This is a genomic window from Burkholderia sp. 8Y (genome assembly GCF_902506145.1).
Classification (GTDB): Bacteria; Pseudomonadota; Gammaproteobacteria; order Burkholderiales; family Burkholderiaceae; genus Caballeronia.
In genome coordinates, this window is the sequence record NZ_LR733519.1 from 1,610,419 (window position 1) to 1,668,089 (window position 57,671).

The following is a 57,671-nucleotide window of genomic DNA, read 5'->3' on the forward strand; positions in this document are numbered from 1 at the left end:
ACTCGGCTGGGCGTGGCGGCATGAGCGCCATCAAGTCTCGCTCGACGATTACCCGAACGTGAAGCGTTGGTACGAAGCCCTGTTCGCGCGCGACGGCGTGCAGCGCGGCTTCGATGCGAAGCTCGACGATCTGACCTGATAACCGCCAGATCCGCCCGAGGAAGACAACCATGACCGCGAACAAGTACGACGAAGGGCTTCCCAAGACCGCCGCCAACTTCGCGGCGCTGACGCCGCTCACGTTCATCGAACGCGCCGCGTCGGTGTATCCGAAGCGCCTCGCGATCGTGCATGGCGACGTGCGACGCACGTGGGCCGAAACCTACGCGCGAACGCGACGCCTTGCATCCGCGTTGGCTTCGCGCGGCATCGGCATCGGCGATACGGTCGCGGCCATGCTGCCGAATACGCCCGAGATGGTCGAAGCGCACTTCGGCGTGCCGATGACGGGCGCCGTGCTCAACACGCTCAACACGCGCCTCGACGCCGCGACGATCGCCTTCATGCTGACGCATGGCGAAGCAAAGGCGGTGCTGGTCGATCGCGAGTTCTCGGCGGCGATGAGAAAGGCGCTCGCGGACGTGCCGCAACCGCTTCTCGTCATCGACATCGACGATCCGCACTACACGGGCGAAGGCGAACGCATCGGTGAAATCGACTATGAGTCGCTGCTCGAAAGTGGCGATCCGGCGTATGAATGGCTGCCGCCATCGGATGAATGGAACGCCATCTGCCTCAACTACACGTCGGGGACAACGGGCAATCCGAAGGGCGTGGTCTATCACCATCGCGGCGCTTATACGAATGCCGTGAGCAACATCCTCGAATGGGATATGCCCAAGCACCCGGTGTATCTCTGGACCTTGCCGATGTTTCATTGCAACGGCTGGTGCTTTCCGTGGACGGTCGCCGCGCGCGCGGGCGTCAACGTGTGTCTGCGCCGAATCGACGCGAAGACCATCTTCGACCTGATCCGCAGCGAGGGCGTCACGCACTATTGCGGCGCGCCGATCGTGCAGAACCTGCTCGTCAACGCCCCGGACGACATCAAGGCCGGCATCACGCAGAAGGTTCACGCGATGGTCGCGGGCGCCGCGCCGCCCGCCACGATGATCGAAGGCATGGAGCGGCTCGGCTTCGAACTGACGCATGTGTATGGCCTCACCGAAGTCTACGGACCCGCGACCGTCTGCGCGCAGCAAGCCGAATGGAGCGCGCTCGATATCGGCGAACGCGCGAAGCTCAATGCGCGTCAAGGCGTGCGTTATCACTTGCAGGATGCAGTCAGCGTGCGCGATCCGCTGACGATGGAGCCGGTCCCCGCTGACGGCGAATGCATCGGCGAGATCATGTTTCGCGGCAACATCACGATGAAGGGCTATCTGAAGAACGCGAGCGCGACGGAAGAAGCGTTTCGCGGCGGCTGGTTTCATACCGGCGATCTGGCTGTCATCTATCCGGACGGTTACGCGCGCATCAAGGATCGCAGCAAGGACATCATCATCTCGGGCGGCGAGAACATATCGAGCATCGAAGTGGAAGACGCGCTGTATCGGCATCCCGCCGTGCTGGCCGTCGCGGTCGTTGCCAAGCCTGACGCGCGCTGGGGCGAGACGCCCTGCGCATTCGTCGAACTGAAGGCGGGCGCGCAGGCGAGCGCCGAAGAGTTGATCGCCCACTGCAAGACGCTGCTCGCGGGATTCAAGGTGCCGCGCGCCATTGCGTTCTGCGAGTTGCCGAAGACATCCACCGGCAAGATCCAGAAGTTCGAACTGCGCAAGCGCGCGGGCGCGGTCACGGCCATCGACGTTTGAAGGAGACCACGCAATGAGCGATACGGAAGCACTCGTCCACGTCGAACCCGACGCATACGGCGTGGAAGGCGCCGTTCTGCTTACGATGAACCGTCCCAATGCGTTCAACGCACTCTCCGAGTCCATGCTGGATGCATTGGCGTCCGAACTAACTCGGATCGCGCGATCGGATGCGCGCGCGGTCGTGCTCGGGGGCGCGGGGCGCGCGTTCTGCGCGGGCCACGATCTGAAGGAAATGCGCGCAACGCCTTCGCTTGCCTACTATCGCGAACTCTTCGCGCGCTGTTCCCGCATGATGATGACGATTGAGCGCATGCCGCAGCCGGTCATCGCGCGGGTGCATGGCATCGCGACGGCGGCCGGCTGTCAGCTCGTTGCGATGTGCGATCTCGCGGTCGCATCGGATGAAGCGCGCTTCGCCGTATCGGGCGTGAATCTCGGTCTCTTCTGCGCGACGCCGAGCGTGCCGCTCTCGCGCAACGTCTCGCGCAAGGCCGCGTTCGAGATGCTCGTCACGGGCGACTTCATCGATGCGCGCACCGCGTGCGAACGCGGCCTCGTGAATCGCGTCGCCACCGGCAACGAACTCGACGACACGGTGCGCGCGCTTGCCGCGAGCATCGCAAAGAAGCCGCGCGAGGCCGTCGCGGCAGGCAAGCGGCTGTTCTACCGGCAGCTCGAAACGGGCATCGAAGACGCGTACGCGCTCGCCGTCGAGGCGATGGCCTGCAACATGATGGAAGCGTCGGCGCTCGAAGGCACGCAGGCGTTCATCGAAAAGCGGCCGCCGCGCTGGTGACAGGCCGCGCGCCGGGTTGGGGCAAACGCTTATGGCGGCCGGGTTCATATTGCAAAGCGCATCGCTCTTGTCTAACGTCATGCGCAGCCGTGACGGAATGTCGCGCCTATATGTCGTTCCATCGCATGTTTGCGGCAGAACGGCTTGCCGCGCGACGCACCCTGCACAGCCCACGACAAAGCAAAGACGAGCGCGCCACGCTTGAAGCATCGCGACGCGCGCGCCACGGAGACCACGATGAACAGCACCATCAAGCAAGGGGCCGCGCATGGCCCACACGGCTTCTTTTCGAAGGAAGCGACCATCGCCCGGCCCGGCTTTTCGCGCTGGATGGTGCCGCCCGCGGCGCTCGCCGTGCATCTGTGCATCGGGCAGGCATACGCGTTCTCCGTCTTCAATGCGCCGTTGACGCGCGTCGTCGGCATCAATCATTCCGCGCCGGATGACTGGTCGCTCACGACGCTCGGCTGGATCTTCTCGCTCGCCATCGTGTTTCTCGGGTTGTCGGCTGCCTTTGCCGGCAAGTGGCTGGAGAAAGTCGGGCCGCGACGCACCATGTTCACCGCGGCCTGCTGCTTCGGCGGCGGCTTTCTCGTGTCGGCGCTCGGCGTGTATCTGCATCAGATCGTGCTGCTCTATCTCGGCTACGGCGTGATCGGCGGCATCGGGCTCGGGCTCGGCTATGTGTCGCCCGTATCGACGCTCATCCGCTGGTTCCCGGACCGGCGCGGCATGGCCACGGGCATGGCGATCATGGGCTTCGGCGGCGGCGCGATGATCGCGGCGCCCGGCTCCGTCGCGCTCATGAACTACTTCAAGAGCGCGACGAGCGTGGGCGTTGCCGAGACCTTCGTGGTGCTGGGCGTCCTGTATTTCATCTCGATGACCATCGGCGCGCTGGCGATCCGCATTCCGCCCGCCGACTGGAAGCCGGCCGGCTGGACGCCGCCCGTCACCGCGAACAAGATGATCACGAAGAACCACGTGCACATCGATCAGGCGCTCAGGACGCCGCAGTTCTATCTGCTGTGGCTCGTCCTCTTTCTGAACGTGACGGCCGGCATCGGCGTGCTCGGCCAGGCGTCCGTGATGATCCAGGAAAGCTTCAAGTCCTCGATCACGGCGGGCGCGGCGGCGGGCTTCGTCGGCCTGCTGTCGCTCTTCAACATGGGCGGACGTTTCGTGTGGGCGTCGGCGTCAGACTGGATCGGCCGCAAGAACACGTACTTCGTGTTCTTCGCGCTCGGCGCGGTGCTCTACTTTCTCGTGCCGCAGTTCGCGAAGGCCGGCAACATCGCGCTCTTCGTGCTCGCGTACGGCGTGATCCTTTCGATGTACGGCGGCGGCTTTTCGACGGTCCCCGCTTACCTCGCCGACATGTTCGGCACGGCGTTCGTCGGCGGCATTCATGGACGGCTCTTGACCGCGTGGGCGGCGGCGGGCATCGCCGGTCCGGTGCTCGTGAATTACATCCGCGCCTACGAAGTGGCGCACGGCGTCGCGAAGTCGGATGCCTACACGATGACGCTGCACATCATGGCGGCGCTGCTCGTGATCGGGTTCGTGTGCAACCTTCTGATCACGCGCGTGCATGAAAAACATCACATGGACACGGCGGCCACGGCCGGCTAAATCAACGAGACCCACAAGGAGACCCACAAGGAGACCCGCATGAACGATCGATACGAAGGCGGCTCGTCGAACAAGGCCCTGTTGCTGCTTTTCTGGCTCTACGTGCTGATTCCGCTCGCGTGGGGCATCACGAACACGCTCGCGCAAGCCGTCAAGCTCTTCAAGTAACCGGCCCGTGCAGCGCGCCGGACACCGCGTTCCGGCGCGCGGCTTCGCGCCCTGCTTCAGCGACCGCGCTGACTTTGCCGGCTAAGGCTGCGTCGCGCGAGCGCGCTCAGAAAGAGCGTGCCGGCCACGAATTCGACCAGATACACGCCTGCCATCATCCAGTCAGCTTCATTCATTGTCGTTCTCCTTCGAAGGGGTGTGCAGCGGGCGCTGCGTAGAGGTTGGATCGTTTGCCGTTCTGGCAGGAATAACGGCAGGCGCGCGCCAGGGTTGAGCGGGTTTTCGCCACTGACGAGAAAACGACCGCCCGTTCGCGAGGCCGCGCGTGCGGCGAGGCGCGACTCGGCGTATCGTTCGGATAGCCCGGCCGCCCTTCATCACCTTTCTTCGACATGAACACGTCCCGCCGCACTTTCCTGATTTTGACGACGGGCGCGAGCGCGTCGCTCTGGCTCACGCGAGCGAGCGCCGACGCCGCGCATCTGAGCGAAACCGATCCTGCGGCGATTGCCGTCGGTTATAAAGAAGACGCCGCGAAAGTCGACAAGGCGAAGTACCCGAACTACGCGGCGGATCAGACCTGCGCGAACTGCTCGCTGTTCCAGGGCAAGTCCACCGATGCCTGGGGCGGATGCACGCTGTTCGGCGCGAAGCAGGTGGCGGGGCGCGGGTGGTGTGCGTCTTATACGAATATGTGAGACGTCAGCGACCCGCGACCCGTCACCGCACCGAATACCCCGCGAACCGCCACACCCTGTCCGGATCGAGCACGAACGTCACCACTTCCCGCGCCGACTGTCGCGCCTGGCTGAACTGCGTATCGAACGAAACGCTCATGAACCAGCCCGCTGGCATGTTTCCGGTGCCGTCGAAGTGCAGATGCTTCACGCCCATCGGCATCCGCATGGCCGCCGTGCCGAGCGCGGCGCGGTCGTGCGTGACCTTGTTCACAAAGTCCTCTCGCGTGATGACCTTCTTCGCGACGGCAGAGCCCGCATCCCACACCTCGCCCGTCTTGTTCTGATCGATCATCTTCACGATCACATCCGCCATCTGCGCGATGTCATGATCCTGCTTGTCGAGGCCCGCCTGCTGCTCGCGCGTGAGCGACGGCGCCGGCTGCGCGTACGAAACGACCGCGATAGACATCAGCGCGAATGCGCCCCACCGCTTCTTCATGCGTGTATTCATGGTGTTTGAGGACTACGTAATGGAGTGCACGAATTGTAGGACGCGCTTTTATGAGACAGTCTGAGATTCAGCGTTTCATCAGGCGTGCTGCATGTGCGCGCGCACGCGCGTGCGACGCGATAGAGAGATCGTTCGAAGGAGAAGCGACATGCGACTGGTCGACTGGAACATGCAATGGGGACGCGGCGTGGACGGCCGCGTCGATGTGGCGCGCATCGTCACCGAAGCGAAGGCGCTATGCGATTTCGACGTGCTGTGCCTGCAGGAAGTCACGCGCGGCTTTCACGAGGGCGAGCAGGCCGGCGGTCTCGCAGGGGGCCCGAGCGCGGATCAGTTCGCGGAACTGGCGAGCCTGATGCCGGGCGCGACCGTCATCGAAGGAATCGGCTCGGATTTGCCGCCCGCGGGCTCGGGCATCGCGCGCAGGCAGTTCGGCAACGCCATCGTCAGCCGCTTGCCGGTGCGCCAGGTGCTGCGCCATTCGCTGCCGTGGCCCGCCGATCCCGCGAAGCCGTCTATGCTGCGCATCGCGCTCGAAGCGGTCATCGAAACGGATGTCGGGGCGCTGCGCGTCATCAGCACGCATCTGGAGTTCTATTCTGAAACGCAGCGTCTCGCGCAGGTTGCGCGGCTGCGAGAACTGCATCGCGAGGCGTGCGAGCATGCGCGCCGCCCCGCGAAGGCCGAGACGCTCGCGAGCCCGTTCGCCGATACCGCTCGGCCCATGTCGGCGATCGTCTGCGGCGACTTCAACAGCGCGTTCGAAGGTTCGGCGTATCGCGCGATGCTGGAGCCGATGACGGACGCGCCCAGCTTCGTCGATGCCTGGCCGTGCGCGCATACGAACGCGCCGCGCGCCGCGACCGTCGGCCTCTACGATCACGAACAATGGGCGGACGGGCCGTTCGCGTGCGACTTCGTCTTCGTGACCGACGACCTCGCGCCGCGTATCGTCGGCTGCGAGGTAGATCAGCAAAGCCGCTCGTCGGACCATCAGCCCATGTGGCTCGAACTGCGTTAGTGCGCGGTCAGGCTGGCGCGAGGAACTTTTGGACGAGCCTGACCCAGTACGTCGATCCGAGCGGCAGGACTTCGTCGTTGAAGTCGTAGCTGCTGTTGTGCAGCATGCACGGACCGATGCCGTGCCCGTGCTCGCGATGCGCGCCCTGTCCGTTGCCGATGTAGCCATAGCAGCCCGGACGTTCCAGCAGCATGTACGAGAAGTCTTCCGCGCCCATCGTCGGATCGATGTTCGTATTCACGTGATCGACGCCCGCGACGTCCTGCATCACGCCGAGCGCGAACTGCGTTTCCGCTTCCGTGTTCACGGTCGGCGGGTAGTTGCGCACGAAGTTCACGTCGGCCTTGCATCGATAGGCCGCCGCCGTCGCCGTGACGATCTCCTTCATGCGCGTCTCGATCAAATCGAGCACTTCGACGGAGAACGTGCGGACGGTGCCCGCGAGCGTCGCGGTCGTCGGAATGGCGTTCACCGCGTGGCCCGCTTCCATCTTCGTGATAGAGAGCACGGCGGCGTCGATGGGCCGCTTGTTGCGCGTGACGATGCTCTGCAAGCCCGTGCCGATCTGCAATGCAGTGAAAACGGGATCGACGCCGTCGTGCGGAATCGCGGCATGCGCGCCCACGCCTTCGATGCGAATCTCGAACTCGTTGCTCGACGCCTGCGTCGCGCCCACGCGCGCGCCGAAGCTGCCCGCCGCCATGCCCGGCCAGTTGTGCAGCGCGAAGACGGCATCGACCGGGAACTGCTGAAAGAGGCCATCGTCGATCATCGCTTTCGCGCCGCCGCCGCCCTCTTCCGCCGGCTGGAAGATGAAGACCACGGTGCCGTCGAAATCGCGATGCGTGGCGAGATATCGCGCGGCGCCGAGCAGCATCGCGGTGTGGCCGTCGTGGCCGCAGGCGTGCATCTTATTCGCGTGCTTCGACGCATGCGCGAACGTGTTCAACTCGGGAATCGGCAGGGCGTCCATGTCCGCGCGCAAGCCGACCGCACGCTTGCTCGTGCCTTTTCTCAACACGCCGACCACGCCGGTCTTGCCGAGTCCGCGCGTCACCTCGATATCCCAGCTTTCGAGCTTGCTCGCGACGAGCTCGGCGGTGCGCGCCTCTTCGTAGCAAAGCTCCGGATGCGCGTGAATGTCGCGCCGGATGGCCTTGAGTTCGTCCTGTGCTTCTGCGATCTCGGAAATGATCGGCATGCTGTCCTCGTGCGTCGAATGGATGAATGGATGCAGCGATTCATCCATTGTCGACGGCCGTAATTCACAGGGAAAGCTGATATTTCTTGTCCGTGACTTAAGCAAATGTCATCGATTGCGCGCGGTGTCGGCGGCTTGAGAACGCGCGCGAATGCTGTCCTGCACCACGCGCATGACCGCGTGCCGGTCGTGAATCTTGCGCTCCAGCATCCCAACGACGCGGCGCGGCGTGTTCTTCGCGAGCGGCAGCACGGTGAGCGCCGGATCGCTCGCCCACGACCCGTATTCGAGCAGCGGCACCACGGCAACCCCCGCGCCCTGCCGCACGAGTTCGACGATCACTTCCAGCGAATTCAGTTCGAGGAACTCGTTGACGGCGAGCCGGTTGTGCCGCAACGCGCGGTCGATCAGCGCGCCGGTGCGCTGCGCGCGGTCGAAGCGCAGGAACGGCGCGCTCGCGAGCAGTTCGGCGGCGTTCGTACGCCCGCTCGCCGACGAGCCGATCGCGACGAGCGGCTCCGAATAAAGCGGCGTCCAGTTGAGGCTCGCGGGCGTCTTGCCCGCCATTTCGACGATCACCGCCGCGTCGATTTCGCCCGCTTCCACTTGCGGCGCGAGCGCGAGCGCCTTGCCGGTGAAAAGCCGCACGTCGAGCCGCGGATACTGCCCCTTCAGCTCTGTGACGACGGACGCGAGCGCGCCCATCGCCGAATCGACCGCGCCGATGGACACCGAACCCGCGATTTCATCGTCGAGACCCGTGAGACGCATGCTGTCGTATAGCGCGACGATCCGCTCCGCCTGCGGCAACACCTGCTTGCCGATGCTCGTCAGCCGGTTCGTGCGCCCGACGCGGTCGAACAAGGGGCGCTTCAGGTCGTCTTCGAGCGACTGCATCTGCATGCTGACCGCGGCCTGCGTCAGCGCGACTTTCTCGGCGGCGGCGGCGAAGGAGCCATACCGCGCGACGGCGATAAACGTGCGCAGAAAGCGGATGTTGCTCATGGCGGTTCCACGGCGGTATTAGGGAAGCACCTGACGTGCAATCAGGTTTCCTTGAGTGTCAGTTCAGAAATTCTATATTTTCTTATTTCAGCAAGGCGTAGTCTTTTGGAAGTCTCTGTTTAGTGGCGCTTGCAGGGACATTGAGCAGGTTGAAGCGGATGTCGTCGCACGAAGCCGGGAACCACCGCGCTTTCACCCACACACTTTCGACCCCAAGCCCACGGAGTCCATTCGATGAGCACCGTACTACCTGCATCGCGCGCAGCCGGCGAGAACGCCGCGCTCAATCTTTCCGGGCGACGAGCCATCGTCGTGTCGACCATCGGCAATGCGCTCGAATGGTTCGACTTCATGGTGTACGGCTTCTTCGCGGTCATCATCTCGAAGCTGTATTTCCCCGCGACGAGCCCGACCATCTCGCTGCTCGCCACCTGGGCGACCTTCGGCGTGGGCTTTCTCACGCGGCCGCTCGGCGGCATCGTGCTCGGCGCGGTGGCGGATCGCGTCGGGCGCAAGTCGGCGCTCACGCTCACCATCTCGCTGATGGCCGTGGGCATCGCGATCATCGCGTTTGCGCCGACGTATGCGGCCATCGGCATCGCCGCGCCGTTGCTGATGCTGCTCGGCCGCCTGATTCAAGGCTTCTCGGCGGGCGGCGAAGTCGGCTGCGCCACGGCGTTTCTCGTCGAGTATGCGCCCGGCAGCAAGCGCGGCTACTTCGGCAGCTTTCAGATGGTCGCGCAGGCCGCCGCGAGCCTCGCGGGTTCGTTCTTCGGCGCGGTGCTCACGCGCACGCTGAGTCCCGAGCATCTGAATAGCTGGGGCTGGCGCGTGCCGTTCGTGATCGGCCTCATGATCGTGCCGGTCGGTCTCTATTTGCGCTCGAAGCTCGACGAATCGCCGGTTTTCGTCGAGAAGGCGCAGAAGAATGAACTGACCGCGAGCCCCATTCGCGATACCGCAACGAAGCACTGGCTGCCCGTGCTCGCCGGTTTCGGGCTGACGGTGTTTGGCACCATCGGCACGTATATCTTTTTGTTATACCTGCCGACGCACGCCACGCGCGTGCTGCACATGGCGCTAACCGACGGCCTCATCAGCTCGACGATCGGCGCGCTCGTCTATCTCGTCTGCTGCCCGTTCTTCGGCAGATTGTCGGACCGCATCGGCCGCAAGAAGGTGATGGCGAGTGCGCTCGCGCTGTCGCTCGTGAGCGCGTATCCGGTCTTCTCGTTCCTGACCGCGCATCCGAGCCTGCCGACGCTCCTTGTATGTCAGGGACTGCTCATGCTGTATCTCAGCGCGTATCAGGGCTGCTACCCCGCGTTCATCTCGGAACTGCTGCCGTCCAGCGTGCGCTCGACGGGCATCTCCGTGAGCTACAACGTCGCGGTGATGATCTTCGGCGGCTTCGCGCCTGCCATCGTTCAATGGCTCACGATGACGACGGGCGACCCGCTCTCGATCTGCTATTACGTGATGTTCGGCAGCGCGGTTGCGCTCGCGACGATTCTTCCGTTGCGCGACCGCTATAGCGACGCGCTGCGCTAACGCGTTGCATTGCTTAAGCCTGGATTAAGAAACGGGCCGTAGTCTCGATTTTGACCGACCCACCCCTCCTTCCGGCCGCGCAAGCGGCCCTTTTTTTTAGGCCGATGCAATGCAATCGATCGTGCGCCTTCTCATGGTGATCGTCGTACTGGTCGTGTTCGTCACGCTAGGCGAATTACTGCTTTCGCTCGTGGCTGGCGGCTTCATGCCTCACTGACTAGCCGAGAAATCGCAGCACGTTGGTCAGCGGCTCGCGTTCGCTCTTTAGCTGATTCTCCGGCTGCGACCAGTCCGCATAACCCATGCTCATGCCGCAGACCACGGTCTCGTTTTCCGGCAGCTTCAACTGCGCCGCGATGATGCGGTGATACCGGTTGAACGCCGCCTGCGGACACGTATCGAGCCCGAATGCGCGCGCCATCAACATCACGTTTTGCAGGAACATGCCGTAATCGAGCCACGAACCGCGCTCCATCGTGCGGTCGGTGGTGAAGATGATGCCCACGGGCGCGCCGAAGAACGCGAAATTGCGCGCCATCTGCGCGTGCATGCCTTGCTTGTCGTCGCGCGTCAGGCCGAGCAGCGTATAGAGACCGATGCCGAGCGCGCGCCGGCGTTCGATGTAAGGCGATGACCACATGCGCGGGTAATACGGAAATTCTTCTTCGTGCTCGCGATCGGCATCCGGATCATTGAACACGTCGAGGATCGCTTTCGATAGCGCCGCCTTCACGTCGCCTGTCAGCACGTAGACCTTCCACGGCTGAATATTGCTGCCCGACGGCGCGCGGCAGGCATGCCCGAAGATCGCTTCCAGTGTCGGGCGATCGACAGGATCGGGCAAGAACGCGCGGATCGAGCGGCGCGTGGCGATGGCGTCGGTAATGGAAAGGCTTTCGTTCATCGGATGGACAGGGCTTCGGAGCGACATCGCGAACGCTACCATCTCCATGCGCAGGCATGGTTCCTGCAAACTGCCCCACGCGGCAGCCCGTTCCAGAAAGATCGGCGGCGTCTGCCTATACTGGCTAGTGTCATTTCGTATCGCACTGAAAACGCGAGAACGGTCCTGACGCCTTCAGGCGCAAACCCGCTCGCGCGCCGCATCCTCGTCTTTGGGGTCGCCTTCCGACGCCCCGCACGGCTTTACCGCATCTTCGTCTCTCAAGCCCGGACGCTTCCTGCCGCCTGTCGCGCTGCAAGTTGCGCCATTCCCCGCAATGGTTCGCATGGGACCGGACGCGCCGCCGCGCCGGTCGACAAGGAGAATGCTCGATGCAACACCCCGTCCCCCAATCGAACGGCACACGCAGCGCGGATTCGCGCCTGATCCCGCCCGCACCCACTCGCGCTCATGAAACGCAGACCGCGCCAGCCGACGTGCTCACGCCGCCATCGTCCAAGACGAGCGACGCCAAGGCCAACGTCACGCTGACGGTGAACGGCCGCAGCGTGACGCTATCGCTCGATCCGCGCACGACGCTGCTCGACGCGCTGCGCGAGCATCTGCATCTCACCGGCACGAAAAAGGGCTGCGATCACGGGCAATGCGGCGCATGCACGGTGCATGTGAACGGTCGCCGCGTGAACGCGTGCCTGTGTCTTGCCGCCGCGCACGACGGCGATGCCATCACTACCATCGAAGGCATCGGCGAAGTGGAAGCCCTGCATCCGTTGCAGGCGGCTTTTGTCGAATGCGACGGCTACCAGTGCGGCTACTGCACGGCCGGGCAGTTGATGTCGGCGCTCGCGCTGCTCGACGAACCCATCGGCCCGAACGACGACGATGTGCGCGAGGCGATGAGCGGCAATCTGTGCCGCTGCGGCGCGTATCAAAACATCGTCGCGGCGATTCAGTCCGTGCGCGGCAGCAAGGGCTGAGGAGCGCGACATGGAACTGTTCCAGCTATCCCGCGCGCGCGACCTGCCCGACGCGATCCACGCGGGCGCATCCGCCCATACCGCGCAGCAAGGCGCGGAAGTGCGCTTCCTCGCGGGCGGCACCACGCTCATCGACCTGATGAAGCTCAACGTCGAACAGCCCGCGCGCATTGTCGATATCAGCCGCCTGCCGCTCGACAAGATCGAGGCGACGGATGACGGCGGCGTGCGCATCGGCGCGACCTCGCGCAATTCGGACCTCGCGCATCATCCGCTGATACGCGAGCGTTACGCCGTGCTGTCGCAGGCGCTGCTGTCGGGCGCGTCCGCGCAGTTGCGCAACATGGCGACGACCGGCGGCAATCTCTTGCAGCGCACGCGCTGCGTCTATTTCCGCGATACCGCGTCGCCGTGCAACAAGCGGGAGCCGGGCACGGGCTGCTCCGCGATAGGCGGCTTCAACCGCACGCAGGCGATTCTCGGCACGAGCGAAGCGTGCATCGCGAGCAATCCGTCGGACATGAACGTGGCGCTCGCCGCGCTTGAAGCGACGGTCCACGTCGAAGGCGCGCGAGGCAAGCGGGCGATCGCGTTCGACGACTTCCATCTGCTGCCCGGCTCCACGCCCGAGCGCGAGACCGTGCTCGAAGCCGGCGATCTCATCACGCATGTGACGCTGCCGCCGCCGGTCGAAGGCACGCGTTCGCTGTATCTCAAGCTGCGCGACCGCGCTTCGTATGAATTCGCGCTGGCATCGGCGGCCATCGTGATCGGCGTGAACGATGGCCGCATCACGCACGTTCGCGTAGGTTTAGGCGGCGTCGCCACGAAGCCCTGGCGCGCGCGCGAAGCCGAACAGGCGTTGCTGAACGCCACGCCCGACGAAGCGGCTTTTAGGCGTGCCGCCGGCGCCGCGCTCGCCGGCGCGAAGCCGCAAAGCGGCAACGCCTTCAAGGTGGAACTCGCCCGGCGCTGTATCGTTCATGCGCTGAAGCTCGCCACGCAAGCGTCCTGAAACCGACTGAGGAACCGACACATGTCCACTGCGCCAGACATCCAGCCGTCCGCCAACGGCGTCATCGGACGGCCGCAGTCGCGCATCGACGGACCGCTCAAGGTCTGCGGCCGCGCGACTTACACATCCGACGTCGATCTGCCCGGCATGCTGTACGCCGTGCCGGTCTGCAGCACCGTCGCGAGCGGCAGGATAACGTCGCTCGAATTCGCCGCAGCCGAGGCGCTGCCCGGCGTCAAGCTCGTTCTGCATCGCGGGAACATCGGGCGTCTGTATCGCATACCCGGCAATTCGTTCGAGAGCGGTTATGTCGATGAACAGCGCCCGCCGTTCGAAGACGACGTCATCCGATATTACGGCCAGTACGTCGCGTGCGTGATCGCGGTCACGTTCGAAGCGGCGAGCGCGGCGGCGGCTGCTATCAAGGTCGGCTACGAGGTCGCGCCGCACGATGTCAGCACGACGCTCGCACCCGACGAACCGCCCGAAGTCGCAAGCGAGCGCGGCGACCCGGACGGCGCTTTCGCAAGCGCGCCCGTGAAGATCGACGAGACGTATGTCACGCCCGTCGAGACGCACAATCCGATCGAGTTGCACTCGACCGTCGCGCAATGGGACGGCGAGCACTACACGTTCTACGAGACGAGTCAGGCGGTGTCGAATCATCGCGGCACGCTCGTGCAGATGCTCGGCGTGCCGAAAGAAAACGTGCGCGTGATCTCGCGCTATCTCGGCTCGGGCTTTGGCGGCAAGCTGTGGATGTGGCCGCATTCGCTGCTCGCCGCCGCCGCGACGCGGCTGACGGGCCGGCCGGTCAAGCTAGTCCTGAGCCGCAGGATGATGTTCCAGAACGTCGGACATCGTCCGGTGACACAGCAGCGCATGAGGCTCGCGGCGGCGCAGGACGGCAAGCTGCTTTCGCTGCAGCACGACTTCCTGAATCACGCCGCGCTCGCCGACGACTACACCGAAGACTGCGGCGAAGCCACGCCGCAGATGTACAGCACGGCCAATCTGCGCGTGACCGGCGGCACGGCGAAGCGCCACGTCGGCTCGCCGACTTCGATGCGCGGCCCCGGCGCCGTGCCCGGCCTCTACGCGGTGGAATCCGCGATGGACGAGCTCGCCATCGCATTGAAGATGGACCCGGTCGAATTGCGGCTGCGCAACGAGCCTTCCGTCGATGAAAGCAGCGGCTTGCCGTTCTCGTCGCGGCATCTCGTCGAATGCCTGAAGACGGGCGCGGAACGCTTCGGCTGGTCGCAGCGCACGCCGGAAGTCGGCTCGATGAAGCGCGACCGGCTCACGCTCGGCTGGGGCGTTGCCGCGTGCAGCTGGCCGGGAATGCGCTTTTCGGCGGAAGCGAGCGTCGATCTGCGCGCGGACGGCACCGCGCGCGTCGTGTGCGGCACGCAGGACATCGGCACCGGAACGTACACGATTCTCGCGCAGCTCGTCGCCGAGCAAACGGGCATTGCGCTCGACAAGATCGAAGTCCGCCTCGGCGATACGGCGTTGCCGCTCGGCCCGATTTCCGGCGGATCGGCGGCGACCGCATCGGTGATTCCGGCTGTGATGGACGCGACGCGCGCCGCCATCAAGATGGTCTTGTCGCGGGCGGCTGCGGCGGAGGGCTCGCCGTTCGCGGGCGCCAAGCCGGAGGAACTGGCGTTTTCCGGCGCGCGGGTGCATCGCAAGGACGAAGCATCGGAGAGCGGCGTGCCGTTCGCGCGCATTCTGGAGGCGGCGCGCATGCACGCGGCGTCGGGCAGCGCGAGTGCAGACGCCAGCGCCGACGAATCGCTGAAGAAAAAGTGGTCCATCCACTCGTACGGCGCGCACTTCGCCGAAGTGACGTGGGAACCGCAAACAGCGCGACTGCGCGTGAGCCGTGTCGTCACCGTGATCGACGGCGGCAAGATTCTGAATCCGCGGGCCGCGCGCAATCAGGTGGAAGGCGCGGTGGTGATGGGCGTCGGCATGGCGCTTTTCGAGCACACCGTCTACGACGCCCGCAGCGGCGCGCCGGTCAACAACAATCTGGCCGATTACGTCGTCGCGACCCATGCGGACACGCCCAAGCTCGACGTGTCCTTCCTCGACCATCCCGATACGGTGTTCAACGAACTCGGCGCGCGGGGCATCGCGGAGATCGGGCTCGCGGGCATCGCGGCGGCCATTACCGGAGCGGTGTATCACGCAACGGGCGTGAGAGTCAGGAAGCTGCCCGTGATGATCGAGGATCTGCTCGGCGCGTAGGTGCGATCCGGCCCTGCCGTGCATCGCGCATGGCGGGCCGGCCCGATCCCGTAATTCTTCTTCCGCGCTCCACGTCTATCGCTGCCCGCGCAGGCATACCCCTTGCGCGCGGTCAAGGATCGATCCCGCCCCCGATCCGCGCTACCATAAGCCNCACGAACTTGTCCGGATTCCACCAGAAGCTCGGGCACGATGTCGAGCAGCTCGCGCACAGAATGCACTCGTAAAGCCCATCCAACTCGTCACGCTCCACCGGCGACTGCAGACGTTCCTTCTCCGGCGGCGGCGTGTCGTTGATCAGATACGGCTTGATCGAGTGATACTGGTTGAAGAACTGCGTGAAGTCGCAGATCAGATCGCGCACCACCGGCAGTCCCGGCAACGGACGCAGCACGATGCGCTGCGGCAGATCGTTCAGGTTCGTCAGACACGCGAGCCCGTTCTTGCCGTTGATGTTCATCGCGTCCGAGCCGCACACGCCTTCGCGGCACGAGCGGCGGAACGACAGCGTTTCATCGACTTCTTTCAGCTTCACCAGCGCGTCGAGCAGCATGCGCTCATGCGTCAGATCGAGCTCGTAGCTCTGCATGCGCGGCGCGGCGTCCTTGTCCGGATCGTACCGGTAGACCTCAAAAATTCTCTTTGCCATTTCGCTATCCTTGCCCTCTTGCCCTTGCCTTAGAAGGTACGCGCCTTCGGCGGCACCGATTCGACCGTCAGCGGCTTCATCTGCACCGGCTTGTAGTCGAGGCGATTGCCTTCGCTGAACCACAGCGTATGACGCATCCAGTTCTCGTCATCGCGATGCTCGTAGTCGCTGTGCGCATGCGCGCCGCGGCTTTCCTTGCGCGCTTCGGCCGACACCATCGTCGCGCGCGCCACTTCGATCAGATTGGCCAGCTCCAGCGCCTCGACCTTCGCGGTGTTGAACACCTTCGACTTGTCCTTCAGATGCACGTGCTTCACGCGCTCGGTGAGTTCCGCGATCTTCTCCACGCCCTCTTCCAGCAGCTTCGATGTACGGAACACGCCCGCATGCGACTGCATCGTCGCGCGGATGTCGTTGGCGATGTTCTGCGTGTATTCGCCCGACGTCGACTTCTCCAGCACCGCGAGACGTTCGAGCGCGAAGTCGGCGGCATCGGCCGGCAGCGGCTTGTGCTCCTTCATCTCCTGCGCGTGCTTGATGATGTGATTGCCCGCCGCGCGTCCGAACACCACGAGGTCCAGCAGCGAGTTCGTGCCCAGACGGTTCGCGCCGTGCACCGACACGCACGAGCATTCGCCGACCGCATAGAAGCCGTTGACCGGATCGTCATAGCCCTTCGCCGTGCCGACGACCTGACCGTGCATGTTCGTCGGAATGCCGCCCATCTGATAGTGGATGGTCGGCACAACGGGAATCGGCTCCTTGATGCAATCGACGTTGGCGAACTTCAGCGCGATCTCACGAATCGACGGCAGACGCTTCATGATCGTCTCGGCGCCGATGTGCGACAGGTCCAGCAGCACATGATCCTTGTTCGGACCGACGCCACGGCCTTCCTTGATTTCCTGGTCCATCGAGCGCGAAACGAAGTCGCGCGGCGCGAGGTCTTTCAGCGTCGGCGCATAGCGTTCCATGAAGCGGTCGCCGTTCGAATTGCGCAGAATGCCGCCTTCGCCGCGCACGCCTTCGGTAATCAGCACGCCCGCGCCCGCCACGCCCGTCGGGTGGAACTGCCAGAACTCCATGTCCTGCAGCGCGATGCCCGAGCGCGCGGCCATGCCGAGGCCATCGCCCGTGTTGATGAACGCATTGGTCGATGCCGCGAAGATGCGCCCCGCGCCGCCCGTTGCAAACAACGTGGTCTTGCCTTCGAGGATATAGACGTCGCCCGTTTCCATTTCGAGCGCGGTCACGCCGAGCACGTCGCCGTCGGCGTCGCGGATCAAGTCCAGCGCCATCCATTCGACGAAGAAGTGCGTTTTAGCCGCGACGTTCTGCTGATACAGCGTGTGAAGCAACGCATGACCCGTGCGGTCAGCCGCGGCGCAGGCACGTTGCACGGGCTTCTCGCCATAGTTCGCGGTGTGGCCGCCGAACGGGCGCTGATAGATCGTGCCGTCCGGATTGCGGTCGAACGGCATGCCCATGTGTTCGAGCTCGTACACGGCATTCGGCGCTTCGCGGCACATGAACTCGATCGCGTCCTGGTCGCCGAGCCAGTCGGAGCCTTTGATCGTGTCGTAGAAGTGGTAGTGCCAGTTGTCTTCGCTCATGTTGCCAAGCGACGCGCCGATGCCGCCTTGCGCGGCGACCGTATGCGAGCGCGTCGGAAACACTTTGGAGAGCACCGCGACGGAGAGGCCCGCGCGCGCGAGCTGCAGCGACGCGCGCATGCCCGAACCGCCCGCGCCCACGATCACCACGTCGAAGCGCCGACGCGGCAAGGAAGTCTTGATTGCAGCCATGTTCTTTAAACTCTCCAGAGAATCTGTGCAGCGTAGCCGGCGCATCCGACGAGCCAGAGGACGGTCAGCACCAGCAGACCCAGGCGCAATCCANAACACTTTGGAGAGCACCGCGACGGAGAGGCCCGCGCGCGCGAGCTGCAGCGACGCGCGCATGCCCGAACCGCCCGCGCCCACGATCACCACGTCGAAGCGCCGACGCGGCAAGGAAGTCTTGATTGCAGCCATATTCTTTAAACTCTCCAGAGAATCTGTGCAGCGTAGCCGGCGCATCCGACGAGCCAGAGGACGGTCAGCACCAGCAGACCCAGGCGCAATCCAACGGGCTTCACATAGTCCATCCAGATGTCGCGCATGCCGACCCACGCGTGATAGAAGAGCGAGAGCAAGGCGACGAAGGTGGCGAGCTTCATCCACTGCATCGCGAAGATGCCGGCCCAGCCTTCGTAGGAGAAGTTGTGCGCGCCGAAAAAGAGCACCAGCAACAAGAGCGTGTACACCGCCACGACGACGGCCGTCACGCGTTGCGCGAGCCATTCGCCCGTGCCGTAATGCGCGCCCACGACGAGGCGCTTCGGGCCGACCCGGTTCTGAGTTGCCATGTTAGAAGGCTCCGAAAAGTTTCAGCGCGACGGCAAGCGTCAGCACCAGCGACACGACCAGCACCGCGATAGCGGTCTGCCGTCCGCCTTCCTTGTTCACGGCGACGTGCATATCGAGCACGAGAAAGCGGATGCCCGCGCAGAAGTGATGCAGATACGCCCACGACAGCACGAGCGTGATGATCTTGACGATGGGGTGCGCGAGAAAGCCCTTGAACGCCTCGAAGCTGATCTCCGAGGTCAGGCTCTGGTCGAGCAGATACAGCAGAAAGGGCAGCGCGATGAAGAGCAACAGACCGCTGATGCGATGCAGGATGGACACCTTGCCCGCCCACGGCAAGCGATACTTCGCGATCTGTCCAAGCCCGATGTTCCGGTACTCGGGCCTTGGTTTTTTTACGGCTTCAGCCATGCTAGACCCCNGGCGCGGCGTCCTTGTCCGGATCGTACCGGTAGACCTCAAAAATTCTCTTTGCCATTTCGCTATCCTTGCCCTCTTGCCCTTAGAAGGTACGCGCCTTCGGCGGCACCGATTCGACCGTCAGCGGCTTCATCTGCACCGGCTTGTAGTCGAGGCGATTGCCTTCGCTGAACCACAGCGTATGACGCATCCAGTTCTCGTCATCGCGATGCTCGTAGTCGCTGTGCGCGTGCGCGCCGCGGCTTTCCTTGCGCGCTTCGGCCGACACCATCGTCGCGCGCGCCACTTCGATCAGATTGGCCAGCTCGAGCGCCTCGACCTTCGCGGTGTTGAACACCTTCGACTTGTCCTTCAGATGCACGTGCTTCACGCGCTCGGTGAGTTCCGCGATCTTCTCGACGCCCTCTTCCAGCAGCTTCGAGGTGCGGAACACGCCCGCATGCGCCTGCATCGAGGCGCGGATGTCGTTGGCGATGTTCTGCGTGTATTCGCCCGACGTCGACTTCTCCAGCACCGCGAGACGTTCGAGCGCGAAGTCGGCGGCATCCGCCGGCAGCGGCTTGTGCTCCTTCATCTCCTGCGCGTGCTTGATGATGTGATTGCCCGCCGCGCGCCCGAACACCACGAGGTCCAGCAGCGAGTTCGTGCCCAGACGGTTCGCGCCGTGCACCGACACGCACGAGCATTCGCCGACCGCATAGAAGCCGTTGACCGGATCGTCATAGCCGTTCGCCGTGCCGACGACCTGACCGTGCATGTTCGTCGGAATGCCGCCCATCTGGTAGTGGATGGTCGGCACAACGGGAATCGGCTCTTTAATGCAATCGACGTTGGCGAACTTCAGCGCGATCTCGCGGATCGACGGCAGACGCTTCATGATCGTCTCGGCGCCGATGTGCGACAAGTCCAGCAGCACATGATCCTTGTTCGGACCGACGCCGCGGCCTTCCTTGATTTCCTGGTCCATCGAACGCGAAACGAAGTCGCGCGGCGCGAGGTCTTTCAGCGTCGGCGCATAGCGTTCCATGAAGCGGTCGCCGTTCGAATTGCGCAAAATGCCGCCTTCGCCGCGCACGCCTTCGGTAATCAGCACGCCCGCGCCCGCCACGCCCGTCGGATGGAACTGCCAGAACTCCATGTCCTGCAGCGCGATGCCCGAGCGCGCGGCCATGCCGAGGCCATCGCCCGTGTTGATGAACGCATTGGTCGATGCCGCGAAGATGCGTCCCGCGCCGCCGGTAGCGAAGAGCGTCGTCTTGCCTTCGAGGATATAGACGTCGCCCGTTTCCATTTCGAGCGCGGTCACGCCGAGCACGTCGCCGTCGGCATCGCGGATCAGGTCCAGCGCCATCCATTCGACGAAGAAGTGCGTTTTAGCCGCGACGTTCTGCTGATACAGCGTGTGCAAGAGCGCGTGGCCCGTGCGGTCAGCCGCCGCGCATGCGCGTTGCACGGGCTTCTCGCCATAGTTCGCGGTATGGCCGCCGAACGGGCGCTGATAGATGGTGCCGTCCGCATTGCGGTCGAACGGCATGCCCATGTGTTCCAGCTCGTACACGGCATTCGGCGCTTCGCGGCACATGAACTCGATCGCGTCCTGGTCGCCGAGCCAGTCGGAGCCTTTGATCGTGTCGTAGAAGTGATAGTGCCAGTTGTCTTCGCTCATGTTGCCGAGCGATGCGCCGATGCCGCCTTGCGCGGCGACCGTATGCGAGCGCGTCGGGAACACTTTGGAGAGCACCGCGACGGAGAGGCCCGCGCGCGCGAGCTGCAGCGACGCGCGCATGCCCGAACCGCCCGCGCCCACGATCACCACGTCGAAGCGCCGACGCGGCAAGGAAGTCTTGATTGGGAACCACTCGGCTATATCCCTCCCGCTGAGGCTGAGGCACACTACTACAGGCAACTCCGAAGTGCCGCTGACATGCCCGCATTAACTTAACCCAACCGGCCTCCACGATTCCCGGTGCGGTTCAGTTAACGTTCAGGGTATCTTGGTGAGTCGGGCGTCAAGAGCTGTGATCAATCCTCGGTGGCGACGTACCGCCGCCATGCAAGATATTGTTTTCGTTGGCTCCGTCGAGGCGCGAGCAGCGGCGGTTCAAACGCATCAATGGAATGCCATAGGTCGGAGCGGGAAAGCGGTAAAAAACCGTCGTGTCCGCTCAGATCCGGACGGCTTGCAGGTCGTTGACCACCCGGCTACCCACGTGATCGGCGGGAGTTCACGTAACGTCCCGGGCATAGGGCGCTATTCCTAGCTAAATGTCTACCCTAACGGATGCTTTCGGCCTCACTTCGTTCGGAAGGATGCGAGCAATCTCTTAACTAAACCTTAAGTGTCTGCCTTTACATTGGGTTCTACGTGAACCGAGCTGTTCGCGGTCGGAATACACAAAACCGGCTACAGCCATGCGACGAGACGACGCCTCAGATCCCGCACCTATTCAAGCGGCAGAGAGCGCGTTGCGATGCACGGCCTAGCGATCGTCGATAACACGGCGTTAGGAGGTGTCACCGTCGGGTCTAACGACTCTGGCCGCCGCGCGTCTTCCAACGCAGTCACATCGTTGTACGAACATCACTGATCGGAAAGCCTGCCCATCGGGCCGGGCACTCTTGAGCATTCAAGTCTGATGCCGATGAGAGAAGCGACTAGTAAGGATGCGAAAACCAAGAACGGAACGGCATGAACTTTGCCATGCATGGAGAGAGGGGTAGCTGTCGACCGCCAAAGTCGTCCGCTAACTCCATCGTCGATGGGAAGAACCGGGTCCGGTATGCGGCAACGCCCAGCGCTTGCCGAAGTGCGGCGTATCTCGCCTTATGCCCGTGCGGTCGTCTCGAGTCGCTGGTAAGTCCGCTGCAGAGGGTCGGCAAACGCAGGCACATCTTTTCACGCTGATAGGACCAACGATCATGGAAGACGACGCACGTGTCACTGCGTTCCAGGCGGTAAGCAAAGTCCCCCAAGTCACGCTTAGCTTTTGGGTAATCAAGGTGGCAGCAACGACACTCGGGGAAACCGGCGGAGACTGGGTCACAATGTCGTTAAACCTCGGCTACGGAATCGGGACAGCAATATTTGCCGCGGTTTTTGTTGCTTTCGTTTATGCACAAGTGAAATCGGATCGGTTCCACCCTGCCCTGTATTGGGCGACGATCGTGGCGACCACTACACTGGGAACGACGACCGCCGACTTTGCGGACCGGTCTGTCGGGCTGGGCTATCCGGGCGGTGTCGCTATAGTAGTCGGACTGCTGATTGCCAGCTTGGCGGTTTGGTATCGCGTAGAAGGGAATGTGTCGGTTCAGCGTATTCGCACGACAAGAGCTGAGTGGTTTTATTGGTGCACCATCATGTTTTCACAGACGCTGGGCACGGCACTTGGCGACGCGGTCGCCGGCCACGACCGAGGAGGCTTAGGTGTTGGTTACGAGTACGGTGCACTGTTATTTGGCGCGGCGCTGATCGTGGTCGCAGTGCTATATTTCCGCACAAAGATCTCCCATACCTTACTGTTCTGGCTCGCGTTTGTCCTCACCCGTCCCCTTGGCGCAACGCTCGGTGACCTGCTTGACAAACCTGTAGCGCAAGGAGGTTTGGACCTAAGCCGACTCTACGCGTCGTTGATACTTATGGGATTCATCACTGCGGGGATTCTGCTAACTCGGCAAAGGCCTGCGAGGGTAGGTAGCGAAACGTGACAATCAGGGACATCCGCTGTGATCTGTACAGATCCGCTCGGACCCACCGCCCTCGCGAACGAGAATTGGGGAATTGGGGCGTTGCTGCGCGCCGTGGGGCATAGCTATCATCGGTAACCGCCGACCGTCGTCGCTACTTGAAACGTAGAACTTCGCGCGGTGAGCGTGGCCGCTGCACTCAATTGTGTGAGTCAACCACTGCGACCCCCTGATCACCGGCCGCGCAGGTCTTCAGCCAATGAGGCAGGAGAAGTTGGGGGCGCCTGTGCGCGTACCGCCGAAGCCAAATAGTCACTGCCCTGCACGCCCGGCTCGCTCACCCGTTTGGGCGCACGGTCGGCCTGCGCCAGCGGCGAATGTTGCGCCGCGGTCCAAGGCCGCATGGTCGCGGCAAGAGAGAAGTATCCGGATTGAAAATCGCCTGGCATGGCATACGGGCCAGAACGTGTTATGCGCCACTAGAAACGGGGCAAAGAAATTCATTGAGGTCTCCCGACTGCGATCGAGTGCGCATCCAGCTGATGTGCAGGTTGAAGACGAAGCAAACGGCAACGCCGGCTCAGAAGACGGGCGATCGATCGCCCTTCCAGTTTTTTCGCTGTCTACTAAGACCCGATTCGTTTTTCCCTAGGCGTCCCCGTCGCCGCCTTCTTCCGCGTCTTCTTTGCGTCCTGCGCTTTACTCATCTCATGCTCCTCATACCAAGGCGGCAAGACCCGTCAATTCGCTGGTTCCGCGACGCATTAGTCTGCCGCTCTTCCGGCGTGCGGAAACGCGTACGCTTGTCGGCCGGTCATTCCTTCTTAGACTCCGCGGCTCTTAACAGGGGCGAACGTCGCCTGAGCCGCCCGACGCCCCCGGTTGTTTCACGCTGTCTCGGACGGCTAACGTGCAATCGGTCGTCTGCCTACCCCGATATGACTGAAAGACTGTGTCCGGCGTTTCCGCAGGCCGCTCCATCAACGTCTATGTAGGAAGCGTGCGCACTACCACTTGCCTTGAGCGGAACGTAGTTTGCTCAGCGCTCGGAATCGCAACCGTGATCTGCCTCGTCGGATGATATTTGCCTCGAACGATGCTTGCAAGCATGATGCTGCGTGCGACCAAAGCCGGTCGACGGCACCCGGCGGGAAGGCCCTGCCAGGCCTGATGCTCGGCGCACTCGGCGTCGTGTTTGGCGACATCGGCACGAGCCCGATCTATGCATTGCGCCAGGGCGTGAGCGAATCAGGCACCGCCGATGCTGCCGTGGTCATGGGCATCCTTTCGATGATCGTATGGGCCGTCGTCATCGTCGTCATGGGCAAGTATGTTTGTTATGTGATGCGGGCGGACAACCAGGGCGAGGGAGGCATCGTCGCGCTAACGGCGCTCGTGCGCTCAGGATATGAGCAGCAGGGCCGGCGCGTGCCGCGTCTGCTGCTGATGGCGGGCCTCTTCGGCGCCGCGATGTTCTACGGCGATTCGATGATCACGCCCGCCGTGTCGGTCTTGTCCGGCGTGGAAGGACTGCGTCAGGTCAGCACGGAATTCCAGCCTTTCGTTGTACCGCTTGCGGTGTTGATCCTCGTCGGCTTGTTCCTGTTTCAGCGGCGCGGCACGGCGGTGGTCGGCAAGGCGTTCGGGCCGGTGATGTCTGTGTGGTTCATCTATCTCGCTGCGGTCGGCGTCTACCGGATCGCGCAGCACCCGGACATACTGCTCGCGCTCTCACCCGCCCATGCTTGGGAACTCGTGCATTCGCACCCGGCCCTCGCGTTCACCATACTCGGCGCCGTGATTCTCGCGCTGACAGGCGCGGAGGCGCTATACGCCGACATCGGTCACTATGGCCGTCGCGCGATTCGCTTTGCTTGGCTCATCGTCGTATTCCCTTCGATTGTGATCGGCTACTTCGGACAAGCCGTGACGATCCTGCATCAGCCTGGTGCTGCGCAGCAGCCGTTCTTCTTCGCGGCGCCTTCGTGGGCGCTGATACCGACTGTGCTCATCGCTCTGCTTGCCACCGTCATCGCGTCACAAGCCGTAATTTCGGGGGCGTTCTCTATGACAAGCCAGGCGATCGAGCTCGGCTTTCTGCCGCGCCTGCGCGTGGTGGAAACCTCGTCGTCACACCGCGGCCAGGTGTATGTGCCCGCCGTCAACACGTTGCTGTTTGGCGCGGTGATGTTTTTGGTGCTCGTGTTTCGCAGCTCGGACCGGCTAACATCGGCGTATGGCATTGCGGTGGGTCTCACAATGTTGATCACCACCGTGCAGATGGTGAGCCTGTCGCGCAACGTCTGGGGCTGGCCCAGGGTCGCGGTGCTGGTGATCAGCGCGCCGCTCGTTGTCGTCGACGCGCTACTGGTCGCGGCGAACGTGCACAAGATTCCGCAAGGCGGCTGGTTTCCCGTGGCCGTCGGCATCGTGCTGTTCGTGCTAATGGCGACATGGCATCGTGGGTCCGAGCTCGCGCAGCGGCACGCATCACGTGCGCAGCCGGTCGCGGAGTTTCTGCGCGACGCGCTCGCCCGCGCTGACGCACCGGCACGCGTGCAGGGCACAGCGGTCTATCCTGGAAGCGTGCCGGGCGCGACGCCGTCCGCGCTGACCAGCAACGTGCGCCATAACCGCGTGCTGCATCAGACGACGGTGATTTTCACGAACCGCTCGGAGTCCGCACCTCGCGTGGACGAGCACACGCGCATCGAGGTGCGTGACCTCGGCTCGGGCTGCTATGAAGTGATCTCGCGACATGGCTTCACCGAGCGTCCGAACCTGCCGCGTCTGCTCGAATCGCTTAATGGCCAGCTCGGCGACTGGCGCTTCGATCACAAGCACACCACCTACTTCTTGCCGCGCGACGAGGCCATGCCCGGCTGCTCGCATGGACAGATCTCGCGCTGGCGCGAACGGCTGTACGGCGCGATGTCGCTTCACTCGGCCTCGAGCGCGGACTACTTCGGGCTCAGAAGCGAAGACGTCGTCGAGCTTGGCGTTCAAGTCGTGCTGTAACGAAGCCGATCACTTTGGCCGAGACGCTCCTGAGGTTGATCTCACGTCCTTCGGCAATTTACTCCGTTAGTACAGAGCGCGAGCGGTTTCGAGGAAACTGCTCGGGCAATTCGCGTCGACATCGGGCGGCTGCGGTTGGCCGCCGCGCACGCCTGGGACACGATGGGAGCGCAGGCGGCCGGATGCGCTGCAGCGTTTCTTAGGCGCCCAGGTAACGCCCCACTGCCATTAAAAGAACAACCTGACATCATCTAGCCAACGCTCGACTTGCCGGCCGCGCCTAGACAAAGTGCGTAACCGCGCTTATTGCTGCAATACCAGCTGGGACACCACTGCACTTCACGGTCTGTGTAGCTTCCCCGATCGCTTCGGTCGGGAACTAATCGCTTGCTAGCTCCGCCACGGTCCCGATTTTTAGGACAAGCGGAAGACCGTCGCTTCCTCACTTGACGCCTGCGTGGGTGGCTGGCGGTCCCGCCACGATCGGGGCCAACGAAGTCGGTGAGGAGGAAAACAATCGCGCCCACGAATCAAAGCGCCGCGTGTATGTAAGATCGACGCCTTGGTACGTCCCGCCGTAAACCGTGGCCGCCCAGAATCTCGTTAGGTTCAGCGTTAACTTGATCGCGTTCTCCGCCGATTGCAAGCCCTGCTCATAGCCGAGCACGAGGCGCTCATTTATTGCCTTCGAGAGCAAGACGACCTGCGGATCGGTGAGCCCAACTTCGCTTGATCCAATAGTGAATTCGTCCAACCGAATCGTTTGAGCGATTTTCGCCCCGCCCTGGCTGCCGAGCAGCGCGAGAGCGCTCGTCATCGCGCTCTGCTGACCGAGGTTGTTGCCTTGATCAGTACCATGGCCGAACAACAGCCAAGAAAGCTTTTCCGTGTCCGGCACAGTCGGCTCGGAGACCAGATTCACGACCGGCGCCTGCACTGTGCCCGTCACCTGAACGCCCGCTGCGACTTCCTGATTGCGCCGCATTGCCAGAATATTGAGACCTGGATTTGCCACCGGCCCGTTGAACGTGAAGAAGCCTCTCTCAATGGCAAGCTTGCGTCCGAACGCCGTATACGTGGAGCCCGCCGTCACGCGCACGTTACCGACCGCGCGCAGCGGCGTGTTCGGCGTGCTCATCGCGGTAACCGTGCCGGCAAGGCCGAGATCTGCACCGGCGCCCTTGAAGCGGAAACGATTGCCGAGATCTATGGCAATAGTCGCGCGCGGCGTGAACGGTCCGACCGGCTTTTCGGTCGCCGCCGTGATCGGCTGTTCGCCGCCCTTGATCGTGCCGTCAGCGCGCTCAATGACAACATCGTCTCCGAGCGCGGGCGCCGAGGATTCCGGCAGATCGATGAGCGCATGATCGACGTTGAACTTGCCGTTGATCTCAATGCCGCCCTGCAGCCCAGCGTTGGCGATAGACGCGCGGCCGGAGAGCATGAGATCGCGGTCAGGCGACGCGAAGAGTTCGAGCTTGTCCGCGATGATGCTCGCGGTCAGATCGGGCGCCTGCTGATCGAGCCGAAGCTTGCCGGTCGCGCGCAGTGTGCCACTCCCGCCGTGGAACTCCACGCGTTGAAGCTCGACAAGGTTCTCTGACAGCGCAATCCGAATAATGCCGTTCTTCAGTTGCACGCCCTGATCGACAACCATCGCGGAAAGATTGTCGCCGGTGAGCGTGCCTGACACCTTTGGCTTCGCGACGGTCCCCGAAATCGTCAGCTTCAGCGCGAGCTTGCCGCTGAGCAGATAGTTCGCGCCGAGCAGCCCGCCGGTCGTGCGCAGTTCGGGAATAGTCGCGTCGATGGCGCCCGTGAGCGGCGCTTGGTCCTCGACGGTGAGCACGCCGTCGCGGGTGACGAGCGTCGTGTGCACGTTCGCGTCGATCACCCCGATGCGGCTCGCCTGCGCATGCAGCGTCGCGTTCAGGCGATTGCCGTTGGTGAAATCGGCGCGGGCGACGATGTCCGAGATGCCGAGCGCGGCGACGCCCCGCGTGCCGTCGATGCTCACGTCGCCGGCGCGGCGCTTGATCTGCGCGTAGCCGGTCGCGGTCGAGCCGAGCGAGAAGTTCCAGTCGCCGTCGAAAACGAGGTCCGTGCGCAGCGACGATTCCTCGCCTGTCATTTCGCGTCGCACTTCGAGCAGGCGCGGCACGGAGAGATTTGTGAGCGTGCCGGCCGATGCCATGCGGCCGTTCTCCAGCGCGAACGACTTCAGATTGAGCGTCGCGCCCTCCGCGACGAGCCGCGTCGCGCCGAGCACGATGCGCTTCGGCCCGTAGCTCACCGACAACGGCGTTTCCAGATTCACCGACGGCGTGCCCTTGTTCGACAGCTTCGTGATGGTGCCGTCCCAGTGCGGGCCGTCGGCGGCGTCGGTGAACTTGCCGTTCGTGCCGAGCGCCAGATTCACCGCCTGACCCTGTACCTTGCCGGTCGCGGTGACGGCGAGCGTGTGCTGCATGCGCGTACCGTTGAGGTTCGCGTCGAGCGTGGCGACTTCGATGCCCGTCGTGCTCGCGTCGCGCGCCTTCAGCGTGAAATTGAGCGCGCCGTTCGCGCCGTCGCGGATATCGGCGCGGCCTTCCGCATGGCCGAGCCGGTTCGCGCCGAACACGACGCCATCGGCCTGATAATTCGCCGCGACGTTCGGATGCGCGATCGACCCGGTGAGATCGCCGTCCGCCTTCACCGTGCCCGCGATGCCGAAGCCGAGCCGCTCCAGTTGCGGCGCATCGACGCGAAAGCGCAGCCGGTCGCCCGGCGCGCCGAAACTGCCGTTCAGGTCGACATCGTTGCCCGCGATCGAAAGCTGCGCCGCGCTCGGCAGGACGCGCGTGCCCGCGATCTGCACCGTGCCTGCGCCGGTGAGCGGCAGGTTGTCGTACATGCTGTCGTTGAGCTTGAACGTGGCTTTCGTCGTGAGCGTCGGCGCGAGCATGCCCGTGGCCGCGAGCGTGCCGTTCACTCGCGCCACGATCACGCGCGGCGGCGGCGCTTTTTTGGCGGCGGGCTTTGGCTGAATCAGTTGCTGCGTCAGCAAGAGCGGATTGAAGTCGATGAACTTCGCTTTCACGTCGTAGCTCGAATTCGCGTCCTTCTTCAGCGCGCCGCTCGCCTCCACGCGGCCTTTCCCGACGATCAGCTTCACCTCGTCGAGCGTCGTCGCTTTCGGGTCGAGTCTGACCTTCGCCTGCGCGCGGATGGCCGAGCGCGGATCGTTCAGGTCGGCCGTGACGGTTTGCGTATCGCCCGCCAGCACGACATGCACGGGGCCCGCGAAGTCCGTCGGCCGCACGCTCGGCTCGATTGCGTTGAGATCGAGCTTCGCCACGTTCAGGTCGAAGCGTCCGTTGCCGCCCGACAGCGCGCCGCCGCCCGTGATCGTCGCGTTCTTCAGGAGCCGCACGTTGAGATCCGCGATGCGCTGCGCCGACGCGTCGAGTCGCACGTTCGCGCGCGCGTCGATGAGCGGCAGCAGCTTTTTGTCGATGGAACCGGGCTTCGCGTTGACGATGGACACCGGCCCGCTCACCACGAAGGTCTTCGCGTCCGGCACCGGCTTGAGTTCGGCGCGCACGGCCAGATCGGCGGCGGGGGCGCCCGCGCTGAACGCCTGCGGATTGATGTGATCGGCGGTGACGATGGCGAGCTTGAGCGGCACGTCGGCGAAAGGCGTCGCTTCGACGTGCGCCTGGCCGGCGAGCTTCAGGCCGCTTGCATTCACATCCGCGACGAGGTCTTCCAGCGAACCGGAAAGACGCGCGCCGACCTGCACAGTCTCGCCGTTCACCTTGCCCGCGTAGCTCGCGTCGCCCGTGAGCGGAAACGGCCGCGCGCCGCCGTCGAGCTTCGCGGCTGCCGTCACCGACCCGAAAGGCGTTTCCAGACGCTGCACCGTGGCCTCGTGATGCTGACCGTCGCTGTGCCCGTTGAAGAGCAGCCGAGAAAATTCGGTCGTCGTCGTGCCCTGATGCAGCCGCAGTTTCTCGACGCTCAGATCGCGGATCGCAAGCTGGATCGGCAGGCGCAGGTCCTTCGGCAGTTCCGTCTTTTTGCTCGGCGCGTTCGATGGCGCGATGCGCGCGTCGATGGTGCCGACATGCAGATAATCGATGGTAAAGCGCAGCGGATCGCGCGTGAGCGCCCAGCGGCCCGAGACGCTGTCGACGGCGATGTCGGTGCCCTTGCCGTCGAGGCTCTTCCAGTGGACATCGCGCAATTGCAGGCCCGTCGCGACCGCGCCGCCGTCGAGCTTGCCGGTGAGCCGCCCACCGAGAAGCGAGGTCGCCGCCTGCCACAGGTAGCGCGTGCCGGGCTCGGTCGTCAGCGCGAAAAAGACCGTGCCGAGCGCCAGCACGATGATGAGCAGCACGACAAGCACGAACGCGGCGAGCCAGCGCAGCGCGCGCCGTCCGCCGCTGCGGCGCGGCGGCGTTTCCGGTGTGTCGCCGTTGCCGTTGGCACCCGCTCGGGTGTCAGGGTCCGTCATGCGTTCGTTGTCTGGAAAGTCGCTCATGGCGTGCTCAGAACGCGATGCCGAGCGTCAGATACGGCTTGATGCTCTTGTTCTTCAAGCCGTACGCGACGTCCACGTTGACCGGCCCGACCGGGCTGCGCCAACGCGCGCCGACGCCCACGCCGGGCTGGAACACGCGCTCGTGCCATGTATCGGTCGCCGTGCCGATGTCGAAGAACACCGCGCCGCCCCAGTCGTGCGTGAACCAGTGCTGATACTCGCTGCTTCCCGTCACCATGTACTTCGTCGGCAGAACGGAACCGGACACATTGTTGCCGATACCCAGATAGCTATACCCGCGCACCGAATTCGCGCCGCCCGCGCGGAACAAGAGCGACGCGGGCACGCCGCTCGACGGCCCGCTCGTGAACACGCCACCGAACTCGGCGCGGAACACGAGCAGATCGTTCTTGCCGAGCGGCACGTACTGCTGCGCGTTGGTGTAAAGGCGCGCGAACGTCTGATCGGTCATCACGTTCTTCACGGCGAAGCCGGCCTCCGCCCGAATCACGTTGCCGCGGCGCGGAAACAGCGGATCGTCGACATCGCGGCGCACCCACGTCCACGCGGGCACGAGCGCGCGCGCCGTCGACGGATGCGGTTCGTTCTGCGTGAGACGGTCGTCGTAGAAGGTCAGTGAATACGTGGTGTCGATGTTCTGCGTCGAGCGCGAACGCTGCACGCCGACGCGCGCGCTATAGATTTTTGTGTCGGAAACGTCCGTGATCGTGTAGGAGCCGAATATCGCGTTGACCCAGCCGCGCGAGTCCGGCGGCATCGCAAGCTGCACGCGGCCATACTGCTGCGTCTGGTCGAGCCGTCCCGAGATGGTGAACGGATAGGCCGCGCCGAACGTGTTCAGATAGCTGTAGGCGCCCTGAATGTGAAAGCCCGTATCCGTCGCATACCCGACGCCGTAGCGCACGCTGTTGTACGGATACTCGCTGACCTTGATATGCAGCGGCGTCTCGATGGGCTTCGTGACGTCGTTGCCCGCGTCGATGGCGACGCTCGCGTAATACGGCGTGTTCTGCACCTGCCGCTGAAGCTCGTTCACGCGGGCGATGTCGTAGATGTCGCCTTCGCGAATCGGATTCACGTTCTCGATGATCTTCTGGGGATAACGCTTCGTGCCGCTGATGTCGAGCTTGCCAAAGGTGAAGGTCGGGCCGCTGTCGAAGGTGACCGAGAGATCCGCCATTTGCGTGCGCGGATTGATGCGCGCCTGCGACCGCACGATACGCGCGCCGAGATAGCGGCGCGATTGCAGCGCGCGCAGCGCCGCGCTCTTTGCGTCGTCCCAGGCGTGCTGCGAAAAGGCGTCGCCTTCGTTGACCGAAAACGCGAACCGCGCGGCGTTTTCCTGCGCGCGATCTTCCGTCGTCACCGCGCCCGTAAACTGAAGCTGCACGGAGGCGACCTTCGTCTGCGGTCCGGGATCGACGCTGACCTTTACCGAACGTTTATCCCCGACCGTGTTGACGTCCGTGCGTACGACCGGCGTGAAATAGCCTTCGGTGGCGACGAGGTCGCGCACGTCTTTCGGCGTGGCGGTGACGAGAAACTCGAACTGGTCGTCGCTCACGTCGTCGCGCTTGGCGAAACGGGCTATGTCAAGGTTTCGTTCGAGGACCTTACGGATGCTTTGTGGCGCATCAATGTCGACGGCGTAGTGAGCGAATGCTAGCGGCGATCCTGCCATCGCAGCGAAGGCGAGGATTGTCTGCCTGGTGCATGGGCGCAGTCCACGCCAGCGTTGCGGCGGATCGTCTTGATGTCTTTCCAACGTCACCCCGAGTTTCATGACGGGCGGGACAAACCACGAATCTCATAATGCGCTCCGTGTCTAGCATGAAATGCCGGATTCTCGTGCCTCGCCCGACCGCGCTGATGCCATGTCGGCAAGTTGGACGGCGCTCCTTCACTAGCGAACCACCGATTCCAGAGGCTGTTGCGCACGATCGGCGTTATGGCAGCGCGGATTGCTTTCTACATCAGGCGCGCGGTCTGCTGGACGAGGCTTTCTCAAGACGAAAGCGCCCCGCTGCTGGACGGTCGACGGCTTCTAGTTGCCGGCAGAAGGACATCGACAGAATGGCCTCACGACCCGGGGGTATCAACTCCCGTCGCATTTGCTTCGACCGGGCGCGCCATCACCTCAACGAACGCTTTTGCACCCTCGCTTAGCGGAATCAGTGCCTTCCACAGCGTTTCATCCGTGAGCATCTGAAATGCCGTTCCGACGCCTGGCGATACGTTGGCCGCCCGCGTCTGCTCGCTTTCGACTATTATGCGTTCGACCGCAACCAATAGCCCCCGAACGATTTTTTCGAAGTGCTCAGGCGGCACCTCCGACAAAAGTCGAAGCAAAAGCGCCGCGTTGCGGCAGGAGTTCAGGGCGGCGGCCTCGCTATTCGCTGGCTCAAAGTGTGACATTCGATCTCCTTCTATGCCTTTCCGTCAGCGCGCTGCCACTCGCTCGCGGATGCACCGCACGAACCATTCGCCATTTTTCCGCAGGCCACAGTGACTCTCGTTACTGCACATAGACGAGCAATTGATGCGCCTAGCGGCGCATCCGCGCCGATGACGCGTAGCCCGATAGCTCACCTCCGAACGTCAGGGACAAGTGCCGGCTTGTGATGGGCGAGCGTTGTGTTGAGTCGCCGCATGCCCCTAGAAGCATCACGCCGTGCTATTTGTATTGACGGTGTATGAGCACCGCGTTCGGCGGTCGGGTGCTCGAGTTCCGATGCTGCGCGAGAGCCAACGCAGCATAGTACGCGCTGTTCTTCACCCGACGAGCACTTTGTGATGAGTCGGCGACCCGGAAGCATGTATGGTCACTTACACACCGCCTTTCGCGTGGAACCGGACCATTGGGCGAGGCCGAGGACCTCATCCGTCAGCGCGCCGCGCCGCCTGGGCGACGATTGCCCAACCGAAATCAGATAGCGCCCAGGTGTGTTGAACCAACAGTTTGCCGCCTTAGCCCTCACTAGGTCGTCACCGTTTCTCTGAAGTCGAATGATCTGCGCGCGCTCCGCCGTTTCCGCCGTCGACGCGCCGAACCTTCGAGGCCAGCCGACGCAACGTCATCTTGTCTTCGTCGATGTTTAACGCGCGCTCCGCCCGCTTCAACGCAAGCGTCGAGTGCCGCTTTGCTGCTGCCGCAACGGCCGGCTCTCCATTGCGACTGAGTAGAGTCAGCGCTTTCTGCAATCGGATCCCTACTTCTATGATTCCGGCGCCGTCGCGCGCGATAGGTCCGAACAAATCATCAAAGAGGTCATCTACCTGTAGGGCCAGCACGAACACTAGGCGCTGATCCGGACTTGCTTCATTCTCACGGTTGCTTTGATCTTTCAGAAGCGAGAGAATCCGAACACCTCGACCGATAACGTCTATCGCTGTTCCAGGATCGTTCATCGCCGGGGATAGTGCTCTCGATGCTATTTCGGCCAACACCGACAGGCCGAAGCGCGGGTCCTGTTCGAATGATCGCCGCGCACCAACCGAGAATGCGGCGCGAATTGCTTGATCGTCAGCAGGATCCATAACGGGCGTGAAGGCCAACACCGTGTTCTTGTCTACGAAACTCCCTGGCAACACCGTCAGGTAAAGGCCTCCTGAGAGGCGTTCGGTCAGTTTGCCTAGCGCCGGCATGTCAACATCTTGAACGTAGCCGACTGTGTCGGAGCAGACCGGACGCATACCGCGTGTGGACCCGGCACTACCCAAGCGGCTACCGCCGAGAAATGGCCGCCTCATCCGTTTCTCGAGGGCCGCAATAGCCGCCGCCTCAACGCGGTCAGTCGTCTCGCTAAGCCTGCCCAGGCGCGCAAGGTGATCAATCCACCGCAGCAGCGCATAAACGATGAGAAGGATCACCGCGATAGTTGCAGCGAACAATATGACACGGCCCCTATTGCCGTAAATACCGGCACTAAGGGCGACAATACCGACTAAGCTGAATAGAAAAGAACCGATGAAGGTGGCCAGCACGTTCTGGGTCGTCGTATCCTCAACTAAAAGAGATGTCGCGCGAGGCGTTACGTTACTTGTTGCAGACTTGTACGCAGACACCATGATGTTGAGCGAGAACGTCGTTGCTGCCAGCATGCTCGACGCAATGATGCCGAGGATGTTGTCAACCGCGTCCGCGCCGATTCTAGCGGATAGATCTTCAGGTATGTACTGTTTCAGGGCCAAAGCGAGCAACGCGGTTACCACTCCTAACGCCGAATACAATCCCGCGCGAAACCAAAGACGCTTGCTCATGCTTCTGAGAACCCATCTCCACCGAGCGGTCATCAAGGTCTCCTTTAGTGCAATCGATGGCCGAGATTGCTACGGCGAGCACCACCTATGCCACTCCACGAGTCAGTCTCTGCAAAGCAGCGACAGAAGCGGCCCTCCAATGACGCGCCATCGAAGAGCGCCCTAATTCCGCCGCCGTAAGTCTGTCACATCTCACGGTGAACGTTGCGGCCGCTGCTTACACCGCAGGACCGCCGAGGCTACAACAACTCTGGCCCCTCGCCGGCGGTCGCAGTCACACCTATGTCGGCGCGCTTGAAAGGAAATTCCACATGAAGCGGTCACTGTATGTGGGCGTCGATTGGCAATTCGGCGGATCTTCCAACCGCGCCCGTCGATACGGCCGCGGATCAGCGACGCCTATCGCGGCTGCCCTCGCAAGCGATCGCCCTTAACGGCGGAAGAAACGGGGAGGCGGCGACAACTATCACCGCGGTCCGGGTCAGCCCGTCATGTAGGACCAAGAAGCCGAAGAGATCAACGCCGACGTTAGCTCGGAACAAGCTATCGCACGATTAGCGTCACAACGCGCCGACTAAACGTGGCACATCATGCCATTTTTTCAACGTTCTTGAAAAATCGCGCGGTCCTGATCACCCCCGTCTCGTGAACCGGCCCGGTCGACGAGCCGCCTGCCGAGTACGATCGAAATGCCTACGAACAGGCTCTGGCTGGGTTTGGGCCTTGGTCATGAGACCCCGGCAGGCGGGAGGGGGCGGCGCCATGGTCGGAGGCGAGTATCGGCACATTCGTTGCGTCATTCGGCATCGCGCGGCGCAGCGAACCTTTGCATCAAAGCCGGCTACGGCGCGAATACCTTTAGGTTTGCTATGACGGAGATCATTTATGACCACGACTGTCGGCGACTTCTTGGTCGATCGCCTCTTTACGTGGGGCGTGCGGCGCATCTACGGGTACCCTGGCGATGGGATCAACGGCATTCTTGGCGCATTGAATCGCGCGGATGGAAAGATTGAATTCATTCAGACGCGTCACGAAGAGATGGCCGCATTCATGGCCTCGGCCCACGCGAAGTTCACCGGCGAACTGGGCGTGTGCATCGCCACGTCGGGACCGGGCGCGGCGCACTTGCTCACCGGTCTCTACGATGCCCGCATGGACCACATGCCGGTGCTCGCGATCACCGGGCAACAGGCGCGCGCCTCGCTCGGCGGCCACTATCAACAGGAGCTCGACCTCTGTTCGATGTTCAAGGACGTGGCCGGCGCTTTCGTGCAGCAGGCGAGCGTGCCCTCGCAGATTCGTCATCTGGTCGATCGCGCGATCCGCACGGCGCTAGGCGAACGCAAGGTTGCCGCCCTTGTGCTGCCCAATGATTTGCAAGACTTGAAGTACGAGCCGCCGGCGCGCAAACATGGCACATTGCATTCGGGCGTCGGATACCGCGCGCCTAAGACGGTGCCCTATTCCGACGATCTGCAACGCGCGGCCGATGTCCTCAACGCGGGCAAGAAAGTCGCGATACTCGTCGGCGCGGGTGCGCTGCAAGCCACCGACGAAGTGATCGCCGTCGCCGAAAAGCTCGGCGCGGGCGTCGCGAAGGCGCTGCTCGGCAAGGCCGCGCTGCCTGACGATCTGCCTTACGTGACCGGCTCCATCGGTCTGCTCGGCACGGAGCCGAGCTACAAGCTCATGATGGAATGCGACACGCTGCTCATGATCGGCTCGGGCTTTCCGTACTCCGAGTTCCTGCCGAAGGAAGGCGCGGCGCGCGGCGTGCAGATCGACATCAAGCCGGACATGCTCTCCATCCGCTATCCGATGGAAGTGAATCTCGTCGGCGATAGCGCCGAAACACTGCGTGCGCTTCTGCCCTTGCTGCAACAGAACGCCGATCGCAGCTGGCGCGAAGATATCGAAGGCTGGATGGCCGACTGGTGGAAGAAGCTCGAAAAGCGCGCACTGGAGCCGGCGACGAAGGGCGTGAATCCGCAACGCACGGTGTGGGAGCTCTCGCCGCGCGTGCCGGCCAACGCCATCGTGACAAGTGATTCGGGGTCCTGTGCAAACTGGTATGCACGCGACCTGAAGGTCAAGCGCGGCATGATGTGCTCGCTTTCCGGCGGCCTGGCTTCGATGGGCGCGGCGGTGCCGTATGCGATCGCTGCGAAATTCGCGCATCCGGAGCGGCCCGTGATCGCGCTCGTCGGCGATGGTGCCATGCAGATGAACAACATGGCCGAGCTCATCACGGTCGCGAAGTACTGGAAAAAATGGTCCGATCCGCGCTGGATCTGCATGGTGCTGAACAACGAAGACCTGAACCAGGTCACGTGGGAGCAGCGCGTGATGAACGGCGACCCGAAGTTCGAAGCGTCGCAGGATATTCCGTCGGTGCCGTATCACCGGTTCGCGGAGTTGATCGGCTTGCGCGGTTTGTATGTGGACGACGCCGAGCGCATGGCGGCCGTATGGGACGAAGCGTTGGCGTCGGACCGGCCAGTCGTGATCGAAGTGAAGGCGGACCCGAACGTGCCGCCGCTGCCGCCGCACATCACGCTGCATCAGGCGAAGGCTTTTGCGACGACGCTTTTCGAAGGCGATCCGAACGAGCGCAGCATTATCGTCGATACGGCGAAACAGGTGCTGGGCGCCGTGCTTCCGGGGCATAAGGACGAGTAGACGGGGCCGCACCATGCATCTCACGAAACGCGAAGCGCCGATCGAAGCCGTTCGAGCACGCGCCTATACGATCCCGACCGATCGCCCTGAAGCCGACGGCACGTATGCGTGGAAGTCGACTACGCTCGTCGTCGCGGAGGTCAGCGCGGCGGGCAAGACGGGCATCGGCTACACGTATAACGATGCGAGCGCGGCCAGTCTCGTCGAGGCGACGCTCGCGCCCACGCTGATCGGCGAAGACGCGTGGAACGTCGACGCGCTGTGGCTGCGCATGCAGCAACGCGTGCGCAACATCGGCCGCTCGGGGCTCGCCGCCACTGCGATTTCCGCGCTGGATTGCGCGTTGTGGGACGTGAAGGCGCGCCTGCTCGACATGCCGCTTGCCCGTCTGCTCGGCGCGATGCGCAGCCACGTTCCGCTATACGGCAGCGGCGGCTTCACCACCTACACGGACGATGAGATCCGCGCGCAACTCGGCGGCTGGGTGCATGAAGACGGATGCCGCTGGGTGAAGATCAAGATCGGCACGGAGCCTTCACGCGATCCGCATCGCGTGGCGGTCGCCCGTGAAGCAATCGGCGATGCAGCGGGCCTTTTCGTCGATGCGAACGGCGCGCTCGATCGCAAGCAGGCGCTCTATTACGCGGAGCAGTTCGCGCAATACGGCGTCGAATGGTTCGAAGAGCCNACATTCTGACTCGCCTCCCGGCCCACAAAGCAAGCGACATCGCAACATTGCTGCCTCATAACTGGCAGCCTCTCGCGCCTGTCGAGTAATCCATCGTTCGTCAAGACGGGTTCGCTGGCCGCTTACGTTAGCACCCGCGCGAATCGCGGCTATCACGTTTTCGCGCTTCTTCTCGGCCGTCACCATCAGCACCGGGACGTCAGCGTGATCCTCCGACTTGCGAATCTCCTGCAAGAGAGTCAGCCCGTCCATGTTGGGCATGTTCCAATCAGTGATGACCAGGTCGAACCGCTGCGCTTTAAGCTTTTCGAGCGCGGAAACACCATCGACTGCTTCTTCGATGATCGTGTAACCGATCGCCTTGAGCATCTTCCGAATCAAAGTGCGCATGGTGGTTAGGTCATCGACTATCAGCAAACGCATATCCGTCTTTCCCATCTGTGAATCCTTCTTTGTCGTTTTACTTTACGGCTGCAGCGAGCACACTTCCGGTCGGTGACCTATACTTAGTAACCCTAACGTTCAGCTTTTCGTGACCGCGCCTTCGGGCGAACTGCCATTCGACCGCAGAAATTCGTCGAGTTCGGAACAAGCCCTGATGACGGCCTCGACCGCCTCTTGCGCATGGTCGCCCTCGATTTCCGCCAGCCGACGGCGAAGTTCGTGCAGTTGCTTGATCATGTCACCCAGCTCATTGCGGATAAGGAACTCGCCGTGGCGCACCGCATTGCAAGGCGGAATGTCGTGAGCAGGCGGCTCCGTACTCAGGGGCGGGTTCGCAAGCGGCACGGAGACACCCCCAACCTCAAAACGTCGACCAGTCGCCATCAGCCGCCGCGGCCACCGCTACCGGCGCAGGGACCGCTGGTTTCGCCGCACGCGTGGTCGCTGGCGCTCTTTTCACCGGCGCGTGTCGCGTCGTCTGCGGCGCGTAGCTGTTGAACGTCGGGACGGCGAGCGTTTGCGCCGTGCGGAACACGGAAACGGCGGCGGTCAGTTGCTTCGCCTGGTCTTCCATCGACCCCGCCGCTGCCGCTGCTTCTTCAACGAGCGCCGCGTTTTGTTGCGTGACCTCGTCCATCTGCGAGATAGCCTGATTCACTTGCTCGATGCCGCGGCTCTGTTCGTTCGAAGCCGATGCAATCTCGCCCATGATGTCGGTGACGCGCTGGATCGCGGTGCCGACGCGCTGCATCGTGTCGCCTGCCCTTGCGACCAGCTCCGTTCCTGCCTGAACGCGATTGCCGGACGTCTCGATCAGTTCCTTGATTTCCTTGGCGGCGGCCGACGAACGCTGCGCGAGGCTGCGCACTTCGCTCGCCACCACGGCAAAGCCCCGGCCTTGTTCACCGGCTCGTGCAGCTTCAACCGCGGCGTTCAGCGCGAGGATGTTCGTCTGAAATGCGATGCCTTCGATCATGCCGATGATTTCCGCGATCTTCGCCGAGCTGTCTTCAATACCGGTCATGGTGTCCACGACCTGACTGACGATTGCGCTGCCCTCGTTCGCAACCACGCTCGCGTTGTCCGCGAGGCCGCTGGCCTGTTTCGCGTTTTCCGCGTTCTGCTTGACCGTCGCGGTCAACTCTTCCATGCTGGCCGCGGTTTCTTCCAATGAGGCGGCTTGCTGTTCCGTGCGCGACGACAGGTCCGTGCTTCCCGCGGCGATCTCCCCCGACGCGGTTCGAATGACGTCCACCGACTCTTTGATCCCGTTGGCGAGCGAGGACAGTCTGGCGAACGCCGCTTGTACAGCCAGCATCAACGTCGCCAGTTCGTCTCGGCCAACGACGTGCACCTCGTGCATGAGATCGCCGCGCTCCAGCGCCTTCATTGCTTCGAGCGCGTTGCCGAGTGGCTTCGTCACCGAGCGCGTGATGATCAGCATGGCGGCGATGGCGACGAGCGCAGCCGCAATGGTCGCCCCGAACGAAAGCGCAACGGCGCGATCGTAGGCGCTATGGGCCTCCTTGGCGGACTCGTCGACCAGTTCGAACTGATATCCGACGAGCGCGTCCAACGCAGCGAAGTATTTGTTCTGCGCGTCTGCGAGCGCCCCGGTGATATCCGCCCGAGCCTCCTCGATCTTGCCTGCCGTCATGAAGCCGATCGTTTCGACGCGTGCAGCGGTGTAGCGCGCACGCGCCTCTACGAGCGCGTTGAACAGTTCGCGCCCGCGCGGCGAGGTGATCATTCGATCGACATGTTCGAGGCGCTGGGATATCGCTTTCGAGCCTTCGAGAATGCCGGCTTTCATGGCCTCGACGTCCTCGACCCGCCCCGTGATCGCAGCGCGTTGCAAACGCAGCACGGTCTGATTGGCAGCGTCTTTCGCTTTCGTGACCTCCGCAGCCTTGACCATGCGGTCATCGGTTATCAGAGTGATCTCGCTGTTCAGACCACGCATGTTGAAAAAGTTGATCGCCGCGATCAAAAGGAGCATGGCGACGACGACGCCGAAGCCGATGGTCAGGCGAACGCCGACCCTAAGATTGTGAAGGTTCATTTTTTAATTCGGGGATCTGTTGTTCAAGACATCTTGCGAGGAAGACGAACTCACTTGCTGCGGGGCGCGCGGCCGGTCGCCGTTGCTCACATCCTCCAGGGATCGCCTGTCGGAGTCGAATCGTTGTGCTTGTCGCTTACCTGTAAGACTATCGGCAGAAAGTAGGCAGGCTTGACGTCAGGCTTGCGGTATTTCTATCGAGGACGTAATAGTTACTTACTAGCGGAGGTTGTCTCCGGTTGTCCTCGACGGAAGACGGTCCGCGTCTATTGCAAGCGGGTCATCGGCACGGTGTCCACGGAAGATTTTGCCGAACGCATGGAGCAGCAATGGAGCGCGTTCGATGGCGGCGCTGAAGTTACTCATCACGATCGGCGCAGTTCCAGTACGTGAATAGGTTTTCAATGTTTTCCAAGCCCACGACCGAGTCGCCGCTCACTGATTCCCCCGTCGTCAGGACGATCGTCAGATAGGACGGGTTTGGCCTCTCTCTTGCGTCAATTGACCTGTTGGCCGCGCTGTTCGACCGCTATGCGTCGTGCGGTTGTTATGCGGACCAAAAGCCACGATTCGGGAGACACCATGTTCGACGCGCTGCCACTCATCGCACTGTTTGCCATTTTTGCGGGTGCCGCCGGTGCCGTGTGGTTCGCCGGGATCAGGCTGTCGGATACGACAGACATACTGGCAACGCGGTTCGGCTTAGGCCAGGCTCTTGGTGGTGTCATCCTTCTGGCGATTGCGACCAACCTTCCCGAAATCGCCATTACGGTGAGTGCAGCCGCGTCGAACAACATGGGCGTTGCGGTGGGTAACATTCTGGGCGGCATCGCGATCCAGACGGTGGTCCTCGTCATCATCGACGCGTTCGGTATGCGCGGGAATCCGCCGCTCATGTACAAGGCGGCGAGCCTCACGCTAGTGATCGAAGGACTTGTGGTCGTCGCAGTGCTGATCGTCTCGATCATGGGCACGCAGATGCCGGCCTCGTTGATCGCCGCGCGGCTTACGCCTGTTGCCGTGCTGATCACCGCGTTCTGGCTGGTCGGTGTCTGGCTCATCGGCGTAGCGAACCGAGGGCTGCCGTGGCAAGACAAGGCGGGAAACGCGCCTGACACGCAAGACAAGCCGAAGGGGCATTCTCAATCCCAGAAGAACGATAACGCCAACCGAAGCGGCGTGAGCACGGGTAAAACCGTTTTCGTTTTTGTCATCGCGGCAGTCGTGACGCTTGTGGCTGGAGTGGTGCTGGAACGCTGCGGCGACGCCATCGCGAAGCACATCGGGATGACGGGCGTTCTCTTCGGTGCGACCGTGCTCGCGGCAGCGACCTCGCTTCCCGAAGTGTCTACCGGACTCACCTCGGCAAAGGCGGGTGATTTTCAACTCGCGGTGAGCGACATCTTCGGCGGCAACGCATTCTTGCCCGTTCTCTTTCTGCTTGCGACAGTCGTGTCCGGCAAGGCCGTGCTCCCGCAGGCGCAAAAGACCGACATTTATCTCGCTGGCCTTGGCGTCTTGCTCACGAGCGTGTATCTGGCCGGGCTGATTTTTCGACCTAAACGAAAAGTGCTGGGCATGGGCGTCGATTCCCTGACAGTGCTTGTCTTGTACGTCGTCGGGACGTGTGGCCTGTTCGCCATTGCGCTATCTCATCGATCGTAGGTTGAGCGCAACTCTCGATGCATGCACGCGGCGCTGCGTTCCCCTACGGGCCATTTTCCCGCCCCGCGGGATCCGATGCGAAGCTTGTACGTGGTGTTTATGTCGCGGGCCGTGAGCTTCGCGGACGCGGCCCGCCGCTATATGCCGCCGTTGCACGAAGCGGCGGAGAAACGGTGCGGGTTGAAGCGCCGGGCCAGTCCTGTTCCATGGCGGGGCCCTAAGCTCCAGCAGTATTAGAGGCCGCGCCGCTTCAGTCCCGGCAGCATGCGGACCAGCACCGTATCGCGCACCACGAAGTGATGGAACAGCGCCGCCGCCGCGTGCGCCGCCGCCAGGACGATGATCGTCCAGCCGATGAATTCGTGCGCTTCCCCGATGGTGTGATGCGCCGCCTTGCTAAATGGCGCGAACGGCGGCGGTATCAGCAGCCCGAAAAAGCTCATCGACTCGTCCCCTGACCACCGCAGCACGAACCCGAGCACGGCTTCGGAAACGAGTAATGCATAAAGCAGATAGTGAACGCCCTTGGCCGCAAGCTCGATCCATCCGGCCGATGCAACCGGCGCCTGATGTCGAGGCGACACGCGCCACAGAATGCGCACGATGATGACTGCCGACAGCAGGATGCCGAAAGACATGTGCGTGACGATCAAAACATGCCGCGTCGGACGGGGCGTGAACCCCCACACCTGAGACAGGATGAATTGGGCCAGCACGAGTATCACGGTCAGCCAATGAAGCGCGATGGACATCGTGTCGTAAGACGTTCTGTCGTCGCCGGCCGCGATTCGCGTGGCCGCTTTAGCGGAATCAGAAGGTTGCTTGCGTTGCATCGTTCAGTGGTCGGCAATCAGCCGCTCGAGTTAATCATGGTTTAGTGGTGAAGCACGGCCAGGAGTTCAAGAAACGGCCACCGTGCGAATCGGGATTTGTCGCCTAAGCGTGACTGGCGCCAGCCTCACGGCATACGCAAGATAGCAGATAAGCCGGGACGCTCCCGCAATGGCACTGCCATGGCCGTTCAGTCTGAGCCCGCCGAACTTAAGCGTTGCTTAACGCGATAGCTGCATGCTTGCACGAATGCAAACCATTGCCATTCTTGGTCATTGCAGAGTTGAGGGCTTTTGCCGCTCGCGCTGCAAGCTGGCGATACAGTTGTGCTTCTGATCCGCAGGCACACCCATATGGCATCAAAACAAGAACTGAAGCGGTATCGGGCCAACCTCGCCGATGAACTGCACAGCGCGGCACTTTACGAAACACTTTCCCGCGTCGAAGCGCGCGCCGACCGCAAGCGCATTTTCGCGGAACTGGCGGCGTCTGAAAAGCAGCATGCGCAAGTGTGGGCCGACAAACTCAGGGCCAATCATCAAAACGCCCGCACGGGACCGGCTTTCAAAACCGCCTTGATGAAAGGACTCGTTCATGTGTTCGGCGCGCGTTTCGTCCTCCCGACGCTTGCGGCATCCGAATTCGCGGACCGAAACAAATACGCCGGCAATCCCGACACGGCAACCATGTCCGCCGACGAACACCGTCACGCGAATGTCGTTCAGTCGCTAGCCAACGAGGGAAAAAAAGCCGCGACAAAAGGCGCCGACATTGCCGATGCGGAGTCATGGCACCGGGGCGTCTCGTCGGGCAATGACCTTCGCGCGGCGGTGCTCGGCGCCAACGATGGTCTCGTGTCCAACTTCTGCCTCATCATGGGCGTTGCCGGCGCGGGCACGCAGAACCGAGCCATTCTATTGACTGCGCTCGCAGGAATCATCGCGGGGGCGTGTTCGATGGCGCTTGGCGAGTGGCTGTCGGTCACGAATGCGCGCGAGCTCGCCCGGACCCAGATTCAAAGAGAAGCGGATGAACTCGAACACACGCCGGAGGCGGAAGAACACGAGCTGCGCATGATCTATCGCGCCAAAGGTCTCGATGGTGAAGAGGCGAGCCGCGTCGCCTCGCAAATCATGCGCGACAAGGACAAGGCACTCGATGCCTTGACGCGCGAGGAGCTTGGCATCGATCCAGCCGAAATGGGCGGCAACCCGTGGTCCGCGGCGGCGGTATCGTTTGTCCTTTTCTCGGCTGGCGCCGTTTTTCCTGCTATGCCGTTCTTGTGGTCGTCGGGCAGGCCGGCAATCATTCAATGCATTGCATTGAGCATTCTCGCGCTTGCCGCCATCGGCATGTTCACGTCTCTCTTCAACGGCCGAAGCACGATCTTTTCGGCAGCGCGCCAGATTTTGATCGGGCTCGCCGCCGCCGCATTCACTTTCGGCGTCGGTCATTTGCTCGGCGTGTCGGTGTCCTGAAGCTCCCGTCGCACGACCGTTCACGCGGCTCGTGCACGCCTCTTTCTGTCGCCCGACGAGTGCGCCGAACACTCCACATCGCGCCTCTATTCCCTCTCCTCGCAGAAATATTCTCCCCGCCGGGCGCGGAACAAATGCGCCGCGCCCGTTGTTTTCGTAGCGAAGGCAGCCGCAACGAACGCAAACGGAGACAGTCATGCACCGCGCCATCTATGTCATGGATCAGAGCTTCTTCAACCTCGGCTGCTTCTATCGCGTCGACGTGCGCAGCCGCAGTGGCCGCCTGATCGAAACACATTACGTCGAGTTGAACCAGATCACCTGGTGCTGAATGCGCGACGCGTTTCTCCGTTGAACCGCAGGGAGACTATTCATGCCTTATTCCTACGCCCGGCTGCCCGTCACCGTCCCGTACGAGAAGTGGATGCGCAAAACGTCATCGCGCGTGCAGATGCGCAGCGCGGCGCTCAAGCGCCTCGACGAACAGATACTTCAGTACGAACGCGATCGCACGACCTACCGCTTCCACGAACTCGTCAACGCGTTCGAGAACTGGAAGGCATCCGTCGGACCCGGCGATGCATGGAAAAGCAATTCGCGCAACGATTCGGACTACTTCACTATTCTCGACAGGCAACTGCGCGGTCAAGGCGACACCGATGCCGCCGCTGGCGCGATGGACTTCATGACGCCCGCGCTCATCAATTCGCGGCTGGGCGTGCTGTATCTCTTCGGCAATCTGGAGATCGAGGACGACACGTTCCAGGTGCTGCTCGACGGCGCGTTCGAAGTCACGAATGCGGGTCTCGGTCTCGCGCCCGAGTCGAACCTCGCGGCGGCGCGCGCCGCTGAAGTGCTCGACAACAGTCTCGTGCAGAAGTCGGCGTCCGTCGCGCTCGAACAGGTACAGAAGAAGATCAAGAAGCACAAGGGCCAGAAACGTGTCGATGCCAACGAGCTGAATAACAGCACCGTGAGCCTGCCCGCGCTCGGCAGCGCGGCGCGGCGGCTCTACGAATCGATCCGCGCCAAAGTAGAAGAAGCCGCGAAGAAGCTCTGGGAGACGATTCGCGAGAAAGTGACCGACATTCGCAACGACCCGGGCGGCTTCGCGCTCGACACCATGCCTGGACTTTTGCGCAAGCTCGTGAACACGTTGTGCGAGAAGCTCTTCGCGAGCGTCGCGCCGTTCATCGGCGCGGGCCTCGACATTGCGAAGGGCATCGCCAACACGGTCGACAGCAGCATCACCAAGTACCGCGAATGGGTGGCCGGACGCGACGTGCAAGTGCTCGCGGGCCATCCGGGGACCATCATCGAGGCCATCCGTCGCGCGATGAAGCTGTCCATCGGCGCGGGCGTGTACGACCTCGTCAAGGGCGGCGCGAGTCTCGGCATGCAGTTCGCGAGCCAGGGCGCCTCGACCATCGTCGATGTGGTCGTGTCCATCGTCGAGACGCTTGCGAAGACCATCTGGAAGCTGGTGGAGATCAGGCGCATCAAGCGGTTCTGCGAGCTTGCCAAGAAGCACTGGCAGGCGCGCATGGAACGCGACGCGCTTCATACCCGGCCCGTTGCCTTCAATAGCTGGTACAAGGGCTACGCCGTCTCGATACCGGCGCTCTCGGTGCTCACGCTGAACTCGGGCATTTGCGGCGACAAGATGCATTTTCTCGCGATGTTCAAGGACGACGAGACGGTCATCAGCGAAGCGGCGTTCGCGTCGGGCTGCCGGTACATCGACGGTCTCAAGATATGGGGCGCCGAGTATCTGAGCGATTCGGGCTTCACGTTCAAGTCGAAAGACCCGATGATCCAGAGCTTGCTGAAGTTCGCCGTGAGTCACACCGAAGAACAGACCTGGGACTTGAAGCTCCGCAAGGCCGTCCTCGGTTTTCTCAACGCCTAGCGAGTGACGACGATGAACGCTCGCGCTGCCCTGCGATGGCTGCTCGCCTCTCTGTCGCTCGCGTGCCTCTGCGCGCCTGAGACTGCTCATGCCGCGAACGCGATGCTGCTGCCCGAAGGCGCCGTCACGCTGATTCGCGCAACGACCGTGTATCGGGTGAATGCACCCGTCGCGCTCGAACCCGGCGATCTGCTCGCGACCGGTCCGCAAGCGGGCGCGCAAATCGAGTACGGCGACGGCGCTATCGCCGCGCTCGCCGCCGATACGCGCCTTGCTATCGATGCCACGACGGCAACGGATTCGCTCGCGCTGCTCGGCGGCTGGATCAAGGTCACGCGCACGCATGCGCTGCAATCGAGTGCGTTGTCGATCGAGACGACCGCATGGCACGCGGTCCTCTCCGACGGCGCCGCCGTCGTTCACGCGGACACGGACGCGGTCTCGCTCTTCGTGGAGAACGGCAGCATCACGTTGTCTTTGTCCGGGCGCGGGCAGCATCCGCAGCTTCTTTCCGCCGAACGCTACGTGCAACGCGCGAAGGACGACGCCGGCAAACCGCTCGCGACGCAACCCGGTCCCACGCCCGGTTTCATCGCCGCCATGCCGATGCCGTTTCGCGATCCGCTCGGCGCCATCGTTCGACGCGCGGCGGCGAAGGACAAACCGCTGGTAGACGACCACACGGCCTCGTATGCGGACATCGGCGACTGGCTGACGACATCGTTCCCATTGCGCCGCACGTTCGTCGCGCGCTTTCGGCCGCTCGCGCAAACGCAGCCGTTTCGCTCGCAAATGCAGCAACACCTGCGCGATCTGCCCGAATGGCGGCGCGTGCTCTGCCCGCCTCCCGCGCCGCCACGCGCGCGCATCAACGTACCCATCGAAGCCACGACCACCGAGGACGCATCATGAGACTGTCGCTTGCTGTCAAGTTCAACCTCGTGTTTCTCGCGGTCTTCGTGATCGGCTTCGTCTCGGCGGGGCTTGCCGCGCGCGAGTTGCTGCGCCGCGCGGCGATCGACGAAACCGTGCAAAACGCGCGTGTGCTCATGGAAGCGGCGAGCGCGTCGCAGAACTACACGGCGACGCAGATCACGCCGCTGCTTCAAACGCAGCTCAAATACGGCTTCGTGCCGCAATCGGTGCCGGCGTTTTCGGCTGTCGAGACGCTGATGGCGCTGGAGAAGCACCTGTCCGGCTACGCGTATCGTTCGACGATGCTCAATCCGACCAACCCGCGAGACCGGCCATCGGATTGGGAAACGGATGTCATTCGCCATCTGCACGACAAGCCGGAACTCAAGGAAGTCGTCGGACTGCGCGATACCCCGACGGGCAAGACGCTGTATATCGCGCGCCCGAACCGCATCACCGACGCCGCGTGCATGGAGTGCCACAGCGTGCCGTCGCGCGCGCCGCGCACGATGATCGACAAGTACGGCCCCGACAACGGCTTCAACTGGACGATGCACGAAGTGATCGGCGCGGATTTCGTGTCGGTGCCGATGGCCTTGCCCGTCGCGCGCAGCGATGCGTTGCTGCGCACGTTCCTCGTCTCGCTGCTCGGCGTGTTCGCGCTGCTTCTGCTCGCGCTCAACGCGATGGTCCATGTGCTCGTGACGCGCCGCATCCGCGCCCTGTCGCGCGCCGCCGATCAGGCGAGCCTCGGCCAGCTCGACGACGCCACGTTCAACGAACACGGCCGCGATGAAATCGCTTCGCTCGCGGCGTCGTTCGCGCGCATGAAGACGAGTCTCGTCGAGGCGTTCAGGATGATCGAGGCCTAGCGAACCATGAGCGCGCAGACAGAACCGCCTGTGGCTTCGCTCGGCAAATACCGCGTCGGCGAGACGCTCGGCGCGGGCGCGATGGGGATCGTCTATCGCGCGTTCGATCCGGATATCGAGCGGCACGTCGCGATCAAGACGGTGCGCCGCGAATTGCTCGACAACGGCGAGCGCGCGAGCCTCATCGCGCGCTTTCGCAACGAGGCCCAGGCGGCGGGACGGCTCGCGCATCCGCATATCGTCGGCGTGTACGACTACGGCGAGACCGCCGACACGGCGTATATCGTGATGGAGCTCGTCAGCGGGCGCAGCCTGAAAAGCGTGCTCGAAGGCGGGCGTATTCCGGATCTCGCGGCGGCGCTCGACTGGTTCGCGCAGTTGCTGGCGGCGCTTGGATTCGCGCACGAACGCGGCGTCATTCATCGCGATGTCAAGCCGGCCAATCTGCTGATCGATCAGCAAGGCCGGCTCAAGGTGACGGACTTCGGCATCGCGCATGTGGAATCGTCGGCATTGACGATGGTCGGCGCGATGATCGGCACGCCCGGTTATATGTCGCCGGAGCAGTTCTCGGGCGATGCCATCGACGCGCGCTCGGATCTGTTCTCGGCGGCCGTCGTTCTCTATCAGATGCTGACCGGGCAGCGCGCGTTCGCGGGCGCGTCGCAGGCGGCGGTGATGCAGCAGGTCATGCACGAGACGCCGCCTTTGCCGTCGGCCTGCAACCCCGCGTTGCCGCCCGCGCTCGACGCCGTGCTCATGCGCGCGCTCAGCAAGGCGCGCGCAGCGCGCTATGCAAGCGCCAGCGCGCTGTCCGAGGCGCTTTTCGAAGCGGCGGGCGCGGCGGCGCGCCGCGATGACGATTGCACGGTGCTCGAAGCGCGAGCGGCGCCATGCACGCGTCCATCGCCCGACGGCTCGCTGTCATCGCTGTCATCGCTGTCATTGCCGTCATCGCAAACGCAATGGCCCGACAGCACGCTCGGACAGATCGAAGCCTGTCTCGCCGCGCAAATCGGCCCCGTCGCGCGGCTCCTCGTGCGCCGATGCGCGCAGCGCGCGACGGACTTGGCTGCCCTCGTCGCGCTCGTCGCGCCGAGCATTCCATCGGAGAAAGCGCGGGCGCAATTCATCGCGGCCTTCCGAAGCGATGTTTCGCTCGCCGCTTCGGTTTCCGGCTCCGGCCACGGCCAGACGACTTCGCTCCCCGCGGAGGATGTGCAGGCCGCAGCGCGCAAGCTCGCTGTCTATGTCGGCCCCATCGCGCTCATCATCGCGAAACGGGAAGCCGCCCGCGCTCACGATATCGGCGCGCTGCATGCACGGCTGGCGGCGTCGATTTCGAACCCGCGCGACCGTGAGCTGTTCGCGCGCGACGTCGGCTTGTCCTGACTCGATACCGGGAGACCGCCGCATGAATCGCAAGCCTTCGCAACCCTGTGCGCCGGTTCGTCTCGACGGCTGGTCCGCGTTCGGCGCAACCGATGCCGGCCGCGTGCGCCGCGAGAATCAGGACCGCTTCGTGATCAGTCCGCACGCGCGCCTGCTTGCCGTCGCGGACGGCATGGGCGGACACGCGTTCGGCGCACGCGCGAGCACCGTTGCCTTGGAGCGCATCACCGCATCGCTGGCGCGCGCCGTCGATGAACTGACCGCGCATTCGTTCGATGCGACCCGCGACGCCGATCCCGACGCGACCGTGCTCGATGCATCGCTGAACGCGACCCGCGTGCTCACCGCCGCGCTCGACGACGCCAACGCGACGCTGCATGCCATCAATGTGCGCGAGGGCATCGGCACGCACCGTTCGATGGGCACGACCGTCACCGGCATCTGGCTGCCGCCCGGCTCCGCGATGCTCTATGCGTTTCATGTGGGCGACAGCCGGCTGTATCGCTGCCGCGACGGCGCGCTCGCGCAACTCACGCGCGATCAGACGCTCCTTCAGCAAGCACTCGAAACCGGCGACTTCGAGCATCTGCCGCCGCGCAACATGCTGTTGCAGGCGCTCGGTCCAGAGCCGTCGATCACGCCAGAGATCAGGGCGCATGCCGCGCGGCCCGGCGACCGCTTTTTGCTATGCAGCGACGGTCTGCACGGCGAGGTGCCGCATCACGAGGTCGAGCGTGTTCTCGCGCAGATGCAGCCTGAGCAGGCGGAGGCGGCGTGCCGGCGTCTCATCGAACTCGCATGCGATGCGGGCGGTAAGGACAATGTGACGGTGGTGATTGCTTGCGTGGAAGGCGGGTAGGAGGGACGGCTTTGGGCAGGCCGCGCGCCGGGCCTTCGTGGCATCAGCCGCGCGCCATGCACGGCGGCGCATTGTCTTCGTCGCTAGGCTTTGCGAGCGCGATCGAATCTGCACCGGAATCCGCGTGGCGCGCGTCCGGCGTCAGAGCGGAGCGCGCGAGTTTGCGACATCGAGCGAACGAGCCGCCGGCGCGCGGCAATAACAACGCGACGGTGCGGATCGCTTAAGCGAATGGACTATAAAGCCCGCCCGTCGAACAACGCCGCTACGAAAGAGACGTCCGCCAAACCGCACGCCGGGCCTTCGCGCCATCAGCCGCCAGCCATACGCGGCGGCGAATTGCCCTCGCCGCTTACCTCCGCGAGCGCGATCAGATCGGCACGGAAATCGGCGAGACGCGCCCGGCATCAGCTTCGAGAGCGCCAGTTCGCCGCTCCGCGCGAACCAGCCGCCCGCGTGCGGCAAGGACAACATGAAAGTGGTGATCGGCTGCACGGACGGCGATCAGAAAGCGCGCCCGTCGAACAACGCCGCCACGAACGCCGCGTCCGGCAGACCGCTCACCACCCGCACCTCGCCTTCGTGCCACCACGCGCACACGCCCTCTGTGCCCGCCGCGCCCGGCGGCACATCGCCTTCGCCGGACGTCTCCGAAAGCGCGATCAAACCCGCGTCGAAATCGGCGAGACGCGCGTCCGGCAAGAGCGTCGAGAGCGCCAGTTCGCGGCATCGCGCGAACCAGCCGCCGGCGCGCGGCAGCCAGCCGGCGCAGGCATCGGCGGAAAGGGGCGCGGCGATCGTCAGCGGAAAATGACGGCCCGCGCGATCGACGCTCGGCATCAGCACGCCCGCCCACACCGCGCCGCCGACGACCCCGCCGCCCAGCGCGAAGCACCAGAGCGGCGCGTTCAGATACGCATCGAGCCAGGCGGAACCGAGCGCGTCGCGGCTCGCGAGCAGGCCCGCTTGCAGCATGACATCCCACGGCCCGACGAACGATGCCGGCAGCCGCCGCATCACGAAATCGCCGTTGCTGCGCACTTTGCCGAAGCATCCGGCCGCGCCGGGGGCGCCGGGTGCCCGCCTCACAGCAGATCCGGGCAGCGAAATTGTTCGAGCGGCGCGCGCCTGAACGGATTGACGACGCTGTTCGCATCCAGTTCCAGCACCGCCCGGCGCCCCGCCGATTGCAGCGTCAGCGTATAGCGGTCCGGTTCGCGCGTCGCATCGAGCTTGCCTGCATCGATCAGATGCAGCAGCGCCCACGGACCGCTCGCCTGGAACGCCGCGTCGCTCGTGGCCGGATCGAACTGGGCGCTCGCGCGGCCCGTGCTTTTGCTGCCCGGCCATTGCAGCAGCGCCGACTGCGCGCCGTCCGGACTGACCGCGAACTGCTGTCCGTCGATATCGACATTCACGTGCGCGACCGACGCATCCAGCGCAAGCGCCTTCACGCGAAAGCGAACGGCGATCGTGCGACCGCCGTCGCCGAAGAACGCATCGCGAATCTGCGCCGCGCGCTGAAACTGCGCGAGCGCATCGCGCGGCAGGCCCGCCGGCGAGACGCCCGCGCGCCATTGCCACACCGGCTTGCTCGTATCGACGAGCGCGGCGAGGTTCTTCTGAAAGAAGTCGTCGATAAGGCCGCCCGCCGCGAAGAGCCTGGCGAAGTCATCGGCGGCGGCGTCGCGCGAGGACGCCCGCACGAGCGGATAGCGGCCGTCGAGCGCCTTGTGGCAGAGCGGGCCGACGCTCGCGTTCCACTGCGCGACGAGGCGCGCGCGCTCGCCGCCTTCCACGAGCGACGTGCCCGCCGCCGCGATCGACGCCGTCACCGCCGTCAGCGGCGCGGGACTCGTCTGGCCGGCGAGCCGCAGCTTGCCGAGCGCATCGCCGGCGGGCGCGGCCTGCCCGAGCCGGCGCGCGGCGTCGGCGGCGTCGAGATAGACGGCGGCGTCTTTGAGCGGCGCGAACGCGCGCTCGAGCGATGCCGGATCGCCCGGCTTGCCCGCGAGGCGATGCAGCGCGTCGAAGTGGTCATCGACCGCGGTCGTCGCAGGCGACGCGCCGAGCGTCGTTTCCCGCGCCGCCGCGACAATGAGCCGCGCGAGCGGCGAATCCGGCGCGGACAGCGCGTTGGCGATGCGCGCGCTGTCCGCGAGGCTCGCGGCGGGCGTCGTCGTGATGTCGTCGAGCAGGGCGTCCCACGCGCGGATGGCCGCGTCGAAATAACGCTGGTCGAGCGCGGCGCGCAACGTCGCGAGGCCGTCGGCGGTTTGCGGCAGATCGTCCCGGCCAAGCACCCACGCGTCGCCCGCGACATCGGCGAGCGCCGTGTCTCGCAGCCGCAGATAAACCGCATAGCCCGCGCGCGTGTAGGCGCCCGCGACGCCGTCCGTCAGCGACGCGCCGCTCGCGCGCCGCAGCAGCAGCGGCGCTTTCGGCCCGGCGGCGGTGCTCGCGCTGAACGCGGCGACATTCGCCTGCGTCAGTTCGCGATCCACGCGATTGCCGATGCGCTGCGACAGCGGCAGCGCCGTCAGGGCGGCACGCGCGTCCTTGATGAGCGCGGCGTCGAGCGGCAGCGACGGATCGAAGCGCGTCTTGTCGAAGAGCGCGGCGAGATGGGTGTCGAGCGCGCTTTTTTGCCCGGCATTCGCGTTGCGCGACAGCGCCGCGAGCATATGCGCGCGCACCGCGTTCGCGTCGTAGTGATGCGGGTCGCCGAGCATCAGATACGTGCGCAGCGCGTCATAGCGATACTCAGCCGCGCCCGGCGCGTCGTTGGCGTTGGCGTTGGCGCTGTCGCGCAGTTCGAGCGTCAGCTTGCCCACGACGAGCGGCAGCAAAGTCTGGTCGAGCAGCCGGCGATAGGTGACGCGCGCTTCCTGACCGAGCTTGTCGCCCTGATACAGCCAGAGCCGCGTGAGCCAGGGCACGGGCTTGCCGGCATCGGCGTAACCGCCGGGCAGCGCGCGCGCCGCGTCGAGCAGGGGCAGCACGGCGAGCGGGTCGCTGCTGGCGTTTGCCTCGCGCGCCAGTTGCCGGACGTGCTCCGTCTGCCGCGCGAAATCCGCGACGAACGCGCGATTGCGCTGATAGCTCACGGTCATGCCCGCGAGCGCGAGCGCCAGCGTCACGCCGACGAGCGCGAGCGCGCCGCGCCGCAGCCACGCGCGACGCCGTTCCAGCCGCGCATTGGCCCCGGCGAGACCGGCTTCCGCGAACACCACGTCCTTCAGCAGCCGCTCGATGAAATACGCGCGGCCCGAGGCGTCGCGGGCCGACGCGGCGTCGCGCTTCGTTCCGAGCGACTGCGCGAGCGCGCTGATCGTCCGGTCGATGGGCCTGCCGTGCTGCGTGCCGCTCGTGAAATAGACGCCGCGCAAGAGCGGCGACGCCTCGAAGCGCGTGCCGTGAAACGTGTCGCCGAGAAAGCGCGTGATCGCGGGCTCGAGTCCGGCGAACTGCTGCGCGAAGCCGTGGATGCGCGCCCGCCGCGTCATGTCGGTCTCGCGCTGCATGCGCTCGATCACGCGTGCGCGAAGCCGCGCGCCGAGCGCGTCGAATTCGGCGGGGAAAGCGGCAAGCGCCTGTTGCGCGCCCGCCGCTTTGCCGGGCTTGTCGGATTCGTCGAACGGGAACGTGATGCCCCACACTTGCGCGCGCTCCTTCTCGCCGAGGTCGTCGAAGAACTCGGTGAAACCCGCGACGAGATCGCATTTCGTGACCACGACGTAGACCGGAAAGCGCATGCCGAGCCGCTCGTTCAGTTCCTTGAGACGGCCACGGATGGCGCGGACGTGCGCGTCGCGCGCGGCATCGTCCTGGCGGATGAGATCCGCCGCCGACAGCGTGACGATGACGCCGTTGAGCGGACGGCGCGGCCGGTATTTGCGCAGCAGTTGCAAGAAGCCGGTCCACGCGGACTGGTCGGCGTGCGGGTCGCTGTCCTGCGTCGTGAAGCGGCCTGCCGTATCGAGAAGCACGGCGTCGTCCGTGAACCACCAGTCGCAATGCCGCGTTCCGCCGACACCGCCGATCGCGTCGCCGCCCAGCTTGTCGCGCAGCGGAAAGCGCAGGCCCGAGTGAGAGAGCGCCGTCGTCTTGCCCGTGCCCGGCGCGCCGATGAACATGTACCACGGCAGTTGATAGAGCCATTGCCGGCCGTTCGCGCCCTTCATGCGCGCCTGGCGCAGCGTCGCGAGCGCATCGTCGAATCGCTCGCGCAGCGCGGCGAGTTCTTCGTTCGCAGCGGACTGCGCCTGCTCGCCGCTTCCGCTGCTTCCGCCGCTTTCGCCGCCGACATCGCTCAAAAAGCGCCGGTTCACGAGCCGCGCCGCCGCGAGTCGCGCGCCCCAGAGGAGGAACCACGCCGCCGCGAGAACCGCCATCGCGATGAAGCGGCTCCTTTGCGTCTCCAGCGGCGCGCGTCCGGCATAAGCGACGAGCGGCCCCTCGAACCAGACGAGCACGAGCAGCGCGGCCACGCCCGCGAGCGTGATCCATTGCGGCGTCTTCATCCAGCCTGCGATCTTTTTCATCGATGTCTCCTGATTTGCGGGTGCGGCCATCACGAGGACGCGCCCGGCGCAAGCAACGTGATTTCGACGCGGCGGTTTTTCGCGCGGCCCGCGGGCGTGTCGTTGGGCGCGAGCGGTTCGGCGTCGCCGCGGCCTTCGGCGGTGAAGCGCGCGGGCGTGCCGGTGATCGCGGCGAGCATCGCCTGCACGCTCTCGGCGCGCGCCTGCGACAGATGCCAGTTGGACGGATAGCGCGTGGACAAAAGCCGCTGATCGTCGGTGTGCCCGGTCACGACGACCTTGCCCGACACACTTCTGAGCGCATCCGCGATACGCGCGATCAGCGATTCATACGCCGGGTCGAGCGTCGCGCTGCCCGAGGCAAAGAGGTTGTCGCCGTTGATCGTGACGATGGAGCGGTCCGCGCCCTCGCGCACGCTGACGAGCCCTTGCCGGATCTCGGGCGCGAGGAACGTCGAGAGCGAGGCGGCGGCGGCGCGCATCGGCGCGGCAGCCGGCGCCGGCACGGGCGCGGGCGTCGGCGGCGCGGCGACGCGAATGCGGTTCATCGCGTCGAAGAGCGGGTCGGACGTGCGGTTGAGGCTCGTCGCGAGCGCGACATGCGTGGCGGCGATCACCACGCCCGCGAGCGCCAGATAGACCCACGGCGGCACGCGCTGCGCGAGCGGCGGCCGCGCGCGCTCGACGGGCCGCCAGTGCGGCGACAGCTCCGCCTCGAACGCCCCGCGCTCGGCGCGGATCATGCGTGCCAGCCGTTCGCGAACCGACTCCAGTTGATTGCGCCCGCCGTCGATCAGCCGGTAACGGCCTTCGAATCCGAGCGAAAGAATCACATAGAGTAGTTCAAGAACGTCGATGTTGCGCGACGGCTCCTGCGCGAGCGTCCGCAGAATCAGGAAAAACCGCTCGCCGCCCGACGCTTCGTTGTGAAACGTCACGAGCAGACTGCGGCTGCCCCACACGCCGCTGCCCCACGGCGTGCCCGAAATCGCCTCGTCGATGCAGGTGCACAGGCAATAGCGCGCCGCCGCGAGCCCTTCGGTGCCGATGCCGCTCGCGCGGGCATCGCGTTCGAAATGCCGGACCATCTGCACGAGTTCCGCGCGCAGGGCTTCGATATCCGCCATCGCGGGGCGCGTGCGCAACGGCACGGCCAGTTCCAGCAGCGGGCCGGCCGCGCGCACGAGCGGATTCAGCCCCGTCGCGGCGATGAGCGCGGCGGGCTGCGCGAGAGGCGCGGGCTGCGTCGGATCATCGCGCGGCGGCGCGACGCGTCGGCCGCCCGGCTGCGGAATCAGGATGGTTTCGTCCGGATCGAAGCCGGCATGGGGCAAGGTTGGCGCGTTCACGGTCGGGTCCTTCGCGGGATCAGAAAGATCAGCGGTGTGCTCGGTCATGGGCGGATCGCCCAGAATTCCAGTTCGAGGCCGGGGAAGTCGCCCGCGACGTGCAGCGCGACACCGGCCGAACCGGCGAACTGCTTCCACAGGTCGCTGCCGCGGTCCAGTTCGAAATACGTGAAGCCCGCATGAAAGGGCAACTGGCGCGGGGCGACCGGCAATGCGCGCAAGCCGATGCCCGGCAGTTGCAGATTGACGAGATCGCGGATCCGCTCCACGGGACCGAGCTTCGCTTGCTGCGCGAAGCCGTTGAGCAGCGCGGCGGGCGCGAGATCGGCCTTGACCGCGAGCACGAAGTTCGCTGTCCGAAACAGATCGCGATCGGGCACGATGGCCACGCGCAGTCCGTACTTGCGCTCCTCCAGCGCGATGGGCACCGCATGCGGGTCCATCACGGCGCTGAGCGCGGCGCGCAGTGCATCGACGAGCGGCGTGAACACGGCATCGAGCCGCTCGTGCCGGTAGACCGGAAACGGCGCGGGGCGCTTGCCCGGCGCGCTGAAGGTCGCGAGTTCGCCCGCCAGTTGCAGCGCGTGCTGATGCAGGTCATGCGGATGCAGACCGGTCGTCGACGCGAGCGCCGCGAAAAGCGGCTCGGCGCGGTTGAGCACTTGCAGCAGCAGGAAGTCCGCGATTTCGGCGGCGCCTGTCGCGGCGGGCTGCGCGAGGCGCGCGGCGAGCGCATCGGCGCGCTGGTGCATCAGGCCGACGAGTTCATCGACGAACGCGCACAGGCGGCGCGACACGCGGTAGTCGAGGCACGGCGGCACGTAGGCTGCATCGAGTACGATGCTGTTGTCCGCGCGGCGCTCGACGATGCGCGCGACGCCGAGCGCGCTGTGCGCGTGCGCCACGTCCTGTTCGAATGCGAGGCGCAGTTGCAGCTTGCCGACCTGCACGAGCGCGGCGCCCGTCGCGCCTTCGTTGCTGTCCTGCACTTCCGTTTCCGCGATGCGATGCCGCGCGAAGCCCTCGCGCCCGGCTCCGGCTCCGGCCACGGGCTCGCCGCCGAAGGTCGCCTCGGGCACGCCCTGACGCGCGATCGGCAGCGCCAGCACGACGGTGAGATCGCGTGCGTCATCGGGCACGGCGAGCGGCAGCGGCAGGTCGTCGTCGGCGGGCAGGCGAAACGGCGTGCCGTCGGGCAGCACGCCCGCGCAGTGCGTGAGCACGATACGGCCGAGCTTGAGCTGCCCGGCATCGACGGCAAGCTCCGAGAAACCGTACGCGTAAGGACGCAGCGCCGCGCAGCGCGCGTCGAGCTGGGCGCGCACATAGCGGTCGTGCTGTTGCAGATGCTGCGGCTGAAGCAGCATGCCTTCGGACCAGATCACCTTGTGGTTGGCGGACATCGTCGATCTCGCTATGCGTGTGAGGAACCGTGGGGCGCGCGTTCGGGCGACCC

43 protein-coding genes and 4 pseudogenes (2 of these 47 only partly in view) are annotated in these 57,671 nt (G+C 64.2%); 23 read left to right on the top strand and 24 right to left on the bottom strand.

From position 1 onward, the window contains the following. The 6 genes from GV035_RS07035 to GV035_RS07060 all read left to right on the top strand — a co-directional run. A protein-coding gene (locus GV035_RS07035; RefSeq protein WP_159835010.1) for a glutathione S-transferase family protein crosses the window boundary here: on the top strand, nucleotides 1-139 show its 3' portion. 497 nt of this gene lie to the left of the window's left edge; 139 of the gene's 636 nt are visible here — the last part of the coding sequence; the start codon falls outside the window, past its left edge; it ends in the stop codon at nucleotides 137-139. 31 nt (nucleotides 140-170) lie between these two features. Beyond that, the gene (locus tag GV035_RS07040) at nucleotides 171-1,814 is read left to right on the top strand and encodes an acyl-CoA synthetase (protein WP_159834249.1); all 1,644 of its coding nucleotides are present in this window, start codon (nucleotides 171-173) and stop codon (nucleotides 1,812-1,814) included. 13 nt (nucleotides 1,815-1,827) lie between these two features. Further along, nucleotides 1,828-2,613: an enoyl-CoA hydratase gene (locus tag GV035_RS07045; protein ID WP_159834250.1), complete on the top strand. Its 786-nt coding sequence runs from the start codon at nucleotides 1,828-1,830 to the stop codon at nucleotides 2,611-2,613. Nucleotides 2,614-2,850: 237 nt separating this feature from the next. Beyond that, a complete protein-coding gene (locus tag GV035_RS07050) occupies nucleotides 2,851-4,245 on the top strand; it encodes an L-lactate MFS transporter (RefSeq protein ID WP_159834251.1) in 1,395 nt (464 codons plus the stop codon). Between the two features lie 39 nt (nucleotides 4,246-4,284). Next, entirely contained in the window at nucleotides 4,285-4,413 is a 129-nt protein-coding gene (locus tag GV035_RS07055) for an MFS transporter small subunit (protein ID WP_159834252.1), read from the top strand. 392 nt (nucleotides 4,414-4,805) lie between these two features. Further along, nucleotides 4,806-5,111, top strand: coding sequence for a high-potential iron-sulfur protein (locus tag GV035_RS07060; RefSeq protein ID WP_159834253.1), 306 nt, complete (start codon nucleotides 4,806-4,808; stop codon nucleotides 5,109-5,111). Nucleotides 5,112-5,133: 22 nt separating this feature from the next. Here GV035_RS07060 and GV035_RS07065 read toward each other — a convergent pair whose 3' ends face one another. Next, complete coding sequence (locus tag GV035_RS07065) at nucleotides 5,134-5,592, bottom strand: DUF4019 domain-containing protein (RefSeq protein WP_236572470.1); 459 nt, start codon at nucleotides 5,590-5,592, stop codon at nucleotides 5,134-5,136. Between the two features lie 160 nt (nucleotides 5,593-5,752). Between GV035_RS07065 and GV035_RS07070 the strand changes: the two genes are divergently transcribed. Next, a complete protein-coding gene (locus tag GV035_RS07070) occupies nucleotides 5,753-6,625 on the top strand; it encodes an endonuclease/exonuclease/phosphatase family protein (RefSeq protein WP_159834255.1) in 873 nt (290 codons plus the stop codon). A 7-nt stretch (nucleotides 6,626-6,632) separates the two neighbouring features. On the opposite strand, the gene GV035_RS07075 is transcribed toward GV035_RS07070, so the two are convergent. Both GV035_RS07075 and GV035_RS07080 read right to left on the bottom strand, forming a co-directional pair. Beyond that, the gene (locus GV035_RS07075) at nucleotides 6,633-7,826 is read right to left on the bottom strand and encodes a M20 aminoacylase family protein (protein WP_159834256.1); all 1,194 of its coding nucleotides are present in this window, start codon (nucleotides 7,824-7,826) and stop codon (nucleotides 6,633-6,635) included. 108 nt (nucleotides 7,827-7,934) lie between these two features. Continuing rightward, on the bottom strand, nucleotides 7,935-8,831 hold the full coding sequence (locus GV035_RS07080) for a LysR substrate-binding domain-containing protein (protein ID WP_159834257.1): 897 nt from the start codon (nucleotides 8,829-8,831) through the stop codon (nucleotides 7,935-7,937). A 234-nt stretch (nucleotides 8,832-9,065) separates the two neighbouring features. Here GV035_RS07080 and GV035_RS07085 point away from each other — a divergent pair, with 234 nt between their 5' ends. After that, complete coding sequence (locus GV035_RS07085) at nucleotides 9,066-10,382, top strand: MFS transporter (protein ID WP_159834258.1); 1,317 nt, start codon at nucleotides 9,066-9,068, stop codon at nucleotides 10,380-10,382. 217 nt (nucleotides 10,383-10,599) lie between these two features. Here the strand turns inward: GV035_RS07085 and GV035_RS07090 are convergent, their stop codons facing one another. Continuing rightward, nucleotides 10,600-11,328 (bottom strand): nitroreductase, encoded by a 729-nt coding sequence (locus GV035_RS07090; RefSeq protein WP_236572557.1) that lies wholly within the window; start codon nucleotides 11,326-11,328, stop codon nucleotides 10,600-10,602. Nucleotides 11,329-11,657: 329 nt separating this feature from the next. On the opposite strand from GV035_RS07090, the gene GV035_RS07095 reads away from it, so the two are divergent. The 3 genes from GV035_RS07095 to GV035_RS07105 are packed head-to-tail and all read left to right on the top strand — an operon-like array spanning nucleotide 11,658 to nucleotide 15,537. After that, a complete protein-coding gene (locus GV035_RS07095; RefSeq protein ID WP_236572471.1) occupies nucleotides 11,658-12,263 on the top strand; it encodes a (2Fe-2S)-binding protein in 606 nt (201 codons plus the stop codon). Nucleotides 12,264-12,273: 10 nt separating this feature from the next. Next, a complete protein-coding gene (locus GV035_RS07100; RefSeq protein WP_159834260.1) occupies nucleotides 12,274-13,278 on the top strand; it encodes an FAD binding domain-containing protein in 1,005 nt (334 codons plus the stop codon). Nucleotides 13,279-13,299: 21 nt separating this feature from the next. Continuing rightward, nucleotides 13,300-15,537, top strand: a complete 2,238-nt coding sequence (locus tag GV035_RS07105) for a xanthine dehydrogenase family protein molybdopterin-binding subunit (RefSeq protein ID WP_159834261.1) — start codon at nucleotides 13,300-13,302, stop codon at nucleotides 15,535-15,537. Between the two features lie 154 nt (nucleotides 15,538-15,691). Here GV035_RS07105 and GV035_RS07110 read toward each other — a convergent pair. The 7 genes and pseudogenes from GV035_RS07110 to sdhA (GV035_RS07130) form a co-directional block, all read right to left on the bottom strand. Further along, nucleotides 15,692-16,186: pseudogene (locus tag GV035_RS07110) on the bottom strand (succinate dehydrogenase iron-sulfur subunit); the annotation flags it as partial. A gap of 29 nt (nucleotides 16,187-16,215) precedes the next feature. Next, a complete protein-coding gene (sdhA, locus tag GV035_RS07115) occupies nucleotides 16,216-17,991 on the bottom strand; it encodes a succinate dehydrogenase flavoprotein subunit (protein ID WP_236572472.1) in 1,776 nt (591 codons plus the stop codon). A gap of 5 nt (nucleotides 17,992-17,996) precedes the next feature. Further along, a pseudogene (locus tag GV035_RS29370) lies at nucleotides 17,997-18,084 on the bottom strand (succinate dehydrogenase, hydrophobic membrane anchor protein); the annotation flags it as partial. A gap of 1 nt (nucleotide 18,085) precedes the next feature. Next, a pseudogene (locus GV035_RS29925) lies at nucleotides 18,086-18,219 on the bottom strand (FAD-binding protein); the annotation flags it as partial. Between the two features lie 5 nt (nucleotides 18,220-18,224). Continuing rightward, nucleotides 18,225-18,593, bottom strand: a complete 369-nt coding sequence (sdhD, locus tag GV035_RS07120; RefSeq protein WP_159834263.1) for a succinate dehydrogenase, hydrophobic membrane anchor protein — start codon at nucleotides 18,591-18,593, stop codon at nucleotides 18,225-18,227. A gap of 1 nt (nucleotide 18,594) precedes the next feature. Continuing rightward, the gene (sdhC, locus tag GV035_RS07125; RefSeq protein WP_159834264.1) at nucleotides 18,595-19,005 is read right to left on the bottom strand and encodes a succinate dehydrogenase, cytochrome b556 subunit; all 411 of its coding nucleotides are present in this window, start codon (nucleotides 19,003-19,005) and stop codon (nucleotides 18,595-18,597) included. 91 nt (nucleotides 19,006-19,096) lie between these two features. Continuing rightward, nucleotides 19,097-20,863 carry a succinate dehydrogenase flavoprotein subunit gene (sdhA, locus tag GV035_RS07130; protein WP_159835013.1) on the bottom strand — a complete coding sequence of 589 codons (1,767 nt, stop codon included), beginning with the start codon at nucleotides 20,861-20,863 and terminating at the stop codon, nucleotides 19,097-19,099. 1,070 nt (nucleotides 20,864-21,933) lie between these two features. Here sdhA (GV035_RS07130) and GV035_RS07135 point away from each other — a divergent pair. Both GV035_RS07135 and GV035_RS07140 read left to right on the top strand, forming a co-directional pair. After that, nucleotides 21,934-22,722: a COG4705 family protein gene (locus tag GV035_RS07135; RefSeq protein WP_159834265.1), complete on the top strand. Its 789-nt coding sequence runs from the start codon at nucleotides 21,934-21,936 to the stop codon at nucleotides 22,720-22,722. A gap of 1,149 nt (nucleotides 22,723-23,871) precedes the next feature. Then, a complete protein-coding gene (locus GV035_RS07140) occupies nucleotides 23,872-25,719 on the top strand; it encodes a potassium transporter Kup (RefSeq protein ID WP_236572473.1) in 1,848 nt (615 codons plus the stop codon). Nucleotides 25,720-26,161: 442 nt separating this feature from the next. Here GV035_RS07140 and GV035_RS07145 read toward each other — a convergent pair whose 3' ends face one another. The 4 genes from GV035_RS07145 to GV035_RS07160 all read right to left on the bottom strand — a co-directional run bounded on the left by GV035_RS07145 (nucleotide 26,162) and on the right by GV035_RS07160 (nucleotide 34,525). Then, nucleotides 26,162-30,244, bottom strand: coding sequence for a translocation/assembly module TamB domain-containing protein (locus GV035_RS07145; RefSeq protein ID WP_159834267.1), 4,083 nt, complete (start codon nucleotides 30,242-30,244; stop codon nucleotides 26,162-26,164). Nucleotides 30,245-30,251: 7 nt separating this feature from the next. Next, nucleotides 30,252-32,048 carry an autotransporter assembly complex protein TamA gene (locus GV035_RS07150; protein WP_201303924.1) on the bottom strand — a complete coding sequence of 599 codons (1,797 nt, stop codon included), beginning with the start codon at nucleotides 32,046-32,048 and terminating at the stop codon, nucleotides 30,252-30,254. A gap of 296 nt (nucleotides 32,049-32,344) precedes the next feature. Further along, nucleotides 32,345-32,680, bottom strand: coding sequence for a hypothetical protein (locus GV035_RS07155; protein WP_159834269.1), 336 nt, complete (start codon nucleotides 32,678-32,680; stop codon nucleotides 32,345-32,347). 570 nt (nucleotides 32,681-33,250) lie between these two features. Then, on the bottom strand, nucleotides 33,251-34,525 hold the full coding sequence (locus GV035_RS07160; RefSeq protein ID WP_236572474.1) for a DUF2254 domain-containing protein: 1,275 nt from the start codon (nucleotides 34,523-34,525) through the stop codon (nucleotides 33,251-33,253). Nucleotides 34,526-35,410: 885 nt separating this feature from the next. Between GV035_RS07160 and GV035_RS07165 the strand changes: the two genes are divergently transcribed. Further along, on the top strand, nucleotides 35,411-37,207 hold the full coding sequence (locus tag GV035_RS07165) for a thiamine pyrophosphate-requiring protein (protein WP_159834271.1): 1,797 nt from the start codon (nucleotides 35,411-35,413) through the stop codon (nucleotides 37,205-37,207). Between the two features lie 13 nt (nucleotides 37,208-37,220). Further along, nucleotides 37,221-37,894, top strand: a 674-nt coding sequence (locus tag GV035_RS07170; RefSeq protein ID WP_328698908.1) for an enolase C-terminal domain-like protein, incomplete at its 3' end; no start/stop codon positions are given. A gap of 1 nt (nucleotide 37,895) precedes the next feature. Here the strand turns inward: GV035_RS07170 and GV035_RS07175 are convergent. From GV035_RS07175 to GV035_RS29830, 3 genes and pseudogenes are all read right to left on the bottom strand, one after another. Beyond that, nucleotides 37,896-38,333, bottom strand: a pseudogene (locus tag GV035_RS07175) (response regulator); the annotation flags it as partial. Between the two features lie 84 nt (nucleotides 38,334-38,417). Continuing rightward, nucleotides 38,418-38,684 carry a hypothetical protein gene (locus tag GV035_RS07180; protein ID WP_159834272.1) on the bottom strand — a complete coding sequence of 89 codons (267 nt, stop codon included), beginning with the start codon at nucleotides 38,682-38,684 and terminating at the stop codon, nucleotides 38,418-38,420. A 16-nt stretch (nucleotides 38,685-38,700) separates the two neighbouring features. Further along, nucleotides 38,701-40,401 (bottom strand): methyl-accepting chemotaxis protein, encoded by a 1,701-nt coding sequence (locus GV035_RS29830; protein WP_159834273.1) that lies wholly within the window; start codon nucleotides 40,399-40,401, stop codon nucleotides 38,701-38,703. 582 nt (nucleotides 40,402-40,983) lie between these two features. Between GV035_RS29830 and GV035_RS07190 the strand changes: the two genes are divergently transcribed. Continuing rightward, entirely contained in the window at nucleotides 40,984-42,066 is a 1,083-nt protein-coding gene (locus GV035_RS07190; RefSeq protein WP_159834274.1) for a sodium:calcium antiporter, read from the top strand. 233 nt (nucleotides 42,067-42,299) lie between these two features. Here GV035_RS07190 and GV035_RS07195 read toward each other — a convergent pair whose 3' ends face one another. Then, entirely contained in the window at nucleotides 42,300-42,818 is a 519-nt protein-coding gene (locus GV035_RS07195) for a cytochrome b (protein WP_236572475.1), read from the bottom strand. 432 nt (nucleotides 42,819-43,250) lie between these two features. Here GV035_RS07195 and GV035_RS07200 point away from each other — a divergent pair, with 432 nt between their 5' ends. The 7 genes from GV035_RS07200 (at nucleotide 43,251) to GV035_RS07225 (ending at nucleotide 50,322) form a co-directional block, all read left to right on the top strand. Next, complete coding sequence (locus tag GV035_RS07200; RefSeq protein ID WP_159834276.1) at nucleotides 43,251-44,375, top strand: VIT1/CCC1 transporter family protein; 1,125 nt, start codon at nucleotides 43,251-43,253, stop codon at nucleotides 44,373-44,375. A 196-nt stretch (nucleotides 44,376-44,571) separates the two neighbouring features. Next, on the top strand, nucleotides 44,572-44,706 hold the full coding sequence (locus GV035_RS29705) for a hypothetical protein (protein WP_256465423.1): 135 nt from the start codon (nucleotides 44,572-44,574) through the stop codon (nucleotides 44,704-44,706). A gap of 42 nt (nucleotides 44,707-44,748) precedes the next feature. Then, a complete protein-coding gene (locus GV035_RS07205; RefSeq protein WP_159834277.1) occupies nucleotides 44,749-46,284 on the top strand; it encodes a hypothetical protein in 1,536 nt (511 codons plus the stop codon). A 12-nt stretch (nucleotides 46,285-46,296) separates the two neighbouring features. Beyond that, a complete protein-coding gene (locus GV035_RS07210; RefSeq protein ID WP_159834278.1) occupies nucleotides 46,297-47,196 on the top strand; it encodes a FecR domain-containing protein in 900 nt (299 codons plus the stop codon). Then, entirely contained in the window at nucleotides 47,193-48,071 is an 879-nt protein-coding gene (locus GV035_RS07215) for a c-type heme family protein (protein WP_159834279.1), read from the top strand. Before GV035_RS07210 ends, GV035_RS07215 begins: the two co-directional genes overlap by 4 nt. A gap of 6 nt (nucleotides 48,072-48,077) precedes the next feature. After that, nucleotides 48,078-49,463 carry a serine/threonine-protein kinase gene (locus GV035_RS07220; protein WP_159834280.1) on the top strand — a complete coding sequence of 462 codons (1,386 nt, stop codon included), beginning with the start codon at nucleotides 48,078-48,080 and terminating at the stop codon, nucleotides 49,461-49,463. Between the two features lie 22 nt (nucleotides 49,464-49,485). After that, a complete protein-coding gene (locus GV035_RS07225) occupies nucleotides 49,486-50,322 on the top strand; it encodes a PP2C family protein-serine/threonine phosphatase (protein ID WP_159834281.1) in 837 nt (278 codons plus the stop codon). A gap of 504 nt (nucleotides 50,323-50,826) precedes the next feature. On the opposite strand, the gene tagF is transcribed toward GV035_RS07225, so the two are convergent. The 5 genes in view from tagF to tagH are tightly spaced (at most 29 nt apart) and all read right to left on the bottom strand, a layout consistent with a single transcriptional unit that may run on beyond the window. Continuing rightward, on the bottom strand, nucleotides 50,827-51,411 hold the full coding sequence (gene tagF / locus GV035_RS07230; RefSeq protein ID WP_236572476.1) for a type VI secretion system-associated protein TagF: 585 nt from the start codon (nucleotides 51,409-51,411) through the stop codon (nucleotides 50,827-50,829). Next, complete coding sequence (gene tssM, locus GV035_RS07235) at nucleotides 51,408-54,866, bottom strand: type VI secretion system membrane subunit TssM (RefSeq protein WP_201303925.1); 3,459 nt, start codon at nucleotides 54,864-54,866, stop codon at nucleotides 51,408-51,410. Before tssM ends, tagF begins: the two co-directional genes overlap by 4 nt. Before the next feature lie 29 nt (nucleotides 54,867-54,895). Continuing rightward, nucleotides 54,896-56,263: a type VI secretion system protein TssL, long form gene (gene tssL, locus GV035_RS07240; RefSeq protein WP_201303926.1), complete on the bottom strand. Its 1,368-nt coding sequence runs from the start codon at nucleotides 56,261-56,263 to the stop codon at nucleotides 54,896-54,898. Then, the gene (gene tssK, locus GV035_RS07245; protein ID WP_159834282.1) at nucleotides 56,260-57,618 is read right to left on the bottom strand and encodes a type VI secretion system baseplate subunit TssK; all 1,359 of its coding nucleotides are present in this window, start codon (nucleotides 57,616-57,618) and stop codon (nucleotides 56,260-56,262) included. Before tssK ends, tssL begins: the two co-directional genes overlap by 4 nt. A gap of 11 nt (nucleotides 57,619-57,629) precedes the next feature. After that, nucleotides 57,630-57,671, bottom strand: the final stretch of a protein-coding gene (gene tagH / locus GV035_RS07250) for a type VI secretion system-associated FHA domain protein TagH (RefSeq protein ID WP_159834283.1). 2,367 nt of this gene lie beyond the right edge of the window; the window shows 42 of its 2,409 coding nt (coding positions 2,368-2,409); its start codon lies beyond the right edge, outside the window; its stop codon occupies nucleotides 57,630-57,632.

Excerpts from the sequence above, each read along its gene's own strand:
- GV035_RS07160 (WP_236572474.1), bottom strand. The coding sequence starts at position 34,525 with ATGAGCAAGCGTCTTTGGTTTCGCGCGGGATTGTATTCGGCGTTAGGA.
- GV035_RS07050 (WP_159834251.1), top strand. The coding sequence starts at position 2,851 with ATGAACAGCACCATCAAGCAAGGGGCCGCGCATGGCCCACACGGCTTC.
- GV035_RS07200 (WP_159834276.1), top strand. The coding sequence starts at position 43,251 with ATGGCATCAAAACAAGAACTGAAGCGGTATCGGGCCAACCTCGCCGAT.
- GV035_RS07145 (WP_159834267.1), bottom strand. The coding sequence starts at position 30,244 with ATGAGCGACTTTCCAGACAACGAACGCATGACGGACCCTGACACCCGA.
- GV035_RS07040 (WP_159834249.1), top strand. The coding sequence starts at position 171 with ATGACCGCGAACAAGTACGACGAAGGGCTTCCCAAGACCGCCGCCAAC.
- GV035_RS07165 (WP_159834271.1), top strand. The coding sequence starts at position 35,411 with ATGACCACGACTGTCGGCGACTTCTTGGTCGATCGCCTCTTTACGTGG.
- GV035_RS07075 (WP_159834256.1), bottom strand. The coding sequence starts at position 7,826 with ATGCCGATCATTTCCGAGATCGCAGAAGCACAGGACGAACTCAAGGCC.
- GV035_RS07045 (WP_159834250.1), top strand. The coding sequence starts at position 1,828 with ATGAGCGATACGGAAGCACTCGTCCACGTCGAACCCGACGCATACGGC.
- GV035_RS29705 (WP_256465423.1), top strand. The coding sequence starts at position 44,572 with ATGCACCGCGCCATCTATGTCATGGATCAGAGCTTCTTCAACCTCGGC.
- GV035_RS07155 (WP_159834269.1), bottom strand. The coding sequence starts at position 32,680 with ATGTCACACTTTGAGCCAGCGAATAGCGAGGCCGCCGCCCTGAACTCC.
- GV035_RS07095 (WP_236572471.1), top strand. The coding sequence starts at position 11,658 with ATGCAACACCCCGTCCCCCAATCGAACGGCACACGCAGCGCGGATTCG.
- GV035_RS07150 (WP_201303924.1), bottom strand. The coding sequence starts at position 32,048 with ATGAAACTCGGGGTGACGTTGGAAAGACATCAAGACGATCCGCCGCAA.
- GV035_RS07070 (WP_159834255.1), top strand. The coding sequence starts at position 5,753 with ATGCGACTGGTCGACTGGAACATGCAATGGGGACGCGGCGTGGACGGC.
- GV035_RS07215 (WP_159834279.1), top strand. The coding sequence starts at position 47,193 with ATGAGACTGTCGCTTGCTGTCAAGTTCAACCTCGTGTTTCTCGCGGTC.
- GV035_RS07190 (WP_159834274.1), top strand. The coding sequence starts at position 40,984 with ATGTTCGACGCGCTGCCACTCATCGCACTGTTTGCCATTTTTGCGGGT.
- GV035_RS07080 (WP_159834257.1), bottom strand. The coding sequence starts at position 8,831 with ATGAGCAACATCCGCTTTCTGCGCACGTTTATCGCCGTCGCGCGGTAT.
- GV035_RS07055 (WP_159834252.1), top strand. The coding sequence starts at position 4,285 with ATGAACGATCGATACGAAGGCGGCTCGTCGAACAAGGCCCTGTTGCTG.
- sdhD (WP_159834263.1), bottom strand. The coding sequence starts at position 18,593 with ATGGCAACTCAGAACCGGGTCGGCCCGAAGCGCCTCGTCGTGGGCGCG.
- GV035_RS07100 (WP_159834260.1), top strand. The coding sequence starts at position 12,274 with ATGGAACTGTTCCAGCTATCCCGCGCGCGCGACCTGCCCGACGCGATC.
- tssM (WP_201303925.1), bottom strand. The coding sequence starts at position 54,866 with ATGAAAAAGATCGCAGGCTGGATGAAGACGCCGCAATGGATCACGCTC.
- GV035_RS07065 (WP_236572470.1), bottom strand. The coding sequence starts at position 5,592 with ATGAAGAAGCGGTGGGGCGCATTCGCGCTGATGTCTATCGCGGTCGTT.
- GV035_RS07205 (WP_159834277.1), top strand. The coding sequence starts at position 44,749 with ATGCCTTATTCCTACGCCCGGCTGCCCGTCACCGTCCCGTACGAGAAG.
- GV035_RS07060 (WP_159834253.1), top strand. The coding sequence starts at position 4,806 with ATGAACACGTCCCGCCGCACTTTCCTGATTTTGACGACGGGCGCGAGC.
- GV035_RS07210 (WP_159834278.1), top strand. The coding sequence starts at position 46,297 with ATGAACGCTCGCGCTGCCCTGCGATGGCTGCTCGCCTCTCTGTCGCTC.
- GV035_RS07220 (WP_159834280.1), top strand. The coding sequence starts at position 48,078 with ATGAGCGCGCAGACAGAACCGCCTGTGGCTTCGCTCGGCAAATACCGC.
- GV035_RS07135 (WP_159834265.1), top strand. The coding sequence starts at position 21,934 with ATGGAAGACGACGCACGTGTCACTGCGTTCCAGGCGGTAAGCAAAGTC.
- GV035_RS07195 (WP_236572475.1), bottom strand. The coding sequence starts at position 42,818 with ATGTCCATCGCGCTTCATTGGCTGACCGTGATACTCGTGCTGGCCCAA.
- sdhA (WP_236572472.1), bottom strand. The coding sequence starts at position 17,991 with ATGGCTGCAATCAAGACTTCCTTGCCGCGTCGGCGCTTCGACGTGGTG.
- GV035_RS29830 (WP_159834273.1), bottom strand. The coding sequence starts at position 40,401 with ATGAACCTTCACAATCTTAGGGTCGGCGTTCGCCTGACCATCGGCTTC.
- GV035_RS07090 (WP_236572557.1), bottom strand. The coding sequence starts at position 11,328 with ATGGTAGCGTTCGCGATGTCGCTCCGAAGCCCTGTCCATCCGATGAAC.
- GV035_RS07105 (WP_159834261.1), top strand. The coding sequence starts at position 13,300 with ATGTCCACTGCGCCAGACATCCAGCCGTCCGCCAACGGCGTCATCGGA.
- tssL (WP_201303926.1), bottom strand. The coding sequence starts at position 56,263 with ATGACCGAGCACACCGCTGATCTTTCTGATCCCGCGAAGGACCCGACC.
- GV035_RS07225 (WP_159834281.1), top strand. The coding sequence starts at position 49,486 with ATGAATCGCAAGCCTTCGCAACCCTGTGCGCCGGTTCGTCTCGACGGC.
- tssK (WP_159834282.1), bottom strand. The coding sequence starts at position 57,618 with ATGTCCGCCAACCACAAGGTGATCTGGTCCGAAGGCATGCTGCTTCAG.
- GV035_RS07085 (WP_159834258.1), top strand. The coding sequence starts at position 9,066 with ATGAGCACCGTACTACCTGCATCGCGCGCAGCCGGCGAGAACGCCGCG.
- GV035_RS07140 (WP_236572473.1), top strand. The coding sequence starts at position 23,872 with ATGCTCGGCGCACTCGGCGTCGTGTTTGGCGACATCGGCACGAGCCCG.
- sdhC (WP_159834264.1), bottom strand. The coding sequence starts at position 19,005 with ATGGCTGAAGCCGTAAAAAAACCAAGGCCCGAGTACCGGAACATCGGG.